Genomic DNA, 55,127 nt, shown 5'->3' with positions numbered 1-55,127 from the left:
CCGGAGTATGGCGGTTTTCCGCCGATTGAATGTACCTGGGGTTTAAGTACATCGCGGTCGCCGTTCGATCTGCAGTCACACGCTCCAATCCGTTTTTGTGAGCCCGTCGACCCCCCGGTCCGCGGACGTCGCGGAAAACACCTAACTCCTCGTAGTGGAACATCCGAACATGCTCGACCTCGCCGACGTGGAGGCGGCCGTAGACCGGGTCGCGGCGACGGCCAGACACACGCCGCTGGAGTACTCCCACACCTTCTCCGCGATGACGGGCGCGGACGTCCGCCTGAAACTCGAGACCTTCCAGCGCACGGGCGCGTTCAAGATCCGTGGGGCGACGAACCGCATCGCGACGCTCTCGGACGCAGAGCGGGAAGCGGGCGTCGTGACCGCGAGCGCGGGCAACCACGCCCAGGGGGTCGCGCTCGCGGCGACGAAGGCCGGCGTCGACTCGAAGATCGTCATGCCCGAACCCGCGCCGGTCTCGAAGGTGAAGGCCACCCGCAGCTACGGCGCCGAAGTCGTCCTCCACGGCGAGGACTACAGCGAGGCCGCCGAGCGGGCCCACGAGATCGAACGCGAGGAGGGACGCACCTACGTCCACGCGTTCGACGATCCCATGGTGATGGCCGGCCAGGGGACCATCGGCCTCGAGATCCTCGAGGACTGCCCGGATGTCGAGACCGTCGTCGTCCCCATCGGCGGCGGCGGACTCATCAGCGGGATCGCCACGGCGATCAAGGGGCGCAATCCCGACGTCAGGGTGATCGGCGTCCAGGCGGAGGGGGCGGCGAGCGCCGCCCAGTCGCTGGCGAAGGGCGAGATCGTCGAACGCGAGGGCGTCAACACCATCGCGGACGGGATCGCCACCCGCCGGGTCGGCGACGAGACCTTCCCGATCATCCGCGAGCGCGTCGACGAGGTGGTGACCGTCGGCGACGAGGAGATCGCCGTCGCGCTGACCATGCTTCTCGAACGCTCGAAGACGCTGGTCGAGGGCGCCGGTGCCGTGCCGCTGGCAGCGGTCCTCGAGGAGCGCTTCGACTACGCCGCCGACGAGGTGATCGTCCCCGCGCTCTGTGGCGGCAACATCGACCTCAACACGCTGACGACGGTGATCCTCCGAGGGCTCGTCCGGACCGGACGCTACCTGCGGTTGCGCACCGTTCTGAAGGACCGGCCCGGAACCCTCGAGGAATTGACGAACATCCTCTCGGCCCACCGCGCGAACATCTACGCCATCCGGCACGACCGCACCTCGCGGGACGTGGCGATGAACGACGCCGAGGTCGAACTCGACCTGGAGACCCGCGGCCACGATCACGTCGAGACCGTGCTGGCGGCCCTCGAAGACGCCGGCTACGAGACCGAGGTCCTGCTCTGAGGGCTCACAGGTCCGCGAGGAACTGCCGGGCACTCTCCCGCCCCGTTTCGATCAGTTCGGAGACGAACTCCGGGCTGCGGTCGAGTTTCGAGGCGTAGGGGCGCTCGCCATCGAGGCCGAGCCGCCTGATCGACGTGTACCGGTACTCGTCCTCGGGCAGGTACCCCGCCTCCAGGAACCGGTTGATCTGCTCGACGACCTGGAGCTCCTGGTTCAGCGAGAGGTTGCCGGCCAGTTCGTTGCGCCGGTCGACGATCTCCCGCAGCGTCGTCGGCGTCCCCGAACGGGTCTGGGGGTTGATCTGGACGACCCAGAGCTCGTCCGGTTTCCGCTCGGCCGGGACGTCGTACAGGTCCCCGATCGGCGGGTTCTGCGAGAACAGGCCGTCCCAGTAGCTGTCGCCGTCGATCTCGACGGCGGGGAACAGCTGGGGGACGGCCGCCGACGCGAGGACCGCGGTCGCCGTGACCGACTCGTTGGTGAACGTCTCGAAGGTGCCGGCGTTGATGTCGACCGTGCCGACGACGAGTTCGGGCGCCTCGGGGGCCGCCAGCCCGGGGATCGCGTCGAAGTCGACGACGGTCGTCAACGCCTCGCGGAGTTGCTCCTGACCCCACCCGGACCACGGGTGCTGGTAGGGACTGACCTCCGGGATCGGGACGCCGGTGTTCTCGAGGAACGTCGTCCAGACGAGCGCGTCGTTGCCGATCTGCGCTGCGGGACTCGAGGCCGCCAGTTCCGCCCAGAGGTCCTCGAGGACGGCCTCGGCGGTCGTGCCCGCGGTCTGCGAGCCGTACCAGCCCGCGACCGCCGCGAACGCGCCGCCAGAGGTGCCGCTGAGGCCCACCAGCCGGTCGCCGCGGCGTTCGATGGCCGGGAGGAGTTCCTGGAGGACGCCGGCGCTGAAGGCGGTGTGGCTGCCCCCTCCCTGGCACGCGATCGCGACGTTCGCCTCGTCGCTCATGGACAGGCCTGGAGGGTCGGCGGACGTAAGTTTATTCGTACGTCGACAGGTGCCCGCCGTCCCAGGTGAGGTCGCCCCCGTCGAGGTGGCGGCCATAACCCGAGAAGCCGAGCGCGAAGAGGTTCGCCACGTCCACGGGCTCCATCATCTCCTTGACCTGGGACTTGCCGAGCATCACGTCCTCGACGACCTCCTCCTCGGTGATGCCTCGTTCCTCGGCCGTGTCGGGGATCTGGTTCGTGACGAGGGGCGTCTTCACGTACCCCGTCGAGACGGTGAACGCGCGCAGGGTCCCGTCGCCCTCCGCGGCGATGGATTTCGTTAGCCCCCGCAGGCCGAACTTCGAGGTGATGTAGCCGGACTTGTCCTGGGTCGCGGTGTGGCCGTGGATCGAACACATGTTGCCGATCGCACCCTCGCCGTCGTCGGTGTCGCGGATGTGGGGCATGGCGAGCTTGGCGATCAGGAAGGGTGCGCGGAGCATCACGTCGTGCATGAGGTCGTACTTCTCCATCGGGAACTCCGGCAGTGGGTCGATGTGCTGGAGGCCCGCGATGTTGGCGACGTAACGCAGATCTCCTTTCTCGGCGGCGGCGTCGACGATCCGCCGGACGTCCTCGTCGTCGGTCAGGTCGCCCGCGATCTCGTGGATCTCGCCGTCGACGTCGAGGTCTTCGGCTTTCTCGGTCGTACCAGCCAGCCCCTCCTCGTCGACGTCCGTCGCCGCCACGGCGAGGCCGTTGGCGGCAAGCGCGACTGCGGTCGCGCGGCCGATGCCCGATCCGGCGCCCGTCACCAGCGCCACGCTGTCGGTCGTGAAGTGGTCGTCGTCGAGCGTGAGAATGCGGTCCGTCGTGAGCTCCGGGGGCTCGATTCCGTCTGTCATGAATGGGACTCACACCCCGCCCGGGGAAAAAGGTGGGCGTGTACATGCCAGCTGACGGGTGGCCCACCGCCGGCATTTAAGTCAGCGCCGGCCCGAAGTCGAGGTATGAAACGCACCGTCAGCACCGACGCGGCTCCCGCGGCGGTCGGCGCCTACAGCCAGGCCACCGCGACCGACTCCCTCGTGTTCACGGCCGGCCAGATCCCCCTGACCCCCGACGGCGAGTTACTCGACGAGGAGTCCATCACCGTCCAGACCGAGCAGGCGCTGGACAACGTCCGCGCCATCCTCGACGAGGCCGGCGCCGGCATGGACGACGTACTGAAAGTCACCGTCTATCTCGCCGACATCGACGACTTCGAGGCCATGAACGAGACCTACGCGACCTACTTCGACGACGAGCCACCGGCCCGTAGCGCCGTCGAGGTGGGCGCGCTCCCGAAGGGCGTCGGCGTCGAGATCGAGGCCGTCGCCACGAGGTGACCGCCCCCCGTTTCAGGTCGAGCCTGCTCTGGGGCCTGACCGGCGGGCTGTCCTTTCTGGTCCTCCTGCAGGGGTACGAACTCGTGACGACGGTGCGGGTCGACTGGCTCGTGAAGTTCGGCGTCGCCGCCCTCGTCACGGCCGGGGGGACCGGGCTGACCCACGTACTCGCACGCCGGCGGGCCGCTGCAAACGAAAGGGCTTAAACGCCAACCCCGGTTACGATTATCCGAGCCAGGATGGCCGAACGGTAAGGCGCACGCCTGGAAAGCGTGTTCCCTTCCGGGATTCTGGGTTCAAATCCCAGTCCTGGCGTGTCTGTGGCGAGCGACACCGTGAGCGACGGCGAGCGACAGCGAGTCCTCGCTCACTCCGCGAGCCACGACCGACAGTGGATGTGAATCCCTGGAAGTCCCAGCCCGGGAGCGCAGCGAACCGCGTTCGCGGTCCAATTTCGGCTCCGATCTCACACCGTCCACGTGGGGACGAGGCCGCGCAGTCTTGCGGTTTCGAGTGCCCGACACCTCGCCCTCTGTTCCTATGTCGAGTATACGGCGGGTATTTTGGTCGTCACGTCGAGTGTCGTCTCACTCCTGGGGCGTGCTCGGGTCAGCGTACTTCTTTCGATGCGACCGTTTTCCGCGATCCAGTCGGCATCTCCCTCGAGTTATACTCGGGCTCCGTCAGAACGGAGGTGACAGACATCGAGGCCGGAGACAGAAACCTTCGCACGTTATCGGTCACCCCTCTCGAATGTCTCGGTTGGAACTGGTCGGGTGCAGAGGTGCCCCTCCATGAACGCGGATTCGGACTTCGGTCCTCGAATACCGGTCATGGGGCACACCGGGCGCTGAATTACGATCGGTGTTACTGGAAGCTGAGTGATCCGAGGTGACGAGGACAGCACCCTATTCCACTCTTCGAAATTACGTCGTCTATGTACTAGACTATAGACCTATTAATCGGGTTACTTGTATTCCGAGCCTTCTGTACATACCGTGTCACACGCGGCTTTACACCTGTGCTCGATCTATCCCGCTATCCGACTATCCGAGAGTGTAACGAGTCAGACTGGATTCGTGACGGTTTCGGACATCGTGTTCGGGCGAGAGCAGGGACGGTCCGTCTGGGTGGTGACCGAATGACCGACAGAGATCCCACGGGCGCCGAGTATTACTTGAACCGGGAGCTCTCAGAGCTCGCTTTCCAGGAGCGCGTGCTTCGTGAAGGGATGGACGAGCGCAATCCGCCGCTCGAACGGCTCCGCTTTCTCGCGTTTTTCACCAAGAACACTGACGAATTCTTCATGAAGCGAGTCGGTGGACTCAAACAACAGATCGACGCCAGCGTGACCGAGACGACACCGGACGGCCGGACGCCGAAACAACAGTGGCGGGAGGTCCTGGATACTGCACGGCCACTCTTTCGACAGCAGTCTGAATACTGGCGATCGACGCTACGGCCGACACTCGCGGACGAAGGCATCGCGATCCACACTCCCGACGAACTCCCGGCTGAGAAACGATCGGAGTTGCGGGCCTACTTCGAGGAGTCCATCCTTCCGACGCTGACGCCACTCGCGTTCGACCCGGCCCACCCGTTTCCGTTCATCTCGAACCTCTCGCTTTCCTTGGCCGTGCTCTCGTCGAACGGGGAAGACGACGAAACGACGTTCACTCGCATCAAGATCCCGCCGAATCAATCCCGACTGATAGGCGTTCCCGGTGAGACGGAACGGTACGTCCTCATCGAAGATCTCATCGAGGCCAATCTCGATCTGCTGCTCCCCGACCTCGATATCCGCGACGTATCGAAGTTCAAGGTGACCAGAAACGCCGAAGTACGGCGCAACGAGGAAGTCGCCGAGGACCTCATCGACATGGTCCAGGAAGTACTCGAACAGCGTCGGTTCGCAACGGTCGTCCGACTGGAGGTCGACGCCGACATGCCCGAGGAATCCGTCTCGATCCTCAAAGAGCAACTCGGGATAGACGATCGAGAGGTGTTCTATCGCGAGGGTCCGATCGATTTCGAGGACTTCTTCACGCTCGTCGATCTGGAGCGTCCGGATCTCAAACCGCCGTCCTGGACGCCGAAAGCACATCCCCGCTTGGGGCCGATGGTCAGCGATGCGCCGGATGGCTCCACGGACATTTTTGACGAGATCAGAGCGGGAGACATCCTCGCACACCATCCGTATCACTCCTTCGAGGGAACCGTACAGCGGTTTCTCGATGCCGCGGCGAACGACCCCGACGTCCTCGCCGTGAAAGCAGCTATCTACCGGACCGCAAGTGACTCGAAGGTCATCGGGAGCCTCATCGATGCCGCCGACAACGGCAAACAGGTGGCGGTGATGGTCGAACTCAAGGCCCGCTTCGACGAGAAGAACAATCTCCAGTGGATTCGTCAACTCGAGGAAGAGGGCATCCACGTCGCCTATGGGACCATCGGCTTGAAAACGCACACCAAGACGGCTCTCGTCGTCCGGCAGGAGGAAGACGGCGTCCAACTCTACTCACACGTCGGAACGGGAAATTATCACTCGGGGACTGCAAAGGGGTATTCCGACCTGGGACTGTTGACCGCCGATCGGGACGTCGGGAACGACCTCACGAAACTGTTCAACTTCTTCACCGGACCGACGCTCGACGACAGTTTTCGGAAACTCCTCATCGCGCCCGTGACCATGCGCCAGCGGTTCACGGAGTTGATCAGCGGGGAAATCGAGCACGCTCACTCCGGCCGACGGGCGCGGATCGTGGTGAAGGTGAACGGACTCGAAGATCCGGCGATGGTCGAAGCGCTCTATCGCGCCTCGATGGCCGGGGTCGAAATCGACCTGATCGTCCGGGACATCTGCCGGCTCCGCCCCGGTATCGACGGGTTGAGCGAGAACATCACCGTTCATTCGGTCGTCGGGCGGTTCCTCGAACACGCCCGGATCTTCTACTTCGAGAACGGCGGCAAGCCCGAGTGGTACATCGGATCGGCTGACTGGATGACTCGAAACCTCGACTACCGGGTCGAAGCCGTGACACCCGTCGAAGACCCAAAATTGCGTGAACAACTTCGGTTCATCCTCGAAGCCACACTGACCGACAACCGTCGCCGGTGGGTGATGCAAAGCGACGGTAGTTACCAGCAAGTCACCCCAGATGGCGATCCAGTACGGGATATCCAAGAGATGCTGATGGCGGCAACGGACGCGGCCATCAGTCGCGGCTACGGGCCCGGGATAGAGGTCGATACGGAACGTATCGAGGAGTCCCTCCTCGTCGAGGAAGTCACGGAATCCGACACGGATATCGAGTCTCAGTCGTCGGATACGGCTTCTGACACCACCGATAATGAATCGACGTATACGGACGGTGGTGATTCATCGATATTCGACGTGTATTCCAAGCATTGGTACCATCCCGACAGCGACACGTACGACTGGGCTGTTCGAACGACCGATGGCGAACGCCGATACTACAAGACACGCGAGGGGGCGCGTACCCGCCTTCGGTCAGAGTACGATTGAACACGAGCCCAGAGTGACGGAACGGTGACACCGAGCGAATACATAGGCAGACGTAGAGAAATATAGGTGACGGGTGCTCTCATAGTAACCCAATTATACGAATCATACGAAGCAGGCCTGTGTCGAACGAAATCGCCGATCAGGCGACGAGCGTTCGTGACGGGATGACGCGACGACTTTTCCATCCGGGCCCGCGGTGGGGAGAGCACCCCGCCCTCACCGACGCCCATTTCAGCGACGAGGTCGCCCGATACCACCGCCGGTTCGACGCCGATCGAGTCGAGGACATCTACGTCGTGGGCGACGTCCACGGCTGTATCGACGAGTTGCGGACGCTGTGGAACCGGCTGGAGCCGACGGACGACGATATCGTCGTCTTCGTCGGCGATCTCGTGCGGAAAGGCCCGGACAGTGCGGCGGTCGTCGAGTTCGTTCAGTCACGGGAGAACGCCGTCAGCGTCCGGGGGAACAACGAGGCGAAGATTATCCACGAGCGGATCGATACCGACCCGTTCGACCCGATCGCGGACGTCCTCGAATCGTTCCCACTGGTCGTCTCCTGGGACGACGCGATGGCCGTCCACGGTGGCGTCAATCCGAACGACTCCCTCTCGGCCCACGCCCCAGACGATCTGCTGGAGATGCGGTCGGTTCCACCCGGAAACAGCTACGACGGACCGTTCTGGTTCGAACACCACGACCAGCCGCCGCGGGTGTTCTTCGGCCACACGGTACTGGCAGAGCCGTTCGTCAGCGACTGGGCCATCGGGCTGGATACAGGCTGTGTCTACGGCGGCGCGCTGACGGCCTACGACTACCGCCGCGAGGAATTTCACAGCGTCCCCGCCGAGCGCACGTATCAGTCCCGAACGGACGAGAAAATCCTAGACGTATGATCGCTCCCGGAAGCTGACGGTGAGCGTAGAGACGTATTCGTTTACCCAGGGTCCCTGCAGGCGAAAACTGCCTGAGGCACGTGATCGTTTCGGTCGACAACTCAGAGGAGGAACGGTGTTTATATCCGAATCGCTTCCGGCTCGTCCGTCCACTGGTTTGTGGTGAGGTCCCCGGGTCGCTCCACCTCGATCCGGTTCAGTTCCCGGACCATCTTCACCCGGTAGATACCGAGCTTGCTCTCCAAGAGTCGGTGCGACCGCAGGTGCTCGGAAGCGACCTCCTTCAACTCTGCCGCGTCGTCGAACCCGTCGACGGGACACAGTCGGCGGTCATCACACACCGGACACTGGAGCAGACCAACTTCGACCATGCCTTCGAATCCGTCTCGCCCAGCAAATCCACTGCTATGACGTCTCAATAGCAGTACGGATTTCCAACAGCCATTCTCGTAGAGGCAGTCTGAATCCTCAGATGTGGTCCCTGTAACGGTGGCGACTGGACTGTATTGGGGGCCGCTCTCCCGGATTTCCGTCGCCTGCAGGGCAGGGAATTCCCGCAGGGGAGCGGCGACCGAGGTCAGGATAGCTGGTCTCCGCGCCGTAGTACGATTCGACCGCATTGAGCCGAGAGCGTCACGGTGTTCAGGCTGGTCCCAGCTCCACTTTCAAACTGCGCGTTGCGGACGGCAGATTATCCTCACCGCACTCGTTTCGCCATCCGGTCACGCACGGTGCGGGTGTACTTGCTGAGATATTTCGTCTTCGAGGTGGTGTTCCCGACAGCGCGCGTCCGCCCGGCCCTGATGCCCGCCAGAATCCGGGCCGGTGTGAGGTCTCCGTCGGGCAGTGTGACGTCGACTTCCGTGTAACCCTGTCCGATCATCGTCGAGTCGTGGGCGTCACTCCCACCGAGTGCGGTGTACTCACGCTCGCTCGCGAACGCTTCTGCCCGCCGGTTCTGGATGCCCGCCATCGACCAGGCGTTGAATACCTCGATGCCATCACAGGGGACGAGATCGCGCTTCCGGACGCCGTAACGGCTGACCTGGAACGGGTGTGGGACGACGGCGACGCCACCCTCCGTCCGGACCCAGCGGACGGTGTCTGCCAGCGAGCGGCCGATGGGCGGCCGGTCGACGACGCCCAACGCCAGCAGGTGGCCGTCGGCCGTCGAGATCTCGACGCCCGGGACGACAGTGACGTCGTATCGGTCCTGCTGTTCCAGTGCCTCGCGGGCGGCGAGGGTCGTGTCGTGATCGGTGATGGCGACAGCGTCGAGCGGAGAGTTGTGACAGCACGCCAGCACCTTGTGGACCGAGCCCTCGGCGTCGTAGGAGGCGTCCGTGTGGACGTGTGGGTCGAAGGTGATCGTGCGCTCCCCTGTCATCAGATCACCCCCGCACTGGCGAGCTCCAGACCGAGACAGACGCCCGCTGCAGCCAGGCAGAACGCCCCACCCAGCGCATGGGCGACGGTCGTCTTGTAGCTCTTATAGCCTGATACCATGAGGGGGGAGAGCACGAGGATGGGAACGGCGGCGAACCAGCCGTTCCAGCCCGCGACGAACAGGTCGAGATAGTAGGTCAGCAGGACTACGAAGTTCAGGTGAACCACGGTGTAACCGACGTAGTAACTCGTCCCACCCGATTCCCCGAACCCCTCACTCGCGTGTCTGACGAGTCGCAGCCCACCGAACGCGAGGATGGCGAACCCCACGATGATCGTCATCACCGGATGTGGGGAGAGCGCGACGTGATACAGCAGTGCCCCGGTGACGAGGTAGGCGAAAACGTCGATGAACGAGTCGATCTGCCGACCGAATGACGACGAAATATCGTGTTTGCGTGCGTAGTACCCGTCCAGTTTGTCGAACAGGAACGACCCGAACATGACGAGAATCCCCCAGTTGACCTCGCCACGAACGAGCAGGACGGCACTCGACCACGCGAAAAACAGCGCGACGAGACTCAGATAGTCCGCTCCCGTGAGCCGTTCGAGCAACCCCATGCCGACCGAGTCGTCCCATCTCCGTTTGACCTGCGCAGCAACTGTATCCGGGAGTACAGTCCCGGGCTGGCCGGGTTCATCGGACATTCGATCGTGAGTTATTCTCCCGGCTATATAATAGCGAGTAATATAATTATATATGTGGGTTTATGCCTATCAAAACGTCCATCGCCGGCTCTACTCGGGATCTGCACGGGCGGGTACTGGAGTGCCGACCGATGGTGCAACTGCTTCCCAAAATCGCGTCGCGAATTTGGGGCTGCACAAAGCACCCCGCTCGTGAACGCCGAGAGGCGCAGCAGCACTCGCCGGCGTGCCGTCTCGATCCGTTCACCCCACTGAATTCACGTCGACTGGCCCGGCGCGATGCTACTCTCCAGTAACGGACTGACAGTCTGCTTCGATTCGGACGTCAGGTGTCCCGTCCCGAGCGTTCTCTACGTATATCTCGACACCCGCCTCATTCGGCCCATCGCAGGGAAGTGCCGGTCGCTCGAAGCCCGGCCAGTCGCGTTCAAAGCGGGTTCCGTCGACGGTCACGACGATGCTTTCGGGGTCGGTCGATGCTGGAAACGTCGCGTCCTCGTCGGCCTCGTTACTGTCCGAGAGCTCGTATTCGTTCTCGAAAAGGACGTCCCCACCATCGTTCGTAATCGTGACCGTAACGTGGTGGGTCTCCGCACGGTTATCGAGATACACCTTCACCCAATGGGGATCGGATTCCTCCTCGCTCGGATTCGAGGACGAGCGCAGCGCGTTACAGCCGCTGATGGGAATTAGTACCGCACCCGTACCCGCTATGAGTACGCGTCGGCTAATGGAGGGCATCGTATCTCACTGGTGGCTGCTATCTGCTAAAAATAATTACTATTAGCGCTATATAGGACGTCGAGCTGAGTGACTATTCTCTACACCTACCACACGGCGACAGTTCCGGGCCGCTGTCGCTGACGCCCGGGCACTTCCACCGGCGGCCGATGCTCCGCGAGCAGGTCTTCGGGGGCGGGACGTACCGGGTCGAACCGACCGCCGACGGTGCCGTCCTCCGATCGACGGAATGGCCGGCACTCCCGCGACGCCTAACGGCCCGCGAAGGTACGCTCTCGCTGTTCCTCGAGCGTCTCCTGGACGCGCTCCCAGTCGACCGGGGGCTCGACCCCATCTATGGCGCGCTCGAACGCCTCCAGGTCGTCCTCGAACCGGTCGCGCCACGCCGGCTCGGCGCATTCGGCCAGCGTATCTGCCAGCTCTCCGGCGCGTCGTTCGAGAGCCGCCACCCGTTCGTCGAGGGCCGCACGGAACGGGGCGTCCTCGCGGTTGGCCCACGCCCGGAGGTCGGCCAGTTCGGCGCGGAGGTCGGCGATCAGCAGATCGACGACGCGCGTCCGCATGGTCGCGTCCACCCAATCGGCCGCGGGCTCGTCGCTCTCCGCAGGGAGGAGGGCGGCCGCATCGGACAGCTCCGCCAGCGACTCGTCGACGAGGTCGGCGTCCTCCGCTACCTCGTCGTACCGGCGTTCAGGGCTATCGAGCCACGACTCGAACCCCTCGAGGTCGACGGAGAGGTCGTCGGCCGTCCGAACGACGCCCTGGGCGGCCGCCGCAACCTCGCGGAGTTCGACCGCCAGCTCGTAGACGGCGCCAGGGTCGTCCAGGTGTTCGACCGGCGCACGCAGGTCGTCGGTGAGGCCGGCGACCCGCGTCTCGACGGCGTCGAGTCGGTCGGCGTACTCGTCGAGCCGGGCGGCCACGATACTGAGATCGTCAACCGGGGCGGCCGCGACAGTGGCGTCCTCGTAGGCGATGCCGGCGAGTTCGGCGCGCGTCTCGGCCGTCGAGACCACCTTCGCGGTGTCCGAGACGGCTGTCTCGACCGCCTCGCGCGTGACGATGCCGTCGTCGGTAACCGGGTCGAGCGCCTCTCGCACCGTCTCGGGGTCCCGGTCGTCCCCGCAGTCGACGACCGCCGTGACCACGTCCTCGACCGGCCGGCCGACGAGCTCGTTCTCGCTCATGGCCGCGGATTCCAGGGCACGACCCGTATACCTTCCGTCAGATCGGTTTGTTGGGAACAGTATCCCTCGGTGGCACCCAAGTCGGCTATATATTGCTCGTAAGTCGAACGTGGACGGATAGAGTCGAACGAGGTGAACCCATCGGGTACCAACTGACGCATACGGCCGTATAGCAGTATTATAAACCGGTTTTACTCAAATAGCGGGAAATTCCAGTTGATGTCAGACGGCACAACGTCCGGTACCGGCGTATCACGGCGCAAGTTCCTCGTCAGTTCGGCGGCCATCGGGGCGGCAGGAATAGCTGGCTGCTCGAGTAACGCCAGTAGCGACGGCGAGTCGAGTGGGGATCTGCTCACCGCCGAGGGTTCCTCGACGGTGTACCCGATCTCCAACAAGGGGAGTTCCTACTGGAACGCCAACGCACCGCCGAGCGACGGTGAGTACTGGGGATCGAACGACGAGAACACCGTCCCGGGGTGGGACAAGATCGATACGGATCAGAAACTCGCCGACTACTTCGCGGGACTGTACGGCTTCGAGGCGACGGACGAGCGCTCGAATCCTCCGTACAACACGACGGTCAGCCTGAGCCACTCCGGCACGGGCTGCAAGGCGGTCCGCGACGGGCTGGTCGACATCGGGAACTCGTCGGGCCCGATCACGGCCGAACTGGGTCTCAGCGATTCCGAGGCCGAGGAACAGTTCGTCGACCACGTGGTCGGCCGCGACGGCCAGCCGGTCGTCGTGAGCAGCGACATCTACGACGGCGGCGTCCAGCAGCTCACCGGCGAGCAGGTCCGGCAGATCTACCAGGACGAGATCACCAACTGGTCCGAGGTCGGCGGCCCGGACAAGGAGATCTTCGTCATCGGTCGCGCCGAGGGGTCGGGAACGGACACGGCGTTCCGGCTCAACATGCTGGGCGGTGCCGACGCCCCGATGCCGGGCGTCGACTCCCGATTCGGCCAGAACCAACAGGTCGCAGAGGCCGTCTCCAACAACGACGGCGCAATCGCGTACATGGCGCTGGCGTTCACCAGCGACACGGTCCAGCCCATCGGTATCGATTTCGAGGGGACCCTGTACGAGCCGGACAAGGACGCCGAGAACACCATCTTCGACAGCGAGTACCCGCTGAACCGGGACCTCCACATGTACACGAAGATCACTGAAGACACCCCCAGTGGGACGGACAAGCGCGAGGGCGCCTTCCTGAACATGTTCCTGACGGATTTCGGACAGATCGTCTTCGTCGAGCAGAACAACTACATCCCGCTCCCGACGAGCGACCTCGAGGCCGAGGCCGAGAAGTTGCCGGATCAGGGCTGAGACAGCGCGCCCACTGACGGGGGACGGCTACCCTCGAACTCTCAATTCATAGGATACGTAATACATCATGGTACGCACATCGAAGGAGTCGGGCGCCCTGTCGGGCGCGCTGGCGCGACGGCGCCGGCAGCTCCGCGATTTCGTCGACGAGACCGAACGGGAGGCACTGGCCACGGTCAGCGTGATGGCGGTCGCGCTGCTGGCGGCGCTCGTCGGGTTCCTGGCTGTCTCGCCGCTGACGATCGCTCCGTTCGCCGTCTTCCTGGCCAGCGCGGGGTACGGCTGGGCCCGGCACCAGGGGCTGACCGCCCGGGTGCTGACGTTCTCGATGATGGTCTCGACGATTCTGATACTACTGCTGATTACCGTCTTCATCTTCCTCGAGTCGATCCCCGTCATCCAGTACGAGAGCACGACGCTGTTCGGCGTCACCGTGCCAGGGCTCCGGCTGTTCACGGAGACACAGTGGGACGCGGTCTCCCCACCGGTGCGGTACTCCATGGTTCCGATGATCCACGGGACCGTGATGGTGACGACGATCGCGACGGCCGTCGCCGCACCCCTCGGAATCGCCGCGGCGCTGTTCCTCTCGGAGATCGCCCCACCGGTCGTCCGCGAGCTCGTCAAGCCGGGCGTGGAGATCCTCGCCGGTATCCCGTCCATCGTCTATGGCTTCATCGGGTTCACCATTCTGAGCCCGTGGGCGGCCAACCAGTTCCTGACCACCGGCCAGGGATCGTACCTGTTCGTCGGTATCGTCGTGGGACTGATGGCGCTGCCGACGGTTGTCTCCGTCGCCGAAGACGCCCTTTCGAGCGTCCCCGAGTCGATGAAGAGCGGGTCGCTCGCGATGGGAACGACTGACTGGCAGACGATGACCTCCATCACCCTGCCGGCAGCGTTCTCGGGGGTTTCCGCGGCGGTCCTGCTGGGCGTCGGGCGGGCCATCGGCGAGACGATGGCCGCGACGGTCATGCTCCGGGGCGTCCCGCAGCTGACGAAGCCGCTGTACAACGCCTTCTACGGCCAGGAGACCCTCACTTCGCTCATCGCCAACAACTACGGCGAGGCCGACGGGCTCCAGATGGACGCCCTGTTCGTCGCGGGCGTCATCCTGTTCATCACGGTGCTTTTCATCTCGATCGGAGCGCAGTACATCGAGTGGCGGATGCACCGGAAGTTCGGAGGTGACGTTTGATGGCGGGTGCGACCGAAACCGACCTCGTCAAGGGCGGGACCTCGGAGACGAACGCGCTCGCGGCGGGGGCAGTCGGGCTCGCGGTGCTCCTGTTCGCACTGGGGCTGGCGGCGCTGTTCGAGACCATCACGATCAGCGAACCCGTCGCGGGCGTTCCGGTCGTCACGCTGCTCGGGCTGATACTGCTGGCGCTCGGCGCCGCCGTGGTCACGTTCGGCGTCGGCTCGTATCTGGGCTACGTCGAGACCGAGCCGAGCCCGAGCGCCGGCCTCGTCGCGGCGACCGCCTTCTCGGCCATCTGGTTCGTGATCGGCGGGCTGGTCGCCTCCCAGACGGTCGGGCTGGGCGGCTTCGTCTCGTTCCTGCTCGCCCTCGCGGTCGGCGGCGCAACTTTCGCGCTGACCGCGTTCCCCCGCGAGGACCTCGGCTCGACGGTTCCGGCGGGTGCGCTCACCCTGTTGACGGGCGCCGTCTTCGTCACCGGGACCATCGGCCCGGCCTGGGCGTGGGATCTTGGCTTCGAACAGCAGGCGTCGTTCACCGCGGAGTTCGTCATCCCGGCGCTGACGCTGTTCTGTGCGCTCCTCTCCGGCTGGGCCGCCGCCAAAGCGTACGGTGGCTTCGGCGCCCGCGGCCGCCACATCGGGGCGTACGTTCTCGTCTACGTGAACGCCTGTGCCATCATCGGCGTGCTGTTCGTCCTGATCGCGTTCACCACCGTCCGTGGGATTCCGGGGCTGCTGAACGGCTTCGGGTTCGGTCTCGGAGTGGGCCCGGAAGTCGGGCTCCTCGGCTTCTCGGTCTCGCTCCCGGTCTCGCTCCCGTTCGTCATGAACGGGGTGGCACTGCTGAACGACTTCCAGGGAGTGCTGCCGGCGATCGTCGGCACGATCTGGCTGGTGGTCGGGGCCGTGCTGTTCGCGGTGCCGCTGGGCGTCGGCGCGGCGATCTTCCTCACGGAGTACGCCGAACGAGGCCGGCTCACCCAGGCCGTCGAGGTGGCGACGAACGGGCTCTGGAGTACGCCGAGCATCGTGTTCGGCCTGTTCGGCTTCGCCTTCCTCATCCCGCGGTTCGGAGGGAACAAGTCACTGATCTCGGGGATGCTCACGCTCGGGTTCATGCTCCTCCCGCTGGTGCTCATCACGAGTCGGGAGGCGATCCTCGCGGTCCCGGACGAGTACCGCGACGCGAGTGCGGCGCTGGGTGTCTCGAAGTGGCAGACCGTCCGGAGCGTGGTCATTCCGGCGGCGCTTCCCGGGGTCGTCACAGGCGTCATCCTCGGTGTCGGTCGTATCGCCGGCGAGACGGCCCCCATCCTGCTGACGATGACCGGTGGGACGTTCGTTCCCGGCGGACAGACCGTCGACGTGATCGGCGGTTTCCAGTTCACGGCCGCTCCACCGTTCCTCGCGAACCCGGAGCTGCTACAGGCGACGACAGCGCTCCCGTTTCAGCTGTACGCCCTGATCACGGCAGGCGTCGGCCTGGGTGACAACGTCGCCAACCCCGTGGACTTCCAGTGGGCGACAGCGCTGGTGCTGCTGATGGTGGTGTTGTCCTTCTACGCGATCGGCATCGGCGCGCGGTACTACTTCCGGAGGCAACTGCAAACATGAGTGAACCGACACAGACGACGGAGCAGGCGGATACAGCATCGGACCAGCCCCTCGAGACGACGAGCGGTGAGACCGACGAACAGGTCCGCGAAGAGTGGCGCGAGTACGAGTTCGACGGTCGGACGAAACTCGCCGTCGGGGACCTGGACGTCCACTACGGCGACGACCACGCTCTGAAGGGGGTCTCAATCGAGATTCCGGAGAACAGCGTCACCGCGCTCATCGGCCCCTCGGGCTGCGGGAAGTCGACGTTTCTCCGGTGTCTCAACCGGATGAACGATCGGATCCGGAGCGCCGAGGTGAATGGGTCAGTCCGAATCGACGGCCAGGAGATCTACCAGGAGGGAGTGAACCTGGTCGAACTCCGCAAACGCGTCGGGATGGTATTCCAGTCACCGAACCCGTTCCCGAAGTCGATTCGGGAAAACATCTCCTACGGCCCCGAGAAGCACGGCGACCTGCAGACGGGGCTGCTGGCGCGGCTGCTCGATCGGAGCGACGACGACGAGCGCGAGCAGTTGGTCGAGCGGTGCCTCCGCGACGCGGCGCTGTGGGACGAGGTGAAAGACCGGCTCGACGACAACGCCCTCGGGCTCTCCGGCGGCCAGCAACAGCGGCTCTGTATCGCCCGCTGCCTGTCGGTCGACCCGGAGGTGATTCTGATGGACGAGCCGGCCTCGGCGCTGGATCCCATCGCCACCGCCAAGATCGAGGACCTCATCGACCAGCTGAGCGAGCAGTACACGGTCGTCATCGTCACCCACAACATGCAGCAGGCGGCCCGCATCTCCGATCAGACGGCCGTCTTCCTCACCGGCGGCGAGCTCGTCGAGTACGGGGACACGGACCAGGTGTTCGAGAACCCCCGGAGCGATCGGGTCGAGGATTACATCACCGGCAAGTTCGGGTGACCACGATGACTCGAGAGCAGTACCAGGAGGACCTCGACGCCCTCCACGAGGACGTGCTCGCGATGGGGGACCTGGTCCTCGAACTGCTGGACGAGGCACTGACGGCCCGCCAGTCCGGCGAAGGGTCGCGCGGCTGCGAGGTCGCCGAGAGCGATGCCGCGGTGAACGAGCGGTATCTCGCGCTCGAATCACGGTGCATCGAACTGTTCGGGCTGCAGCAGCCAGTCGCCGGGGACCTCCGGTTCGTCGCCGCCTCGTTCAAGATCCTGACCGATCTGGAGCGGATCGCGGACCTCGCGGCGAACCTCGGCCGGTACGCCGCCGACACCGACGGCGAGCTCACGCCAGAGGTCGAAGTCGCCGACATCGGGACAGCGGCACGATCGCTCGTCCGCCGGAGCCTCGAAGCCTACGCCGACCGCGACGCCGCCGCGTGCCGTGCGGTCCACGCGGACGACGACGAGATTGACGCCCTGTGTGCGCGGGCCTCCGAGGCGGTCGCGCGCGACCTCATCGAACGGGAGGCCGCGACCGACGCCTGGGAGCTGGAACGGTTGCTTGACAATGTCTCGACACTCCTGTTGACGGTACGTGACCTCGAACGGATCGCCGACCACGCGGTCAACATCGCCGCGCGGACCTTCTACATGATCGAGAGCGACCCGGAGCTGATCTACTGATGGAGCAACGCAAGATCCAGCAGGTCGGCGGCGGGACGTACACGGTGTCGCTCCCGAAACGGTGGGCCGAACGGAACGGGATCACCGCGGGAAAGACCGTCCATATCGATGTCCACGGCGACGAGCAGGTCGTGATCGAGCCGGAGTCGCCCACCGATGACGCCACCTCGCGGGTCCAGCTCACCGTCGCCGATGAATCGCCGGACCGGCTTGAGCGAACGGTGAAGGCGGCCTACGTCGCTGGGTTCGAGGAGTTGGTCCTCGAGGCGCCCGAGGGGTTCTCCTTCGCGCAGCGGAAGGCAGTCGAACAGGTCGCCAACGTGTTCATCGGCGTCGCGCTCACCGCGGAGACGGAGACGGAGTTAACCGTCCGGGCGTTGCTGGACGCCAACGAAGTGTCGGTCCGCCAGTCCGTCCGGCAGCTCAGGTTCACCGCGCTCTCGATGCATCGGGATGCAATGGCCGCGCTCGTCGGCGACGAGGAGCCACCCGTCGCCGACCGAGACGACGAGGCCGACCGGTTGTACGCGATGATCGACCGCCACTTCGGGCGCGGGCTCTCCAGGCTCGACGAGGTGGACGCGCTCGGGCTGAACCGGTCGGAGCTGTTCGAGCTGCGGGCCGCCGCCCGAGAGCTGGAGCTCGTCGCCGACAACGCAGAGACCATCGGAGCGGTCGCCGAGGCGGTCGAGACGCTGCCGGATGCCAGTCAAGCTGAAAAGCTCCGAGGATTCGCCAGGGACGCCCGGGACGTCGTCGAGCGGGGAACCGCCGTCGTCGTTGGCGACGGGGACACCGAAGTCGCGAACGATGCGCTGGAGACGCGCAAGGCGACACGGTCGGCGGTCGAGGCGCTGGACCGTGAGCTGGCCGACACGGCCGGGGACTACAGACTCGGACGGGCGCTCGACGCACTCGGACGGACCGTCGAGTGCGGCGGGAGAATCGCCGAACTGGGGCTGCGGGCCGCCACGCGCCGCGGCGAGTTCGCGCCCCCTGAGAGTGCCGCACCCGCCTCGGATGGTGACGGCGGCCGATAGCCGCCTCATGTGAGAATTGCCCAATCAAATGGTGCCGGCTCGCCGAGTTCACCGTCTCTACGGACCCTGCACTCGGTGTCGATTTGGGTACCGGCTGGACACTGACGCTCGTAGGCCTTCCACGGGAGACGTGACCACCGCTTCTCATCGCGCATTGCGACGTCCTGGTGTTTGCAAGCGCCCACGCCGTCGCAGTTGGTGGGATCTGGGGACTCACTCGAATCACAGAACAGAGTCGCTCGACGACCCAACGCAACGTGATAGATCTGTGTCGATCATCGGCCATCCATTCTGTCCGACGGTCCGGAACGCCCACTATGCGCCTCGTATTCAGCACGACCGCTGAATGTGAACAGCAGGTCGACGGCGGGCCGCACGGCCCGCAGGAACGAGCCAAAACAGATATGTGATGTCTTGCTAAGGTAATCGGTATGGGGATCCTTAGCCGCCTGAAAATGGGCTGGAACCTGTCGATGGACAGCCTGCGCGTCCTCCGCAAGCAGCCGTCACTGACGCTCTTCCCGGTGATCAGTGGGATCGCAGGGTTACTCTTCATCGCCCTGCTGTTCGGTGGATCCTACGTCCTCGGTCTGTTCGAGGGCACGATGGCGTACGTCGTCCTCTTCGTCCTGTACCTGGGGACGGCCTTCATCGCCTCGTTCTTCAACGCCGGACTGGTGTATAGCGCTCGCGAGAGCTTCCACGGGGGCACGCCCTCCGTGGGCGAAGGCCTCCGCGCTGCCTGGCGACACAAGACGCCGCTGTTCGTCTGGGCGCTGGCCTCCGCGACCGTGGGGATGCTCCTCCGGGCCATCGAAGGCCAGGACAACCTCGTGGCCAACCTGCTCGCGATGGTCGTGAGCGTCGCCTGGTCCATCATCACCTACTTCATCGTCCCGGTGATCGTCTTCGAGGAGGTCGGCCCCGTCGAGATGTTCACACGTAGCGGCGAGACGTTCAAGAACACCTGGGGCGAGACCGCGGGCGCCAACTTCGGCGTCAGCCTCGTCTCGATCCTGTTCGGCCTCGTCGGCCTGCTCGTCGCCGCCGCGGTCTTCCTGGCACTGGGCGGCCTCGGCGGCGGAACGGCCGGCGTCGTCGTCGCCGCGGCCATCGCCGCCGTGGTGATCCTCGGGGTCTTCCTGCTCTCCTCGGCGCTGGGCGCCATCGCCAAGACCGCGCTGTACGTCTACGCGACCGAGGGCAAGCGTCCGCCGGAGTTCGACAACGTCGACTTCGCGCGCGGCGCGCGCTGAGGTGCTCATGAGCGAGCGGTACCGGGCCGACTATCGGCTCCTGAACGTCCGGGAACATCTCGGGGAGAAGCCGGAGGCGCTGGACGTGCCGTGGGCGGAGTTCGCTGGCGACGAGTCCACCACGCAGACCTTCCGGGTCCCGACCGACGACGTGATCGACCCGTACCTGGAACTGCAGGTCTACGGCGTCGACGCCTACGGCCACGATGTGGTGATCAACGACCAGTCCCTCTCCGGGTTCGACCTGCCGCCGTGTGAGGGCTGGCAGTACTGGATGGTGCGCGTCTCGGTGCCCGCCCTCCGGCAGGGCGAGAACAGTCTGTGCGTCCGCCGCGATCCGGACACGCACGACGAGTTCGTCGTCGGCACGGTCACGGTGAACTGGCGCGAGCCGTTAAAAGACCCCGCACCTGACGGGGAAGACTGAGACGCCCTCCGCACCTCTGGCCTCCACATGCCGACTTCGACCGTCGAGGAGACCGTTCTCGACACCGGCGGCCTCGAGTTCGCGGCGCTCACCTGCGGCGACGGCGACCGCGACGCCCTCCTGTTGCACGGCTTTCCGGACGCCCCACAGACGTTCCGCCCGCTGATGGACCGCCTGGCCGACGCGGGGTACACCGTCTACGCACCGTACATGCGCGGGTACGGTGAAACCGAGCGGCCACCGCTCAAACCCGGCAACTACTCGCCGATGCTGCTGGCCTCGGACGTGTTCGCGCTGACGGCCGAACTCGACGACTCCGAACCGCTCGTGGTGGGTCACGACTGGGGCGGAATGGCCGTCACCACCGCTGCGGTCGCCGGCGGCGGAGGACTTGGGACCTGCGTGACGATGGCCATCCCGCCGAACTTCTGGTCGCAGTTCGACGACTACGCCACCCAGGCGATGCGCAGCTGGTACATGAACCAGTTCCAGGTGCCCGGCCACGGCGAGGAGATCGTCCGGGCCAACGACTTCGCGCTGATCGAGCGGCTCTGGCGGCTCTGGAGCCCGGACTGGACCTACGACGACGAGCACCTGGCGGCGGTCAAGGACACCTTCCGCACGGGCGAGACCGTCGAGGCCGCCCTGCAGTACTACCGGGACTTCTTCGACATGTTCCTGCCGCGGCGTCGGTCCGAACAGGAGATCGCTGGGATCGCCGTCCCGACGCTCGTGCTCGCGGGCGCACGCGACGGCTGTATCGGCGCCGACCTGTTCGAGGGGGCGACCGACTGCTTCGACGCCCGTGCGGACCTCGAGATCCTGAACAACGCCGGCCACTTCCTCCACGCCGAACGGCCCGACGCGGTGGCGGACCGAATTCTGGAATTCGCCGACTGATCACTTAAACTCGCGAGGAAATCTCCTCGCCGCTGCCGGTCGACGGTGTGTGAACAGCACACAGGGATTCACGAAACCCGGTGAGGGGAGCCGATTCTCTGTCGTCGTCCGACTGCGGCCGCCGCGACCGCGCCGCCGCGGGGACGACAGTTTTTTATAGAAGCACTTTCAATCATTCGCACGATTATGAGCCAGCAGCAGCGTATGCGCGGTCAGCCGATGATCATCATGGGCGACGACGCCCAGCGCATGAAAGACAAAGACGCCCAGGAACACAACATCGCCGCTGCGCGCGCCGTCGCGGAGTCGGTACAGTCCACGCTCGGCCCGAAGGGGATGGACAAGATGCTCGTCTCCTCGATGGGCTCGGTCACCGTCACCAACGACGGCGTGACCATCCTCCAGGAGATGGACATCGACAACCCGACGGCCGAGATGATCGTCGAAGTCGCCGAGACACAGGAGGACGAGGCCGGCGACGGGACGACGACGGCCGTCGCCATCGCGGGCGAACTCCTCAAGCAGGCCCAGGACCTGCTCGACCAGGACATCCACCCGACGGCGATGATCAAGGGCTTCGACATCGCCAGCAAGCACGCCCAGGCCGAGATCGACGACATCGCCGAGTCGGTCGACCCCGACGACGAGGAGACCATCCGGAAGGTCGCCGAGACCTCCATGACCGGCAAGGGCGCCGAGCTCAACAAGGAGCACCTCAGCCAGCTCATCTACGACGCCGTCCAGGCCGTCACCGTCGAGGCACAGGACGGCTCCAGCGTCGTCGACCTCGAGTTCCTCAAGATCGAGACCCAGGAGGGCAGCTCCGCGGGCAACTCCGAACTGCTCGAGGGCGCCGTCATCGACAAGGACCCCGTCCACGAGGACATGCCGACCGACCTCGAGGACGCCTCGGTCATGCTGCTGGACCAGCCCATCGAGATCGAAGAGGCCGAGGCCGACGCCTCCCTCTCGGTCGACAGTCCGGACCAGCTCCAGTCCTTCATCGAGCAGGAAGAAGAGCAGCTCCGCGCGAAGGTCGACAAGATCGTCGACTCGGGCGCCGACGTCGTCTTCTGCCAGAAGGGCATCGACGACATGGCCCAGCACTACCTCGCCAAGGAGGGTGTGCTGGCCCTGCGCCGCGTCAAGAAGTCCGACATGCAGTTCCTCGCCGAGGTTCTGGGCGCCCGGATCGTCTCGGACCTCGATTCGGCCACCGCCGAGGATCTGGGCACCGGCACCCTCACCCGTGACGACGACGCCGAACTGTTCTACATCGAGGGCGCCGACAGCCACGGCGTGACCCTCCTGCTGCGCGGCTCCACCGAGCACGTCGTCGACGAGCTCGAACGCGGTATCAGTGACGCGCTGGACGTCGTCGCCGCCACGGTGTCGGACGGCCGCGTGCTGGCCGGCGGCGGCGCCATCGAGGTCGAACTCGCCCGCCGCGTCCGCGACCACGCCGACTCCGTCGAGGGCCGCGAACAGCTCGCCGTCGAGGCCTTCGCCGACGCGCTCGAACTCGTCCCCCGGGTCCTCGCCGAGAACTCCGGGCTCGACCCCATCGACACCCTCGTCGACCTGCGGGCCGCCCACGACGACGGGCAGTCCCGTGCCGGCCTGAACGTCTTCACCGGCGACGTCGAGGACACCTACGAGGCCGGCGTCGTCGAACCGGCCCACGCCAAGGAGCAGGCGATCTCCTCGGCCACCGAGGCCGCGAACCTCGTGCTCAAGATCGACGACATCATCTCCGCCGGCGACCTCTCGACCGAGGGCGACGGCGAAGAAGGCGGCCCCGGCGGCCCCGGCGGCGCGCCCGGCGGCATGGGCGGCATGGGCGGCGGTATGGGCGGCATGATGTAAGACGACCTTTTTGCACTTCCCTCGCGCCCCTTCGGGGCGCTCGGTCAGGCAAAAAGCTCGGCCAAAAATCGCGGCGTCCTCCCGTTCGTCGGACGCCGCGATCCGCGCGCTCGGGACGCTTTGCGTCCCTCGCGTGCGGTGCAACTAATTGTAGCCAGCAGCACCACTCCGTGCTGTGAGCGGTGCGGTCGCAACCTCACGTCGTGATTTCGATCTTCGGGATCGCCTCGAACTCGCGATCACCGATGTAGGTCCCGAACCGGAACAACGTGCGGTTCTCGAGGGAACACTCGAGTTCCCAGTCGTAAGTTCCGGCTCGGAGGGCAGTCGTATCGGCGACCGTGGTGAACCGATCGGACGCTTGCGCGTAGTCCAGACCGAACGTGAACGGCTCTCGCCCGTCGCGATCGAGTCGTCCCTCTATCGAGAGCCCCTCCGGAAGTCCCTGTCTGGGGACCCACAACTCGATCTCGCCGCTCGTCCCGGACTGCTGCAGCAGTCCGGAGTAGCCGACCACGACCCGCCGGGTTTCGGTTTCGTGTTTCGTCTCGCCGCCCGACAGGTATCGAATCCGAATCGACGGTGCCGTCCGATCGAACACGTCGGCTACCGATCGCGAGAGACGGACCGGGTACCGCTTCCGGTCGTCGACCTTCTGGATCAACTTCGGAGACTCGGCGAGGGAGCCGTCGGCACCGTAGAGCAACATCCGAACGGGGGCCTGAGCGCCGAGGGTGACGGACGCCGACGGGACGACGGACAACGTGACGTCGGTCTGGACGTTCTCGATCTCGAACCCGTCCCCGGCCGCCGGGTCCAATTCCGTCTCGTCCGCGAAAACGACCCCCGGATGCGTCGCGTGATACTGCTCCCTGTCCGAGATGGTCAGACTCTCCCGATACTGCCGGAACTCCGCGGCCGTTCCCGACGGTGACCCCTCGGGCGACGCCGTCTCCCCCGTGGTTCCAGCGGCTGTCGACGTCGTGGGTGTGGTGGGTGCGGTTTCCTCGCTCCCCAGACAGCCGCTCAGACTCAGCGTGCCGAGAGCCCCGAGGACGGCGAGATAGGAGCGTCGCGAGCGCATGCAACTACGACGATTCAGACCGCCGCGCAATAAAAATCCACGTGTACTCCGTCGAACCGGGGTCGACGTATCGAACAAGCGCGGTCGTGTCCGTGTATCGCTACCCCCTCCGGTCTCGTCTCGGTGTTTTTTCGCCCCGAACCGAAACCGTTGAGCCACGGCTACGGCATCCTTGATCCGTGTCGCTGGTTTCGGTGCTGGGATCGGCAGTTTTGCCGGTCGTCGCCGTCGCCGTCGTCGGGTACGCTCTCGGGCGGACCAGAGACGTCGCCGTCGAACCCCTCTCAGACATCACGCTGTACGTCCTCGCACCGGCGCTCGTGTTCTACAGCCTGGTGACCTCGCCCATCGCCGGGCCGACGGTCGCCCGGCTGTTCGGCGGGGTGATCGCCTTCGTCGTCGGGATGGTCGCCCTGGCGGAACTGGTCGGCCGCGGGCTGGGCGAGGAGGAACCGACGCTGGGCGCGCTCGTGCTCTCGAGCACGTTCTCGAACGCTGGCAACTACGGCATCCCCCTCTCGGCGTTCGCCTTCGGGGCGCTCGGGCGCAGCACCGCCGTTCTCTTCCTGGTCGCCCAGAACGTCTTGATGTACACCGTCGGGGTCTACGTCGCCGCTCGCGGCGAAGCCGGCTCGACCCGGGGCGCGCTCGTGCGGGTCTTCCGCCTGCCGCTGATCTACGCCGTGGCGGCCGCCGCGATCGTCCGGGCGACCGACGCCGCGCCGCCGACCGACACCGCCCTCATGGAGACGATCCGGCTGACCGGCGACGCCGCCATCCCGGTCATGCTCCTGATGCTCGGGATCCAGCTCGCCAACTCGGGCGGCGGGACCCCCGTCGCCCGGACGATGCCCGCGAGCACGCTGAAACTGATCGTCGCGCCGGTGTTCGCCGCGGTGATCGCCCTGGGGCTGGGGCTGACGGGGACCGTCGGCAAGGTGTTCGTCCTCGAATGTGCGATGCCGGCCGCGGTGACGCCGCTCATGCTGACGATCGAGTTCGGCTCGGACGGGTTCGAGGAGGGGCTCTCGGCGGCCGATTACGTGAGCACGACGATCCTCGTCACCACGCTCGCGAGCCTGGTGACGCTGACGGTCCTGATCACGATCCTGCAGTCGGGACTGGTGCTCTAGTCGTCGGTGGCGGCGACGCCCGCGCCGACCTCGCCGTCTTCGCCCTCCTCGTCTGTCTCGCCGTCCTCGGTGAGGTCGGCCTCGCGCCAGGTGCCCCGCCTGAACCAGAGGAAGGCGACGGCCGCGGCGAGGACGTTCGAGATGGCGAACGAGGCCCAGATACCGCTCGGCCCGTAGATCTGTGCGCCGAACCAGGCGATGGGGAGGCGGATGAGCCCCAGCATGAGAACCGTGATCGCGGCGGCGGTCAACACTTTCCCTGCGCCACGGAAACCACCGCTGTACGCACGGGTCACGCCCATGAATCCGAAGGTGGGCGCGACGATCCGGAGGAAGTTCGCGCCCTCCGCGATCACTGCCGGGTTGTCCGTGAAGAGACCCATGATCGCCGGTGCGGCCACGAAGGTCACGACGCCGAGCGCCGCGAGGATCACGAATGAGGCCTTCGCGGCGAAGTGGTTGGCGGTCGCGGCGCGGTCGGGCTCGCCGGCGCCGATGTTCTGGCCGGTCATCGTCTCGACGCCGCGGTCGACCGCGATGGCGGGCATGAAGATCGTCGAGAACACTCTGATTCCGACGCCGAAGGCGGCCTCGACGGTGACGGAGAAGGTCGCGACGATCACCAGCAGGAGGTTGACCGACACCGCCCGCCCGGTCCCCTCGACGGAGGCCGGGAGCCCGATCCGCAGGAGGCGGCGAGCGTACGACAGGTCGGGGACCATATCGCGGACGTTGATCTGGATCCCCCGCCGGCCCTGGACCATGATCGCGACGCCGACGGCCATCGCGAGCCCCCGCGAGAAGATGGTCGCGATGGCCGCCCCCTGCACGCCCAGCTCGGGGAAGGGACCCCAGCCGAAGATCAGGAACGGGTCCAGCGCGACGTTCAGGATCACGGTCCCGAGCATGACCAGCATCGGCGTGATCGTGTCGCCCGATCCGCGCATCAGCGCGATGAACACGATGAACCCGAACATGAAGGGCAGGCCGAGGGTGACGACCTCCATGTAGTCGGTCGCGGGCGGGAGCACCTCGCCCGAGGCGCCGATCAGCGCCAGGAAGTCCCCGACGACGAAGAAGCCGGCGACCCCCAGCACCGCCGAGAACAGGAGGGCGTACGTGACCGTCTGAGAGGCGGCGTACTCGGCCTCGTCGGTCTCATCGGCCCCGGTGTACTGGGCGACCAGCACGCTACCGGCGACCGAGAGGCCCATCCCCAGCGAGATCAGCAGGAAGACCAGGGGAAAGCCGAAGGTGATCGCCGCCAGCGCCACCGTGCTGTACTGGCCCAGCCAGAAGGTATCGGCCAGGTTGTAGGTGACCTGCAGCAGGTTCGTGATGACGATGGGCAAAGAGAGCAAAAAGAGCGGCTTGGCGATCGGGCCGCTGGTCAGTTCCAGTTCCTCCTGGCCCACGAACAGGCCGCTCAGGCGCTTGCGGAGGCTCATTCGGAATCGACCTCCGCGACGCGGCCGTCGTCGCCGTCGACCGTCAGCGTCCGCTCGATGTAGGCGGTGAGCATCCGCCGGGCGCAGTCGACCTCCTGGCCGACCGCGACCTGTTTCGTGCTCGCGCCGTCCAGCGTCGTGACGAGGAACCGGGCGGCGTCGTCGGGGTCGACGTCCCCGCGGACCGTCCCCGCCGCGATGCCGTCGTCGAGGACGTCTCTGAACTCGCCGTGGAGGAACTCGTCGAACCGGCGCAGGCGGTCGCGGATCCCGTCGTCGTAGGGGGCCTGGGCCTTCAACTCGAGCAGCGCGGTCTTGAAGGCGACCCGCTCGTCGTCGTCCTCGACCGGCGGGTAGAGGATCGCGTCGATCAGCGCGCGCAGGCGCTCGGGTGCGGTCTCGCCGTCCGGGTCACCCACCCGCTCGGTGAACCCGTCGTAGAGGAAATCGAGAAACGACTCCAGCAGTTCCTGTTTGCTGTCGTAGTGGTAGTGGAGGGCGGCCTTGCTCAACTCGGTCTCGTCCGCGATGTCCTGCATCGTCAGATCCGCGTACCCGTGGGTACGGAGCGCACGGTAGGTCGCAGACATAATCTCGTCGCGCGTGTCGCTCATCTACCGGAACTTACTGACTGGTCAGTCAAAAGGGTTGGGAACCTGCCGTGTTACGGTTTCCCATCGCGCACCACCTGCCGGAACCGGGACGGGAGACGGTTCTCGCCAGCGTAGCGTCTCGTCTCACCGGCGCGCAGTCGACAGGTCCACGCGCTGCTGCCGGTCGGCGGCCGGTAGCGCTCCCGCGTGCGTCTACTCCAGGTCGAGCGTGAACTGCTCGTGTTCGCTGGCGGCGTTGAGCACGACGCTGGTGTTGGACTCCTTGATCTCGGGGTCGACCAGCAGCTCCTTGATCTGGTCGTTCATGCCGTCGGTGTCGGTGAACTTGCCGATGGCGATGATGTCGTAGTCGCCGGTGACCTCGTAGACGGAGATCATCTGCTTGTGCTCCTGGAGCCGGTCGGTCACGTCGGGGAGGGCCGACCCCTCGACTTTCAGCTGGACGACCGCGGTCACGTCGTAGCCCAGCGCGTCGTAGTCGACCTTGGGGGTGTACCCGGTGATGATGTCGTTTCCTTCGAGCTCTTTGAGGTGATTCGAGACGGTCGTGACCGACACGTCCAGCTCCTCCCCGAGACTCCGGAGACTCGCGCGTCCGTCGCCCAGCAGGGCATTCACCAACTTTCGGTCCAGATTTTCGTACGTCATTATATCTGGACAGGCGCCCCACCCTTTAGAATTTTACGAATATGCAATTCTCCAGCGCTGAAGGAAGACTTGCACAAATCAGCAGGGTTTTTGTATCTCGGGTATTCCCTACCGATGACGAGAAAGATGACAAACCCGAATCTCAAGGCTGACGGCGGGTTGACAGCAGACGCACAGGACGTGGTAGACGAGATCGACGAGAAGAACGTCGACTTCCTCCGCCTCCAGTTCACCGACATTCTGGGGACGGTCAAGAACGTGAGCGTGCCGGCCGAGCAGGCCGAGAAGGCCTTCAGCGAGGGGATCTACTTCGACGGCTCCTCGATCGAGGGCTTCGTCCGCATCCAGGAGTCGGACATGCGCCTGGTGCCGGACCCCGACACCTTCTCCGTCCTGCCGTGGCGAAATACCGAGGAACACGCGAGCGCCCGTCTCATCTGTGACGTCATCAACACGTCGACCGGCGAGCCCTTCGAGGGCGACCCGCGCTACATCCTGAAGCAGGCCCTCGACCGGGCCGAGGAACTGGGCTACACGGTCAACGCCGCCCCCGAACCCGAGTTCTTCCTGTTCGAGGAGGACGAGGACGGACGCGCGACGACCAAGACCAACGACGCCGGCGGCTACTTCGACCTCGCCCCCAAGGACCTCGCGAGCGACGTGCGCCGTGACATCATCTACGGGCTCGAAGAGATGGGCTTCGAGATCGAGGCCAGCCACCACGAGGTCGCCCAGGGTCAGCACGAGATCAACTTCGAGTACGACGACGCGCTGACGACGGCCGACAACGTCGGGACCTTCCGGACGGTCGTGCGCGCCATCGCGGCCGAACACGACCTGCACGCCACCTTCATGCCCAAGCCGATCCCGAAGATCAACGGCTCGGGGATGCACACCCACATCTCGCTTTTCACCGAGGACGGCGAGAACGCCTTCCACGACGGCGACGACGAGTTCGACCTCAGCGAGGAGGCAAAGCAGTTCACCGCCGGGATCCTCGAACACGCGCCCGCGCTCGCGGCGGTCACCAACCCGACCGTGAACTCATACAAGCGCCTGGTGCCCGGCTACGAGGCGCCCGTCTACGTCGCCTGGTCGGACCGCAACCGCTCGGCGCTGATCCGCAAGCCGGCCGCACGCATCCCGGCCGCCAGCCGGATCGAGGCCCGCTTCCCCGACCCGTCGTGTAACCCCTACCTCGCGCTGGCCGTCCTGATCCACGCCGGCCTGGACGGCATCGAGCGGGGCCTGGACTGTCCGGATCCGGTCCGGGAGAACATCTACGAGTTCGACGCGGAGAAACGCGAGGAGTACGGCATCGACACCCTCCCCGAGAACCTCGGCGAGGCCATCGATGCCCTCCAGGACGACGAGACGGTGTTCAACGCGCTCGGCGACCACATCGGCGAGAAGTTCGTCGAGGCCAAAGAACAGGAGTACAAGGAGTACCTCGTCGACGTCTCCGAGTGGGAGATCGACCGCTACCTCGAGACGTTCTGAGGCCGGCCGAGTCGTCCGCCCATTTCTTTCGCGACCGTGAAGCCTTTTGGCGCCGAGCCCCCTGTATCCGCTAACGCATGTTCGCCGGTGTCGTCCAGTCGCTCACCGACACCGCCGTCACGCTCGTCGAGCGGTACGGGCTGGTAGCGCTCTTCCTGTTCATCCTGCTCGAGACGGCCTGGATCACCCACTTCGTCCCGAGCGAGATCGTCATCCCCGCGGTCGCCTACGAACTCGTCACCGACCCCGCCTCCTTCGCCATCTTCACCGCCGTCCTGACCGTCGGGGCGGTGCTGGGGAGTCTGATCGCGTACTACCTCTTTGGCTACTACGGCGACGTGGCACTCGAACGGTACGGGGACAGCCGCTACCTGCCCACCGCACAGATCGAGCGAAGCAAACGGTTCTTCCGTCGCTACGGCGAGAACTCCCTCCTCTGGGGACGGCTCGTCCCCGTGTTCAGGACGCCGATCTCGATCCCGGCCGGCTACGCCGGCACGCCCCTCCCGAAGTTCGTGGTCTACTCGACGGTCGGCTGGACTTGCTACAACGCGGTCCTGATCTGGCTGGTGTACTCGGGGGGCGACGGGCGGGCACCCGTCACGGTGGCCTACGGCGCGGTCGAACCCCACCTGGTCGGCTCGATCGCGTGGCTGTCGGCCAACCCGGCGGTCGCGGCGGTCGCGACCCTCGCGGCGGCGGGGTCCGCGGTCGCGGTCTGGCTGCGCACCGACCGCACCGACGCGTCGCTCACCTGAACGCGGCGTCGAGCCGAACCCCCGCGGCCGGCGCGGCCACGAGTGCGGCGACGACGAGGCCGATCGCCGGGGCCAGCGTCATAGCCGAGACGCCGAGGAACGCGACGAGTCCCAGGAGCCAGCCCACGGTCGCGACGCCCACCACCGTCGTCAGCAGCGCCTCGCGATCGGAGCGGGCAGTAGCGGGGATCCGGTCGGCGAGGGCCCACCAGGCGAGGGTCGCGCCTACCGACCCGCCGAAGGCGAACAGCAGGTACGACGTGGGGCCGGCGACGAGCACGCCCACCCCGGCCAGCGCGCCGGCGGCGGGGAACGAACGCCCTGGCGTCGGCACGAACCGGATCGCGAGGGCCAGCCAGAGCAGGCCGATGGCGATCCCGCCGACGACGTCGCCGAGGTAGTGGACGCCGACGACGAGCCGGGAGCTGGAGACGGCGGCCGCGATCGCGGCCCCGGCGTACAGCGGTCCGCGGTCGCCCTTCGAGGCGCACAGCCAGCCGAGCCCGCCGTAGACGACGGTGCTCCCCAGCGCGTGGCCGCTCGGGAAGCCGTAGCCGTCGATCGTCGTGGCCTCGGCGACGACCGGCCGGAGGACGCCCGGGACGGCGTCGACGGCGACGGGGGCGGCGGAGCCGGGCGGCCGCGGGAGCGCGAGGAGGGGTTTGAGCAGCGCCACGAGTGCCAGCGCGCCGAAGCCAAGCGCCACGACCTGCGCGATCAGCGCTCGATCGAGCCGGTGACCGACGACCGGCGTCCGGTCGCCGAGCCAGTACAGCAGGGAGAACAGCAGGAAGTAGGCGGCGACGTTGCCGAGCAGCGTCACCAGGGCGAACGCGACCACGACAGCGTCGGGCAGCGCCGCCGGCAGGTCGGCCGCCACGGCGGGGCGGACCCGCACGGCTTAGCTGCGGAAGCGTCCGACGGCGTCGCGTAGCCGACCGGGGACGCCGGCCGCGGTGATCCCGACGCCGACGAGCACCATCAGGACGTACAGTCCCAGCGTCGACAGCCAGATCACGAGCATGGCGAGGATGGCCCAGCCGCCGCCGAGGAAGTAGAAGGCGCCGAGGGTCATCGCCGTGCCGTACAGCAAGACGAGGTAGGGACCCCAGCCGGTGGCGTGCCCGCGGCGCACCCTGCCCCGGACGTACCGCTTCAGGTCGGCTTCGATCTCCTCGCGGTGGACGGTCCGGTCCTCGACGTCGTCTTCGAATTCCTCGACCGTCTCGCGGAGGGCCGCGAGTTCCGCCTCGAGGTCCTCCGCGTCGCTGTCCGGTGCGGATGCCGCTCCGTCCGCACCGTCGTCGTTGCTCTCGCCCGGCGCACCCCCGTGTTCGTCGGACATACTCGCTCGTTGGGCGACACGTCGACCGGGATCCTGTTGTAGTTGCCGGTTGCCGACGTCGCGGTCGGCCAGCACGGCGTTCAACACGACGCCCGAAAGCAGGACGATGCTGCCGACGTAGAACCAGGTCACCAAAAGCAGGACGCCGCCGATGACGCCGTAGAGCTGGAAACTCCCCGCGTTCGCGGCGTAGATCCGGAACCCGGTGCTCAAAAGCGCCCAGCCGCCGCCCGCGAGGACGGCGCCGGGCAGGGCCTCCCGCACCCCGACGTCGACGTCCGGGAGGATGACGTACAGCGGGAGGAAGGTGATCGTCAGCGCCAGCGCCGAGATGGGCGGGCCGAGCGCGCCGAGGAGTCGGGTCGGCAGGTAGCCGACGAGGACGTTCACGCCGGCGGCGACGCCGACGCCGGCCGCGACCGCCACCAGGGCGACGGTGGCGTCGGTCATCTGCCCGACGAGGGTCGTCGACTCGGTCGTCCCGTACACCTGCGCGAAGGCCGTGTTGAGGCCGCGGAAGAGCTTCAGCGCCCCCCACACCAGCACGGCCACGCCGGCGACGGTCGCGCCCGTGCGCCCGCTCGCGCCGGTCAGCGACTCCAGTACCACCTGCTCGCCGGCGGGTGAGAGCACGCTCCCGAGCTGGGCGACCACGCTCGCCGCCAGCGCCTCCCCGCCCAGCGCCGAGGCGACGACGACGGCGAGCAACAGGAGCGGCATCAGCGAGACGAACGTGTAGTAGGCGAGGCTGGCGGCCAGGAAGGTGATCTGCTCCGATCGCGCGGCCGCGACCACCGCCCGCAGTACCCCGCCGAAGTCGGCGTTCCGTGACACGAGTGATAGTTCACCCTCCGGAATGAATACTCCACTGGATCCTCTCGGGTGCCTGACGGGCCCGGAACGGCGCGCGACGGGCTGGCGGGCGACTGGCGAGCGGTGCCACCGGGCCGTCCCCGGGTACCCGACCGAAAACCCATTTAGTTCGGGGCCTGCAGGAAGGGGTATGGACGAGAAATACGAACGGGGGATCCTCCGCATCTCGGCCGTCTGCCTGCTCGCGGCGGCGCTTCTCATTCCGCTCGGCTTCCTCGGCGTCGGGGCCTCGCCGATCTTGCCCGTCGTCTTCCTCGCGCTTGGCGCCGGCCTGTACGTCCTCTGGCAGCGCAGCGAGGCCTATTCCCTGTATCTCTCCGGCCTCTGGCTCGGCCCGGTCATCGCCGCCGTCGTGTCGGTGGTGGCCATCGTGCGCGGGTCGTCCCCGGGCGAACTGCAGGCGCTGGGCGGCCTCGTCGGCCTCGTCGGCGTCTTCAACCTCATCCTGCGTCCGTTCTACCGGCTGCTCCACTACATCGTCGCCGGCGCGATCCAGATCGGCCGCGAGATTCAGGAAGAACGCTCCTCTTAGGCCAGCGCGCGCTCGATCTCGGCCACGTCCGCCGTCGTCTTGAACGTCGTCCCGCCGTAGTGGGTGCGAGAGGCCTCGTGGCCCGCGTCCCGGAGCGCCGTGAGAAATTCGTCCATGCCGACCGCCGACTCGTTCCACCGCTTGTAGAGGCGGTGCTGGTCGTAGTGGGTCGGCACGTCGAGTTCCCCCTCTATCGTTTCGAGCAGGTCTCGCGCGCGGTCGGCCGTCCCGAACTCGTCGGTGACGCGCTCGCGGACGGCGGCGACGAACGCGGGGTCGTGGGCCGCGCCGAGCCAGATCGGCCCGGCGGTCTGGAGGTGGTGGCCGCAGTGGGGGCACTCGTCGCGGGGGTCCGCGATCCTGCCCCGCTGGGACTCCCGGTAGAGGCAGTGCTGGCAGTGGTCGACGAACCCGAGGTCCTCGAGCAGCGCGTTGGCGGCTCTGGCGCCCTGTTCGACCTGCAGGTAGGTCCGGGCGTAGTGGTCGGAGACGTGGCTGAACACGGGACGGGCGGCCACGTCGAACTTCCCGGCGGTCCGGACCAGCGCCGAGAGGAGTACTCTGAGCCCCATCTCGGCGTGGTACTCGGTGTTGCGCGGGACCGCGTCGTACTTCCGGACGCCGCTCTCGAAGTGGGCGCCACACAGCGGCGCGGTGTCGGTCGCGGTGACGCAGCAGAGCCCCCTGGCGCTCCGGACCGCGGCGTCGGCGAAGGGGACCGGCGTCCCGAACGGGTCCACGTCCACCACGTCGAATCCCCGCTGGTGCATGCACACGTTCGCGTCCTCGTGGACGGCCTCGCCGTCGAGTCCGTTGCGCTCGAAGTTGGCCGCAGCCAGCGCGACGGCGTCGGGGTCCACGTCGCAGGTCGTCGCCGTCCAGCCGTCGGCGGCCGCCCGCACGCCGCGGATCCCGCTGGCCGCCGTCGCGTCGAGGTAGGTCATCGGGTCGCCGTCGGCCCGGTCGCGGTAGGTCCGCAGCGTCGCCACCGTCAGGTCCCGGTTGAGCTCCATATCCGGGTTGTAGAACACCTCGCCGTCCTTCCCGTCGGTGGCCTCACCGGGGACCTCGACCTCGACGTCGCCCTCCTCGACGAGCATACCTCCGCTCGCCGGGCCAGCACGAAAAGGGATGCGCTCCGCGCCCGGGCTCCGGGACGGGCCCAGTGGCCCCGCCCGAACCTATCGAACGTGTTTTGACAGCTCCGCCGCAACCGTTGGGTCGTGACAGCGGTCGACGACTGGGTGGCCTCGCTGGCCACCGCCGGCGAACTCACACCGGAGAGCGTCGACCGTATCGTCTCGCTCCACGGCGAACGCGGCCAGCGCGCCATCGAGGCCGTCGGCGAGCGCCGGGTCAAGGAATACCGGGACTTCACCGTCGTCGTCGGCTACGAGGACGAGTACATCGTCGAGGGCGGCGAGTGCGACTGCGCCGACTCCGAGTACAACCTCGACCCCGAGGACCCGACCGAACTCTGCTGGCACGCCCTCGCCGTCCGCATCGCCGAGGCCATCGACGAGGTGGACCACCACGACATGTGGTACAGCGACGTGCGGGACTTTCTGTGAGCGCGGCCGGGACCGGTCCGTCAGGGCGCCGGTACCACGGAGTGTAATAATCCGAGATAATCGTGCCGGGGATATAAACCAACGTGCCGAGTACACTGGATCATGTCCAACCAGGACGCGGTGGCGGACGAGATGGACGACGTCGAGGACACGCTGGACGAAGAGGCCGTCGACCTCGACGCGGACACGGACCACGACGGCGCGGCGGAGGTCGAAGCCGGGCTGGAGGAACTCCAGGAGTCGACCGAAGCGATCCTCGGCCGGATCGAGGAGATCCGAGAGCTGTCGAGCGAACAGTCGGAGGGGATGGAGGCCGTGGCGAACGAGATCTCGACGCTGTCGGCGTCGGTCGAAGAGATCGCCTCCTCCGCGGAGGAGGTCGCGAGCGCCAGCAAGCAGGCCCGGGACCGGGCCAACGAGGGGCAGGAACTGGCGGCCGAGGTCGAGGAGTCCATGGACTCGCTGCAGGAGGCCTCCGAGAGGGTCTCCGAAGACGTCTGGACGATCCGGGAGCAGGCCGACGAGATCGGCGAGATCATCGACGTGATCACGGACATCGCCGACCAGACGAACATCCTGGCGCTGAACGCCTCGATCGAGGCCGCCCGGGCCGGACAGGCCGGCGACGGGTTCGCCGTCGTCGCCGACGAGGTCAAGCAACTCGCCGTCGAGTCCCAGCAACAGGCCAGCAGGGTCGAGTCGATGATCGACCGGATCCAGACCGACACCGAGAGCGCGGTGGAGAACCTCTCCGAGAGCAACCAGGAGATCGAAACGGGGGTCGAATCGGTCCGCGAGGCGATGGCCGTCCTCGACGAGATCGGGTCGACGGTCCAGGAGGTCAACCAGGGGATCGAGGAAGTCGCCGCCGCGACCGATCAACAGGCCGCGAGTTCCGAGGAGGTCGCCAGCATGGTCGACCAGACGGCCCAGAACGCCGAAGAGATAGCCGCCGAGACCGGCGATATCGTCGAGTCGGTGGGCACCCAGAGCACACAGGTCATCGAGATCCGGGACGGCGTCGAAGACGTCCTGCAGGACCTGTAGTAGTCGCGACCGCGCCGCCAGTCGAACACCGGAAAAGCCGAGTTCCTGGTTTTTTTCGTCGCGGCTCCCGTCAGTCGCCCGCCGCCTGCTTGTCTACGTCTTCCAGATCCGCGCCACCGACCGAGGAGCGCAGTGCGTCCATCCCGTCGTCGCGGTCGATGCCGAAGTTGTCCTCCTTCAGTTCCTCGACGCGCTCGAACTCCTCGTCGGAGAGGGCGGGCGTGGCCGGTGCGCCGGCCCACTCGTCGATGTCGTCGGTGGTGCGGAAGGTCGGCGTGACGCTGGCCACTTCGTCGAAGGCCAGCAGCCACTGGATGGCGGCCTGGCCCATCGTTCGCTCGCCGTCGCGTTCGAGGAAGCGCAGATTGTCCACCTTCTCCCAGCCCGTCTCGTACCACTCGTCGGGGCGGTACGCGCGGTGGTCGCCCTCGCCCAGTTCCGTGCCCGGGGTGACCTGCTCGTTCAGGAGCCCGGAGGAGTGGGGGACCCGCGGGAGGATCGAGGTGTCGGCGTCGAGCCGGCGGACCTCCTCGATGGCGTGGCGACCCGGCGTCTGCTCGAAGACGTTGAACACCAGCTGGAGGGCGTCGAACTCCTGCTCGACGGCCCCGGTGGCCTCGGCGAGCCAGCCGATAGAGGGGCCGAGCGCCCAGCCGATCGCCTCGACTTTCCCTTCCTCGCGGAGTTCGTCGAGCGCCTCCAGCACGTCGGGGGTGACCTCGTCGACGTTCGCGTTGTGCAGCATGAGCACGTCGACGTAGTCCATCCCTAACCTCTCGAGCGACCGGTCCAGCGCCGTGTGGATCCACTCGCCGTCCATCCGCTTGGGGAGTTCGCCGTGGCCGGCCTGGGGGTTGTTGTAGAAGTCGTAGCCGACCTTCGTGGAGACGGTGACCTCGTCGCGGCGGTCGGCGAGGGCCTCGCCGACGAGTTCCTCCGAGTCGCCGTGGCCGTAGACGTCGCCGGTGTCGAAGAACGTGATCCCCTGCTCGATGGCGTGCTCGATCATGCCGACGGCCTGCTCGTGGCTGCGGTCGCCCCACCAGTCGGTGCCGACGACCCAGGCCCCGAAGCCGACTTCGCTGACCTCGACGCCCGACGATCCGAGTTCGCGCTGGTTCATGCCCGCCCGTAGGAACGCGGCCCACTTAGCCGGTGCGATCCGTTACTCGCCCCGCAGCGCCGGCACGGCGACCGTCTCCCTGAGCCGCCGGTCGCCGTACTCCCGCCGGACCCACCAGGCGGTCAACCCGAGGCCGACGACGAGGGCGAGCAATACGAGCAGGCCGCCCTCGGGGCCGAAGGAGCCGCCAGTCAATAGCGCGGGGCCGGTCGTCTCCGTCTCCAGCACCGCGACGCCGACGGTGATCCCGCTGACGGGGAAGCCGTACACCGCGCCGACGACCGCGTTCCAGGTCAGGTGGACGCCGACGGCGATCCCCAGCCGGCCGGTCCAGACGTAACAGAGCCCGAGCAAAACCCCGAACAGCGTGATGTTGGTCACCGAGAGCAGGGTCGCGCTGGGGTTGCCGGCGTGGAGCACGCCGAACAGCCCGGCGGTCGCGAGCGTCGCGACGGCGATGGCGTGACGGACTCCCACTCGCTCGAAGCCGGCCAGCGCTTCCGCCAGGTTCGTCAGGAGATACCCGCGGACGAGCAGTTCCTCGGAGATGGCGACGCCGAGGAAGAAGACGAGAGCGGCGGCGAGGGCGACGGGCACCGACGCGTCGCCGAAGCCGAGGAAGGCGTCGGGCGTCGTCACGAAGGTGTCGGTGACGGCTACCCAGCCGGCAGCGATGCCGACACCGAACAGCAGGGTCGGAAGGACGACTCCGAGCGCCAGCCCGAAGCCGGCGTCGCGCCACCACTGTCGGTCGAGATCGAGGCCGAGCGCCCGGATCGGTCGCCGGCCCAGGAAGTAACTCGTGACCGGGAGCGCGACGACGACGGCGAGCGTCGACAGGAGCTGGCCGCCGGGGCCGCCGAGCCAGGCGTCGCCGAGGGCCACGACGGCGACCGAGCCGAACATGAGGACCAGCAGGCCGAGCAGGCCGGCGGCGACGGCCAGTCGCCAGGGGAACCGGAGCCGGTGCTCCCGACGGTTCCAGAATACCCCGACGAGCAGGCCACCGACGCCGCGACCGCCGCCGCTTCCCGGCCCAGACCCGGTCCGCGAGCCCCCGCCCCCGTCCCCGTTCCCGCTCGCATCCTCGTCACCCGCCTGGTCCCCGTCGGTCATGTCGGTGGCGAGGGGCCCCGTCGGAATGAAACGCGGGGGTCAGCGACCGGGGGAGCGACCGGAGTGGCGCGGCGGACCGGGTACGCGCGGGTCGACCGCGCCGAACGTGTGCGGGGGTTACCTGGCGGTAACGGTGTCGAGAGTAACGAAAACCCATTTGAACGCGGGTTGCGATGCAGTGGTATGACCAAGCGTCACGTCTCTCTGCCGCCGCTGACCGAGGAGGGGCTCCGGTCGTTCATCGACGAGGTCGACGAGCGCCTCCGGGGCGAGGAGGACACCTGTGACGTGGTCGAGGACGTTCTGGTCGACCTCCACGGCGACCGCGCGGCCTACGAGCGCTGGCAGGACGGCGAGGACGTCTCCCCCGCCGAACGCGTCCGCCTGCAGGGGTACGACCCCTGTAACGCGACCCTCGAGAGCGAGTACTACGCCGAGGTCGCGGGCATGGAAGACGAGTTCAAGCACTCGAAACACCTCCAGTGGCTCTGGCGGCAGTTCGACGCGACCCCGATGGCCGACAACATCGCCTTCGCCCTGCGGTTCCGGGCCATGCTCGCCGACCACCTCTTCGCCGACGCCGGCGACGACCTCCGGCTGTTCAAGGGGATCACCTTCACCTACGGCCACAACATCGAACTCGGGGACAACGTCGTCGTCCACGACGACGTCCACCTCGACGACCGCGGGAAACTGACGATCGGCGACCGCGTCTCCATCTCCGACGACGCGCACGTCTACAGCCACGACCACGACGTCGTCGACCAGACCGAGATCACCAACTACCACACGATCGTCGAAGACGACGCTCGCGTCACCTACGACTCGATGGTCCGGGCCGGCGTGCGCATCGGCGAGAACGCCGTGCTCGCGGCCAAGTCCATCGCCGGGGCGGACGTGCCCGCCCACCACATCGCCGCCGGCCAGCCGGCCAAATCGATCGCGATCAAGGACGGCTGGAAGAGCGTCGCCGACCCCCTCGACGACGCGAACGTCGACCGCCGCGAGGACCGCGTCGTCGAGTACGAGGTACCGGACGTGGACGTGTTCGACGAGTTCCAGCGCGACCTCAACCCCCCGGACGCCGACTGACTCATTTCGTTCGTCAGTCGAGCCCGGCTTCGCGTAGCTCAGCCGGACAGGGAGTGAGCGCGACGCGTCGGGTCGTGACCCCGACAGAAGAGCCAAGTACCGTGGCACCATATAACATGGCATGGAGGTCTGGACCTGGATCGTGGCGTACATCGTCGGGTTCAGTCTGCTCCAGCTGCTGGTCTACCGGTACTTCCGGGACAGCGAGCCGTCGGCGGAGGGGGCCTCGGGGTCGCGCGAGCAGTACGCGGCCGCGGCCGACGGACTGGAGCGAGACGCGTCGAGTCGACGGGCGGGCGACGAGGACGGCACGGTCTGCCAACACTGTGGCACGTTCAACGAACACGAGGCGACGTACCGCTACTGCAAACACTGCGTCTCCCCGCTGCGGTAGCGACGACGTTTTCCCGCCCACGACCGACCGCTCGGTATGCAGAGCGTCGCGATCAACGTCGCCGCCAACACCAACGAGCCGGGCGTTCGCGGCCCGCTCTACGCCGACGGCTCCTTCGAGTACGTCCCCATCCCGGAGCCGAAACCCACCCGCGAGGACGCCGCCGTCCCGACCTACGCCGACCTGGATCTCGACACCGAAATTCCGGCCGACTACCGCGACGAACCGGTCCACCTCGACCCCCAGTTCGGGGAGTATCCCCACTGCGAGCGCTACACCTACGGCGACGACCACGGCGTGAAGGCCGCCCCCATCTCCGAGCTGTCCGCCGGCGATTACCTGTTCTTCTACGCCACGCTCTCGACCCCGACCGACGGCCCCGACTGGGCGCCGCCGGAGTGGGGCGCGTTCCTGATCGGCCAGTTCCGCCTGGCGCGCGACCCGCTGCCGGGCGACGCCTACGCCGAATTCCCGGCCGACGCCGAGGCGCGGACGATCTTCGCCGAGAACGCCCACGTCCGGCGCGACCCGTTCGACGCGCGGGTGCTCGTCCACGGCGACCCCGACGGGTCCCGGCTCTACGACACCGCCGTCCCCCTGAGTTCGCCGTCCGCCGGCAGCGAGGCCAACGGGGTCGTCACGAGCCTCTCGGACGACTCGGGCAAGGGCCCGTGGTGGCGGCGGCCGCTCCGGTTCGACGCCGACGCGACCGAGCGAGTGCTGGCCGCCGACCCCGCGGCAGCCGGGCGCCTGTGAGACTGAGCCGGCCGGCGAATCTCGCCTTCGGTTCTCAGGTTTGAGAACGCAGTGGGAACATCTATATCCGGAGGTCGGTCTGGTTCTGCTATGCGAGTTTCGAGCGGCGTCCCGGGTTTCGACGATATCGTCGCGGGTGGGCTCCCGTCGAACCGGCTCTACGTCGTCAGCGGGCCGCCGGGCAGCGGAAAGACGACCTTCTCCTCGCAGTTCATCACGGAGGGCGCCCGAAACGGCGAGAACTGCCTCTACGTGACGATGCACGAGTCCAAAGAGGAACTCGTCCACGACATGAGCAACTTCGACTTCGGCTTCGAGAAGGTGATGCGGAGCGATCGCGTGCAGTTTCTCAACCTCGTCACGGAGGCGGGCAAGCGCACCATCACCCAGTTCGGGACCGACGGAGGGCTGACCAACCGGCTCACGGCGTTCATCGAGTCGAACGACATCGACCGGGCGGTCATCGACTCGACGATGTTGCTCCAGCACTTCTTCGCCGACATGTCCGAGGAGATCACGGGCTTTCTCTCGTCGCTGAAACAGACCGACACCACCATTCTGCTGATCTCCGAGATGACCGATCCCACCTCCTACTCCGACGAGCACTACCTCGCCCACGGGGTCGTGTTCTTCCACAACTACATGGAGGCCGGCGGGATGACGCGGGGCGTCCAGACGATCAAGATGCGCGGGACCGCCATCGACTGTGACATCCACAAGATCAGCTTCTCCGATCAGGGGTTGCGGGTCCATCCGGACGAGAAGGTCAAACGATGAGCCTCTACGAGAAACGGTTCGCCAGGGACTGGGACGGCCTCGACCGCGACGAGGCCACCGAGCGCGCCTTCGCCCTCGGCGTCGCCGCCTCGCTCGGCGAGGAAAACGAAGACGAGTACGAGGAGATCCGGGCGGCGATGGGGACCAACTACGACACGAGCATCGTCGAACTCGCCTACGAGGAGGGCAAACGCAAGGGGACGGAGCGCAAACGCGCCGTCGACAACGCGACCGACCGGGCAGACGTCTGGGAGGCGGTCGTCAGCGCGGAACTCGACGAGGCGGCCACCGGCGGCGACGACGAACCGGCCGGCCGGGCGACGGACCTCCCGTCGGTGGTGGCCGACCTGCCGGAGGTGACCGAGTTGCCCGACCGCGACCCCAAACAGACCGAGTTCCCCGACTTCCTCGAGTGACTACCGCGGGAGTTCGAGGTTGACGACCGTCCCGTCGGTCCCGTCACCGAGCCAGATCCGGCCGCCGTACTGTTCGACCAGCGACGCCGTCAGGAAGAGGCCCAGCCCCTCGCCGTCGCTCTCGAGGCCCCGTTCGCTCGGCTCGAAGACGTCCGCTCGGACCTCCTCGGGGATGCCGGGGCCGTCGTCGGCGACCGACACCACGACCGCCTCCGCCTCGCACTCGACCGTGACCGTCACCTGCGGGGCGACGCTGTCGTTGTGCTCGACGGCGTTCGAGAGGACGTTCGCGAGGGCCCGTCCCAGCAGGTCGTCGGCCCGGACCGTGCAGTCCGCGGGGAGGTCGCCGTCGACCCCGACGGTCACGTCCGGGTAGCGCTCCCGGAGCGCCGCGAGTTCCTCGCCGAGAACGGCCCCGAGGTCGACCGGCCGCAGGTCCGGTTCGCCCGTGAGCGTCCGCGTGATGTCGCTGATCTCCTCGATCGTGGCGGTCATCTCGTCGGCCCGGTCGATCACCGTCGCGGCGTACTCGCCGCCCTCGTCGTCGACCCGGTCGTCGAGCAGTTGCGCCTGCCCGCGGATGACCGTCAGCCCGTTCAGCAGGTGGTGGCGCAGGATCCGGTTCAGGACCTCGTTGGTCTCCTGCTGGCGCTCGAGGAACTCCTGTTCGAGGCGGGCCTGGGTCGCCGCCTCGGCGTTTTGCTTCGCCCGGACCTGTGCCACCCCGACCAGCAGGCCGAAGAAGCCGCCGGCGACCACTTCCGTCAGCGCCTCGACGCCCGTCGGGACGGTCTGGCCCAGCAGGTTCAAGAGGATCGTCCAGCCGCCCAGGCCGACCATCGTGTAGATCCCCATGGCGTACCAGATCGCGACGGTCCGGCGGTCGTCGGTGGTCAGCCCGCTCCCGTGGAGTTTCAGCCCCTGCCAGACGATCAGCGTCACGAAAAGCGCCGGCAGGACCAGGTCGAGCGCCTGGAAGAACGGCTCCGACACCTGCATCCGTACCACGCCGATGAGCAGCCCCAGCAGGACGAGACTCACGACGGGGACGATCCACTCGAAGAAGGGGTCGATGACCCACTCGTCGACGTCCACCCAGTCCATGTCCCCTGGTTCCCCCTGTCGTACCACCCGCCTTAGATGTATCGGAGTGGCAGACGGGCGGCGGACGCGCCGACGACTTGCGGCCGGACCGAGTCTATCGCCGCCTCGGATGTGAGGACCAATCCCTATGGGAACGGGAACGAAAGGGAAACTACGACGGAACGCACCGACCGGCCGCGGGGGGCCGACGGCCGGTCGCTTCCGGGGGGTCGACGAATGGGAACGATACGCGACGGCGGCACGGACGGGCACTGTGTGATCGATCGAGCGGCGCGACTGACACTCGCGCTCGTCGTCCTGGGGGCGCTCTGCACCGGGACGGCACTCGGGGCCGACGCGACGACGGTCTCGCCGGAGACGCCGTCGCCGGTGACGCCAGCGCAGGCGGCCGACGATCCGGGCGCGGCGACCGGCCAGGCCGACGCCGGGGACGATCCCGCGATTCCGGTCGGGACCGGGCCAGCCGCCGGGGCGGGCGTCGCGGCGGGACTGGCGGTCGCAGTGGGCCTCGTCGCCCGGTTCGACCACGAGGGCTGATCGACCCGCATCGCTTTTCAGCGCCGGAGCGCTCTCGCCGGTATGCTCGGTTCGCGGACGGCGACCGCGGCGGTCGGACTGCTCGGGAGCCTCGCGGTCACCGTCGCGCTCTGGTGGTACTTCGACACGCTCGCGGTCTTCCTCTTTCTCCCCTTCGTCCCCTTCCTGTTTCGCAACCGCGGGAGCGACGAGGAGTCGGCGCCCGCAGTTCGGGAGTGTCCGACCTGCGGGTTCCGGACGGCGGCCGAGGACCACGAGTACTGTCCCCGTGACGGGCGGCGGCTCGAGTAGTTAGTCTCGACGGCGGCCCTCGGCGGCGAGGTCGGTCGACTCGTCCAGCGGGTCCTCGATGTCGCCCATGACGGCCTCGAGGGCGTCGGTGGCGGTGAGCAGGCCCACGACCTCGCCCTCCGAGAGGACCAGCGCCAGTTCCTGGCTCTCGGCCTGGAACTGGTCGACGGCGTCGCTGATGGTCGTCTCGGGCGCCATCGTCATCGGCGGCGCGGCGACGTCCGCGAAGGTCGCCTCGCCGGCCTGGAGGTCGTCGATCCGGTCGATCACCGAGGGGACGTAGACGATGCCGCGGAAGTCGTCGGGTGCGTCGCCGACCAGCGGGAAGCGGGTGTGGGGGCTGGCGCCGATGCGATTCAGGTTCTCCGCGACCGAGACGGTCGTGGAGAGGAAGAGGATCTCCTCGGTCGGGGTCATGACCGCCGAGATGGGCTCCTCGCCGACGGTGAGGGCGTTGCGGATCTCCTCGCGGCGTTCCTCGGAGACGTCGCCGCGTTCGAGCAGGGAATCGAGCCGGTTGCGCAGGTCCGCGCGGGACTCGACGATCTCCTCTTCCGTCTCCAGCCAGGCGCCGGTCATCTCGACGCCGAACAGTTCGAGCGTCCACTTCGCGACCGAGTCCCCGATCGTGATGATGGGCGAGATGAGCCGGGCGAACCAGTACAGCGGCGTCGCGCCCCAGCGGGCGACGAACTTCGTGCGCTCGACGCCGAGGTACGTCGGCGTCTGCTCGCCGTGGGTCAGGTGGAGCAGGTTGATGACGAGGAAGGCGAGGATCCCGCCGGCGCCGACGGAGGCCAGCGTCGAGTTCGCGAAGTACGGCTCGAAGACGGCCGCCAGCGCCGGCTCGGCGACGATCCCCACCGCGATGGAGGAGGCGGTGATCCCCACCTGACAGCTCGTCAGGTAGATCTCCAGGTCGCTGGTCATCTCCCAGGCTCGCCGCAGGCCCGGCTGGTCGAACTCCGCCTTCGGGTACTGGCGGACGCGCGTCAGGGCGAACTCGATGGCGACGAAGAACCCGTTCGCCAGGATCAGGCCCACCCCGGCCGCCAGCCGGAGCCAGAGCTCGAGTGCGTTCATACCTCCCGCTTCGCGGAGGGGTCAAAAATGCGTGGTGGCTCGGATTCCCGCTGGCCCCGAGCGGTCGCCGAGCCCACATCGAACGCCGAAACGCCGCCACGGATTATGGACGCAGGGGCCCGAGTCCCAGTGTTCGATGGATCGGGACTACCACGTCCACTCGACGTACTCGGACGGCCGCTTCCTGTTCCAGATGGTCAGGGCCGCCGCCGAGGCGGGCCTGTCGGGCGTGGGCATCGCCGACCACTGCAACGTCTCCGACCGGGAGGCGATCAGCGAGCAGAAACACCTGCTCGGCTTCAACCTCGACCAGACCTACGAACGCCGTCGGGCGGCCATCCAGCGCCTCCGCGAGGAGCACGACGTGGCCATCTACGACGGCGTCGAGATGGACTACCATCCCGACGAGGAGGCGGCGATCCGCGAGTTCCTCGAGACCGCCGACTTCCAGTACTCGATCGGGAGCGTCCACTACCTCGACGGCGTCAACGTCCACGTCGAGCCCTACTTCGCCGAGCAGTCAGAACGCGACCGCGAGGCAGCGGTCGAGAAGTACTTCGACCACCTCGTCGCCCTGATCGAGTCGGAACTGTTCGACGTGGCCGCCCACGTCGACCTGGTCGAGCGCAACCCCGAACTGCGCGGGTTCGCGACCGAGGAGCACTACCGACGGGTGGCCGAGGCCCTGACCGATTCGCGGACGATCCCGGAACTCAACGCCGGGCGCGCGCTCGACGAGTACGGCGAGTTCCACCCCGGGCCGGCCTTTCTGGACGTGCTCGCGGAGCACGACGTGGACCTGACGGTCGGCACCGATTCCCACAAACCGGAAGAGATCGGCGAGCGCGTCTCCCACGTCGAGCGGTACCTCGCCGCCCGCGGGATCGAACCCGTGACGCTCTCGCTCTAGTGGTTCGTCGTGCGTAGACTCCCAGGGACATAGATTCACTTAGGGCCACGATGCGGACGGATCCGCGTCACGATCACTCTCCGGCAACGGTCTGGAGCGCTTCGCGGACCCCTGCCGGGTCATCGATGTGTTCGAACTCGACGAAACCGAGGCTCCGATTGGTGCCGCCGGTCAACATCCGTATCGTCCCGTATCCCAGAAGCGTCTGGACTCGGCTCTGGACGTATTCGTGTCCACGCAACTGGTGAACCGGAATCTCCCGCACCCGTTGTCGGTAGAACAGTTCGTACTCACGGCGGAGCCCCGACGCTGTGATGGTGTACGTCGTCCGCCGAATCACGAACACCTTGATGAGCTGCTTCAACAGTACCAAGACGGTAACAGTACCGACGACCCCCAGCAACAACGTCGCGAGGTCGTCGCCGCCGACCACGTCCGGGTTCGTCGCGAGCACGGCAGCGACGACGACGGCGCCGACGAGCGTCAGCGCCATGAGTAACAGTACCGGTCGTACGGTCGGATGCGTCTGGTAGAGCACTTCGTCACCAGTTGACACTCCCGGTCCGACGTCGGGGTCGTCGACATCGTCGACGTCGTCGGGGTCGCGTCCGGGTGCGGGACGATGCTCCGGGCTATCGGTTTCGGCGTTCGGTCGGTTTGTCATGGTTACAGGAACACACCTCCGAAGAACTCGTAGGCGAGAATCGAGCCCACCACGTAGAGGACCGGCGAGACGGTGACGAACCCGACGGCCACGAGGCCGGCGAACCGCGAGCCACGGTGGGTGATACGGGCCCCGAGGTACAGCAGGTACAGGTAATAGAGACCGGCGACGATCAACGCGACGAGGACGGCCGTCCCGACGGCCGTCAGCCCCGTCGTCGGGAGCATCTCCGGACGGCCGCCGGGCAACGCCAGATCCGTACCCAGGAGGTCGATGAAGAAGTAGACGAACGAGGCCTGTAGCGCGATCAACAGGTCGTCGGCCACGGCGATCGCGTCTCCGATAGAGAGGTACCAGACCAGGGTGAAGATCGTCGCGAGGTAGAGGCCGGTACTGTATGTGACCGTCCTGATAGTCAGTAACAGTCCCTGGGAACTCCGCGTCAACAGGACCCCGACGTGGAACGTCACCAGCGTCAGGACCGTCGCGACGAACAGGAACAGGCTGTTCTGTCCGAGCGAGAGGAGGAACGCCCAGGCGCCGTCCGGGTCCATCACGAGACCCAGCCACGGGGCGATCGTCTCCGGCGCCGTCGCGTCGGCAGCGACGCCGAACCCGGCGATGGTCAGCGGCGTCGCATAGAGGACGACGTTGAGCATGTAGAACACCAGTAACCTGACGGTGCTCTGCGCTTTCACTGACAGGGACCCATCGTACATGTCCTCGTGTGGTTCCACGAGCCGCTCCGGGCGCAGGAGGACGTCGAGCGGCCTGTCGAGGAGTGTCGACCGTGTCCGGCTCACACCACTATCTCCGGGCCGATTCCCTTCAATCCACGCATCTATCTGAGCGAACGTGTCGTCCCGCGGAAACACGAACGTTTCATAATCGAGACGGAACAGGAGTGGCCGCTACCCGGGGTCACGTTCGTCGTATCTCGTAGGCGGTACCGCGTTCGTCGTCGATGAGGACGCCGTTTTGGACGGTGAACTGGAAGTCGGGCGCGACCTCCCCCGCGTACGCCTGCTCGCCAGTTCCCGCGTCGAACGCCGCGAGGTCGCCGCGCTCGGTGGCGACCCAGACGAGTCCGTCGGCCACGATCAGCGGGTGTTCGACGACGCCATCGACCCGATTCTCCCAGCGTTCCTCGCCGCTCTTCCGGTCGAAACCGAGCACGTACCCGGACTCAGTGCCGACGAAAACACCGCCAGCGCCGACACCCGGCGTCGTACTGACCGCTCGCCCTGTCTCGACCGACCACCGCTCGTCGCCCGACGGGAGTGATAGCGCCCTGACCGTGTCGCCCGGGACGATCAACAGGTCGTCGTCCGCGACGATCTGACTGAACCCGATCGAGACTCGTTTCTCCGAGAGCAACTCCTGGGTCGAGAGGCGGTACACGTACAGGCCGAAGGTCTCCTGGACGAACAGCCGGTCATCGGCCACGGCGAGTCCGTTGACGAAGCCGCCCTCGCGTCGAATGTGCCACCGCTCCTCGCCGTCCGCGGGGTCCAGCGCCCGTATGATCGGTTCTTGATCGTCGCCCGATCCGCTACTCTGGCTCGCGTACAGGACGAGGTCGTCGGTTTTTGTCCCGGCGCGCAAACCGTCGTGGAGGCCGTCTGTGGGCTCCCGGTGGGACCACTGCTGCTCACCGGTCTCAGGGTCGAGTGCGTACATTCGCGCCCCCGCGCCCTCCTCTCGTGCGCCCGCCCCGACGTAGATGCCGCTGTCCCCGGCAGCGAGCGTGTTCGAGCGTCCGGAACCGACCATAAGCATGCCGTCGTCCACGAACTCGCTCGTGAATACCTCTCGACCGTCCGGTCGCACACGCAGGAGGTCCGTGAAACCCTTGCGGATGAAGAAGTCATCGTCGGCCGCCGTGACGGCGCTCACCCGTTTCGACCAGTTCGGCGCGAGTTCGACTCCGGTTATCTCGTCCCCACTGTTGCCACCGCCGTTCTCGCCGTCGGTTGCTGGCCCCCCGTTTTCGGTTTCGCCCGGCACCCCGCCGCCGTCCTCGCTCCCGTCGTTTTCGATCAGTCGAAGACAGCCGCCGAAGGTCGAGAGCCCGATCACCCCACATCCTGCCAGCCAGCTCCGCCTCGAGTAATCGTCTCCGCCCGACATGTAATGATACTCATTACCAATGTTCCCGCCTTATCGGTTGCGGTAGCCGGCTTCGCGGGCCCTCACTGCTCATCTTTGGTACATATTTATGCGTACGGGGTTTCATCGGGGACTCATGCGACGGCGGGAAATGCTGGGAACGGTCGGGATCGGAGTCGGGTCCGTCGGGGTTGGCGGATGCCTCCGCCTCCAGGGCGAGGACGAGGAGCCGACGGCCGACGGAGAGACGAGTGACACTGGGGTGAACGACGAGAACCGCGACGGTGGCGAGGACGGGGCCGGCGAGGCCACGCTGGTCGAGAACTGGACGGCCGAACCGGGAATCGAGTACATCTGGACCGACGGTGGGACGTTCTACTTCAACGGATACAACGCCGCCGCGGAGGCGGCCCACGGAAGCGGCCTCCAGTGGGCGGACGACGTGTCGTACGACGGCGCGACGGACAATCTCGCCGCGGACGCGTTCGGAACGGACGGTCGGTACGTCGTCTTCGGGTACATCCCGGACCCGGACGGCTACGAGACGATCGGCGGCCACTTCCACGCGTACGACGCGGTCTCAGAGGAGAAAGTCTGGACCTTCGGGGCGCCGTCGGACGGCAAACACAACTTCGCCATCGGCGCGACGGTCGTCGACGACGTCGCCGTCGTCGCCACGACCGACTACGGTCCCCGCTCCGAACAGGAGCCGCTCGTCGCTGGGATCGACCTCGCGACCGGCGAGGAACTGTGGCGGACCGACCGGTCGACGCTCCCGCGATCGTACGTCCAGTATCTCGGGAGCTTCGGCGGTTCGGTCTACGTCGGTATGCGATCTGAGGGCGCATACGTTCTAGACCCTGACACCGGGTCGCTGAGGGCGGTCCGCGAAGACTGGGACGTAATGAAGATCTACGGCGAGTCCTGTGGGCAGATTCACGGCCAGACGTTCTTCGCGGCGAGCCGCCGGAATGGCATCGGCGCGTACCCGATCGGGGACACCGGCGTGTCGTGGCGGAACGGCGACGTCGGGACGGCCTCCACGGCACCGGCGGTAGACAACTCGCTCGTGGTCGTCGGGACGGATTCGGGCGACGTCCACGCTCTCGATCGCGAGACCGGCGAGTCGCAGTGGGACACGAACATCGGGACCACGGTCGGCGCCGTTACGACCTCCGCCCTCCGAGTCTGGGTCGCCGACAGAGACACCGGCCTCACCGCCTACGACCGCTCTGACGGGACCCGCGTCCACCGGTCGACGAAGCCGGTGAACCGGTCCGCCCTCGCGGTCATCGACGACGTCCTGTTACTCGGTGGCAACGGCGCCCGCGCGTACTGGATCGAATAGAGTCGCCTCGTATTGTCACCCTGTCTTGTGAAACTGTCGCACGTCTGGGGTACCCCTGTGACTGCGGTCTGACCGTTCGGTCGATCAGCGACGGGGGGCGAGTTGATTTACCAGGAGCGCGAGCGCGTCGCCCGCGTCGAGCGGTACCTCGCCGCCCGCGGGATCGAACCCGTGACGCTCTCGCTCTGTGGTTCGGCGGCCGATCCTGTGGGCGCTTCGATACCGCAGGACAGTCAGCACGAGCAGTTACCCGAAATCCACGACGGATCGGAGGTTAACACATATATCCGACGACCGTGTCTTCTGTTTTATATGCGATTCTGTGAGGAGTGTGGTTCGATGATGCACACGGAGGACGACACGTGGGTGTGTCGCTCCTGTGAGAACGAGGAGCCGCGGGACTCGCAAGCGGAAGCGGCGATGACGACCCAGGACGGACAGCGGGACGACGGGGCACCCGACGTGGCCGACGCGACCCAGGACGCCACCGAGACGATGCAGGTGCCCTGTCCGGCCGAGGACTGCGACAGCGACCGGGCCGACTACGAGATGCTGCCGAAGCCGGGCGGCTCCTACGAGGTCCGGCTGTTCACCTGCGTCGAGTGCGGCCACAAGTGGCGCGAGTCCTGACGGCCCATCCCGCGACCCCCGCCGCGTAAATGTGGACAGCCCGCCACCTCGGACTCTCGACTCCCGGGGTCACTCGGTCTCTCCGGCACGAAAGAAGAGAAGCCGCCGTGCTGCATGGAACCGCTGCGTCTCGCCGCTACTGTCGTCAGGAATTGCTGCTATCTGCCAGTCGATGAAGGAGTGAACTCGCAAGTAGCGGTTCGAAGGCCCGCTACCGGAACCGCACGCCGAGGTCGTGCATCCCGTCGTTGTTCTTGGCGACGTTGATCAACAGCGGCGTGATCGCCTCGATCTCGGCGGCGTTGGCGAGGGGGCCGGCGTCGACGGCCCGGAGGCCCTCGACCTCCTCGGTCAGCCGGGTCACGGTGTCGACGGCGTCCGAATCGTCGCCGACGACGGCGGTGTCGATGCCCAGGTCGGCGTCGAGGTTCGCCAGCCGCGCGGCGGGCAGGTTGTGGAACGCGCCGACGACGGGCACGTCGTCGGGCGCGGCGTCGGCGGCCAGTTCCGTGACGCTGCCGGCGCCGGGGCGGTTGTAGTGGAAGCCGTCCTCGTCGCGCTGCATCCCGACCGCGGGGGTCACGAGCACGGTCTCCGAGTCGATCTCGGCGTCGATGGCTTCCACCGTGTCCGAGAGGTGGTAGGCCGGCACGGCGAGGACGACCACGTCTGCGGTCGCGGCGGCGGCCGCGTTGTCCAGGCCCTGGACGTCCACGTCGAGACCGCGGCTGTCGAGTTCGGTCTCGTACTCGCGGGCCTTGCTCTTGGCGCGGCTCTCCTCGCGGGAGCCGACGATCACGTCGTGGTCGGTGTCGTAGGCGAAGCGCAGCGCCAGCCCCTCGCCGATGTCGCCGGTGCCGCCCAGCAGTGCGATTTGCATACTCGAAGGTACGGCGAGACCCCGAAAAGCGTTGCGCGAGCGGCCGACGTTGCCGGCGGCCGCCGGCGAATTTCAGTCTTCCAGGTGCCGCGGCAGGTTGTTGATCGAGTCGAGGATCAGGTCGGCTCCCGCCCGGTCGTACTTCTCCCGGCCCGACTCTCCCGTGAGTCCACCGGTGAGCACGCCGACGCCGTAGTAGGACCGGTCGGGGTCGGCCTCGGCGGCGTTGACGGCAGTGCGGACGTCGTCGAGGGTGTCGCCGGCGAAGGCGACGGCGTCGGCCCCGAACCGCTCGGCGAGCGTCGTCAGCGCCCGCGGGTGGGGTTTGCCCTCCTCCCAGTCGTCCATCGTGAAGCGGTGCTCGTCGGGGAGGTCCAGACCCACGCGGTCCAGGGCGATGTCGGCCTCGGCGGCCGGCCGGCCGGTCAGGACGCCCACGTCGAAGCGCTTCCGGAGCCGCGAGAGCGTCTCGGGGTCGACCAGCTTCGGTTCGTCGTTGATGAAGCCCGCGGTGTCCATGTCGGGCTCGCCACCTTCGAGTTCGCGGTACAGGTCGCTCCCGAGGTAGAGCTGCTGGAAGACGTCGCGCAGGCGGTCGGTGTCCCAGGCCTCGTAGATGCGTTCGCGCTCGGCCGGGCCGACGGCGTTGACGACGACCGTCTCCGCGGCGTCGAGGCCGCCGCCGGTCGCCTCGATCATGTCCGTGAACCCCTCGACGTCGCGGTCGAGGCCGTACTGGGTGGCCAGCACGTACAGCGCGGCCGCGTACGTCAGCTCCCAGTCGTTGTTGAACCCGCCCGCGTCCTTGAACTGCTGGATCGCCGCCCGGTCGACCGTGTCCCCGTAGACGTGTTCGATAGACTCGACGATGGCTCGGCGGTAGGAGTCCGCGACGTCGACGAGCACGCCGTCGACGTCGAGCACGACCGCGTCAACCTGCATACCCCTCCCAAATGGGCCCGAGTTGAAAACCGCTTCTGACCTGTCGAGCCTCGAACGACGTGACGTGTCACCACGACACACGGCACTCAGCCGGGGCCCGCTTCGGCGACGAACAGCGTCTCGCCGGTGCCGCTCAGGGATTCACGAGAGACCGGGATTATCGGGGGATCGCCGCCGAGCGTGGTGAACAGACAGTCCGCGCCGACCGAGCGGGCGACCTCTCCGAGCGGGCGGTGGAGTTCGGGCGGCAGGTTCAGGGCGTAGACGGCCTCGGCGTCGGCGTAGACCGCACACTCTGGATCGGTCACGTCGTCGAGGACGAACCCGACGCTCGCGGGCACGGAGCGCTCGGAGATGTCGGTGGCGGTCACGGTGCGGCCCCGATCGGCCAGCGCGGCCGCGACGGCGGGGCGTTCGCCGACCCCCACCTCCACGAGAACCTCGTAGCCCGCTAACCTGTCGACGAGAGCGGCGTGACGAGCGTCGGACACGGCGGGATGTTTATGGGCGGCCCGGTCATATGCGTTGGCATGCACGTCGACATCGTGCCGGTCGGCGACGTGGCTGCCCCCGTCAAGCGGGAAGCCTCCGCCGGGTTGCGGACCGTCTACGACTGCGAGGTCACGGTCCACGACGCCCAGCCGGTCCCCGACGGTTCCTACGACGCCAATCGCGATCAGTTTCGCGCCGAGGAGTTCATCGAACTCGCGAGTCACGTCGGCTCGGGGGAGAAGAACATCGCGATCACCCCCAAGGACCTGTTCTATCGGCGGCGCAACTACGTCTTCGGGCTCGCCTACCTCGACGGCAACGGCAGCGTCATCTCGACCTACCGGCTCCAGACCTCCTCAGACGGCGGCTTCTCCAACCGCTCCGCGGGCGACATCTTCTCCGATCGGGTCCGCAAGGAGGTCGTCCACGAGATCGGCCACACCCTCGGCCTGGAACACTGCGACAACAAACGCTGCGTCATGAACTTCTCGCCGACCGTCCGCGAGGTCGACGTCAAAGAGGAGAACCTCTGTGGCACCTGTCAGCGGCAGGTCCTGTAGCTCACGGGGATCGAAACGGGAAAACGGGGACTGCCTTACGCGCTCGCTTCTTCGAGGGCCGCCTCGATGTCGTCGGCCTGCGTGACGCCGACGAACCGGTCGACGATGCCGTCGTCGTTCTCGACGACCAGGGTCGGCAACGAGCGGACCTGGTACTCGTTGGCCACGTCCTGCTCCTCGTCGACGTTGACCTTCTCGAACTCGACTCCCTCCCACTCCGTCTCCAGTTCGTCCAGGATGGGGTCCTGGGTTTTACACGGACCACACCAGTCCGCGTAGAAGTCCTTGAGCGTGACTGTCATAGGTCTACCACCAGGGTTGCCGTCGGTTCCGCATAAGGGTTTCCACTGCCGGAGTCGCGGCCCCGCCGAGTGCCGTTTCGTATCAGTGACTCCCCTCGTTTGACAGGAGGTTTATTTCGTCGAGCACTGTCGCGACAGAACACTTATTTTTACCGATCGCCCAAGTTGTGTTCATGCGGTACGCGTCCTACGTCATCAGTCCACACAGGGGGTACCTGGACAGGGGGGAGGAGGTCTACCGGGAACACGGGGTCGTGCTCCGGACCATCGAGGACGTCAGCGTCCTCACGGACGGCTCGTTCGTCATGCTCTACGAGGTGTCTGCCACCGAGGCGGCGATCGACCGGAGCATGGAGACGGCCGGTGAGCGGGTGATCGGCTACGACACCGCCGGGACCGACGAGTCGCGTCGGCTCCAGGTCCACTACCATCCCAGCGAGTTGATCACCACGCTCTTCGACCTGCATCGTTCCTACGCGACCCACCTCGAGTATCCGCTCGAGTTCACGCGCACGGACGTCTCCAGTCTCCGGATCTCCCTGCTGGGTCCCGAGTCCGAACTCCAGGACCAGATCGCGGCCACGCGCGAGGCCATCGACGTGACCATCGAACGGGTCAGTAGCTACGACCCGGCGAGCAGCCGCCAGTTCGGTGCGCTCACCGAACGCCAGCGCGAGGTGCTCGCGACCGCCGTCAGGAAGGGATACTACGACGTGCCCCGGCAGGTGACCTACGAGGACATCGCGGCCGACCTCGACTGTTCGGCGGGCGCCGTCGGCCAGCACCTCCGGCGCGTCGAGAGCGAACTCGTCACCGGCGTCGTCCCCGAGGACGGGGGCGGGATCGGGGCCGACGGCGACGACTGACGGCTCGGCCGACGGACGTATTCGGTCTCGAAACGGAGCCAATTACTATTGAAGTCGTCCACGCTACGGGACGTGTGAGGTACGTTACCTACGCGCTGACGCCGGAGCGGGGGTACTTCGATCCGGGGGAGGTCGTGTTCCGGGAGCACGGCGTCGAGCTCCGGTCGATCCAGGACCTGAGCCTGCTGGGGGACGGCTCGGCGGTCATGCTCTACGAGGTCGACGCGACCCGGGAGGCGATCGACGAGAGCCTCGCCGACGCCGGCTCGAAAGTGATCGACTACGGGGTCGCGGACGCGGAGGACAACCGCATGCTCCAGGTCCACTACCACCCGAGCGATCTCATCCGGAACCTGATGGAACTGCACGACAGCTTCGCGACCCATCTCGACTTCCCGCTGGAGTTCGTCGACCCCGCGACGTCGAGCCTCCGGGTGTCCGTCATCGGCGCGAAGGACCAGCTCCAGGCCCAGATCGCCGCGACGCGCGAGGAGATCGACGTCACCATCGAACGCATCGGCGACTACGAACCGGCGACCGACCGGGAGTTCGCCGGCCTCACCGAGCGCCAGCGCGAGGTGTTGCTCGTCGCCGTCGAGAAAGGCTACTACGAGTCGCCGCGCGAGGCGACCTACGAGGACATCGCCGCCGAACTCGACTGCTCGGCCAGCGCGGTCGGCAAACACCTCCGGCGCATCGAGAGCGAACTCGTCGACGCCACGGTTTCGGACCGCGAGATGCAGCAGTTCCGCGCCTCGATCCTCCAGTAATCGCTCACCGATAGCCGTCGGCCCG

General features: G+C 66.8%; 59 protein-coding genes and 1 tRNA gene. 35 read left to right on the top strand and 25 right to left on the bottom strand.

The window, feature by feature from the left end; translation table 11 throughout:
• Positions 1–169 precede the first annotated feature (169 nt).
• Positions 170–1,381 (top strand): threonine ammonia-lyase, encoded by a 1,212-nt coding sequence (gene ilvA / locus U5918_RS09110; protein WP_336001033.1) that lies wholly within the window; start codon positions 170–172, stop codon positions 1,379–1,381.
• A 4-nt stretch (positions 1,382–1,385) separates the two neighbouring features.
• On the opposite strand, the gene U5918_RS09105 is transcribed toward ilvA, so the two are convergent.
• Positions 1,386–2,345: a patatin-like phospholipase family protein gene (locus U5918_RS09105; RefSeq protein WP_336001032.1), complete on the bottom strand. Its 960-nt coding sequence runs from the start codon at positions 2,343–2,345 to the stop codon at positions 1,386–1,388.
• A gap of 31 nt (positions 2,346–2,376) precedes the next feature.
• Positions 2,377–3,231, bottom strand: a complete 855-nt coding sequence (locus U5918_RS09100) for an SDR family NAD(P)-dependent oxidoreductase (RefSeq protein WP_336001031.1) — start codon at positions 3,229–3,231, stop codon at positions 2,377–2,379.
• A 105-nt stretch (positions 3,232–3,336) separates the two neighbouring features.
• Between U5918_RS09100 and U5918_RS09095 the strand changes: the two genes are divergently transcribed.
• From U5918_RS09095 to U5918_RS09075, 5 genes are all read left to right on the top strand, one after another.
• Positions 3,337–3,714, top strand: coding sequence for a Rid family detoxifying hydrolase (locus U5918_RS09095; RefSeq protein ID WP_336001030.1), 378 nt, complete (start codon positions 3,337–3,339; stop codon positions 3,712–3,714).
• A complete protein-coding gene (locus U5918_RS09090; RefSeq protein ID WP_336001029.1) occupies positions 3,711–3,920 on the top strand; it encodes a DUF7981 family protein in 210 nt (69 codons plus the stop codon). The genes U5918_RS09095 and U5918_RS09090 overlap by 4 nt, the downstream gene beginning before the upstream one ends.
• Positions 3,921–3,947: 27 nt before the next feature.
• A tRNA-Ser gene (locus U5918_RS09085) sits at positions 3,948–4,029 on the top strand.
• A gap of 826 nt (positions 4,030–4,855) precedes the next feature.
• Positions 4,856–7,240 carry a polyphosphate kinase 1 gene (gene ppk1, locus U5918_RS09080; protein ID WP_336001028.1) on the top strand — a complete coding sequence of 795 codons (2,385 nt, stop codon included), beginning with the start codon at positions 4,856–4,858 and terminating at the stop codon, positions 7,238–7,240.
• Between the two features lie 119 nt (positions 7,241–7,359).
• Complete coding sequence (locus tag U5918_RS09075) at positions 7,360–8,136, top strand: metallophosphoesterase family protein (protein ID WP_336001027.1); 777 nt, start codon at positions 7,360–7,362, stop codon at positions 8,134–8,136.
• Between the two features lie 119 nt (positions 8,137–8,255).
• Here U5918_RS09075 and U5918_RS09070 read toward each other — a convergent pair whose 3' ends face one another.
• From U5918_RS09070 to U5918_RS09050, 5 genes are all read right to left on the bottom strand, one after another.
• Positions 8,256–8,507, bottom strand: coding sequence for a hypothetical protein (locus U5918_RS09070; protein ID WP_336001026.1), 252 nt, complete (start codon positions 8,505–8,507; stop codon positions 8,256–8,258).
• A gap of 326 nt (positions 8,508–8,833) precedes the next feature.
• Complete coding sequence (locus tag U5918_RS09065) at positions 8,834–9,523, bottom strand: PHP domain-containing protein (protein ID WP_336001025.1); 690 nt, start codon at positions 9,521–9,523, stop codon at positions 8,834–8,836.
• A complete protein-coding gene (locus tag U5918_RS09060) occupies positions 9,523–10,230 on the bottom strand; it encodes a CDP-alcohol phosphatidyltransferase family protein (RefSeq protein WP_336001024.1) in 708 nt (235 codons plus the stop codon). Before U5918_RS09060 ends, U5918_RS09065 begins: the two co-directional genes overlap by 1 nt.
• 282 nt (positions 10,231–10,512) lie before the next feature.
• A complete protein-coding gene (locus U5918_RS09055; protein ID WP_336001023.1) occupies positions 10,513–10,971 on the bottom strand; it encodes a hypothetical protein in 459 nt (152 codons plus the stop codon).
• A gap of 251 nt (positions 10,972–11,222) precedes the next feature.
• Positions 11,223–12,158: a hypothetical protein gene (locus U5918_RS09050; protein WP_336001022.1), complete on the bottom strand. Its 936-nt coding sequence runs from the start codon at positions 12,156–12,158 to the stop codon at positions 11,223–11,225.
• A 219-nt stretch (positions 12,159–12,377) separates the two neighbouring features.
• Here U5918_RS09050 and U5918_RS09045 point away from each other — a divergent pair, with 219 nt between their 5' ends.
• The 10 genes from U5918_RS09045 (at position 12,378) to thsB (ending at position 23,387) form a co-directional block, all read left to right on the top strand.
• On the top strand, positions 12,378–13,490 hold the full coding sequence (locus tag U5918_RS09045) for a phosphate ABC transporter substrate-binding protein (protein ID WP_336001021.1): 1,113 nt from the start codon (positions 12,378–12,380) through the stop codon (positions 13,488–13,490).
• A 67-nt stretch (positions 13,491–13,557) separates the two neighbouring features.
• Complete coding sequence (pstC, locus tag U5918_RS09040; RefSeq protein WP_336001020.1) at positions 13,558–14,688, top strand: phosphate ABC transporter permease subunit PstC; 1,131 nt, start codon at positions 13,558–13,560, stop codon at positions 14,686–14,688.
• Positions 14,688–16,307: a phosphate ABC transporter permease PstA gene (gene pstA, locus U5918_RS09035; RefSeq protein ID WP_336001019.1), complete on the top strand. Its 1,620-nt coding sequence runs from the start codon at positions 14,688–14,690 to the stop codon at positions 16,305–16,307. Before pstC ends, pstA begins: the two co-directional genes overlap by 1 nt.
• Positions 16,304–17,218: a phosphate ABC transporter ATP-binding protein PstB gene (gene pstB, locus U5918_RS09030; RefSeq protein ID WP_336001018.1), complete on the top strand. Its 915-nt coding sequence runs from the start codon at positions 16,304–16,306 to the stop codon at positions 17,216–17,218. The genes pstA and pstB overlap by 4 nt, the downstream gene beginning before the upstream one ends.
• Before the next feature lie 5 nt (positions 17,219–17,223).
• Entirely contained in the window at positions 17,224–17,898 is a 675-nt protein-coding gene (gene phoU, locus U5918_RS09025; RefSeq protein WP_336001017.1) for a phosphate signaling complex protein PhoU, read from the top strand.
• Positions 17,898–18,938: a phosphate uptake regulator PhoU gene (locus U5918_RS09020; RefSeq protein WP_336001016.1), complete on the top strand. Its 1,041-nt coding sequence runs from the start codon at positions 17,898–17,900 to the stop codon at positions 18,936–18,938. Before phoU ends, U5918_RS09020 begins: the two co-directional genes overlap by 1 nt.
• A gap of 431 nt (positions 18,939–19,369) precedes the next feature.
• On the top strand, positions 19,370–20,194 hold the full coding sequence (locus U5918_RS09015; protein ID WP_336001015.1) for a DUF6159 family protein: 825 nt from the start codon (positions 19,370–19,372) through the stop codon (positions 20,192–20,194).
• A gap of 7 nt (positions 20,195–20,201) precedes the next feature.
• The gene (locus U5918_RS09010; RefSeq protein ID WP_336001014.1) at positions 20,202–20,621 is read left to right on the top strand and encodes a DUF7383 domain-containing protein; all 420 of its coding nucleotides are present in this window, start codon (positions 20,202–20,204) and stop codon (positions 20,619–20,621) included.
• Positions 20,622–20,648: 27 nt separating this feature from the next.
• A complete protein-coding gene (locus U5918_RS09005; RefSeq protein WP_336001013.1) occupies positions 20,649–21,521 on the top strand; it encodes an alpha/beta fold hydrolase in 873 nt (290 codons plus the stop codon).
• A gap of 204 nt (positions 21,522–21,725) precedes the next feature.
• Positions 21,726–23,387: a thermosome subunit beta gene (thsB, locus tag U5918_RS09000; protein WP_336003310.1), complete on the top strand. Its 1,662-nt coding sequence runs from the start codon at positions 21,726–21,728 to the stop codon at positions 23,385–23,387.
• Positions 23,388–23,583: 196 nt separating this feature from the next.
• Here the strand turns inward: thsB and U5918_RS08995 are convergent, their stop codons facing one another.
• Positions 23,584–24,471, bottom strand: a complete 888-nt coding sequence (locus tag U5918_RS08995; protein WP_336001012.1) for a hypothetical protein — start codon at positions 24,469–24,471, stop codon at positions 23,584–23,586.
• A gap of 179 nt (positions 24,472–24,650) precedes the next feature.
• On the opposite strand from U5918_RS08995, the gene U5918_RS08990 reads away from it, so the two are divergent.
• Positions 24,651–25,604, top strand: a complete 954-nt coding sequence (locus U5918_RS08990) for an AEC family transporter (RefSeq protein WP_336001011.1) — start codon at positions 24,651–24,653, stop codon at positions 25,602–25,604.
• On the opposite strand, the gene U5918_RS08985 is transcribed toward U5918_RS08990, so the two are convergent.
• From U5918_RS08985 to lrp, 3 genes are all read right to left on the bottom strand, one after another.
• A complete protein-coding gene (locus U5918_RS08985) occupies positions 25,601–27,052 on the bottom strand; it encodes an MATE family efflux transporter (protein ID WP_336001010.1) in 1,452 nt (483 codons plus the stop codon). The two genes, U5918_RS08990 and U5918_RS08985, sit on opposite strands and share 4 nt — an antisense overlap.
• Entirely contained in the window at positions 27,049–27,666 is a 618-nt protein-coding gene (locus tag U5918_RS08980) for a TetR/AcrR family transcriptional regulator (RefSeq protein WP_336001009.1), read from the bottom strand. The genes U5918_RS08985 and U5918_RS08980 overlap by 4 nt, the downstream gene beginning before the upstream one ends.
• Before the next feature lie 192 nt (positions 27,667–27,858).
• Entirely contained in the window at positions 27,859–28,314 is a 456-nt protein-coding gene (gene lrp / locus U5918_RS08975; protein ID WP_336001008.1) for an HTH-type transcriptional regulator Lrp, read from the bottom strand.
• A 126-nt stretch (positions 28,315–28,440) separates the two neighbouring features.
• Here lrp and glnA point away from each other — a divergent pair, with 126 nt between their 5' ends.
• Together glnA and U5918_RS08965 are read left to right on the top strand one after the other, a co-directional pair.
• Positions 28,441–29,814, top strand: coding sequence for a type I glutamate--ammonia ligase (gene glnA, locus U5918_RS08970; protein ID WP_336001007.1), 1,374 nt, complete (start codon positions 28,441–28,443; stop codon positions 29,812–29,814).
• 77 nt (positions 29,815–29,891) lie between these two features.
• A complete protein-coding gene (locus U5918_RS08965; RefSeq protein ID WP_336001006.1) occupies positions 29,892–30,572 on the top strand; it encodes a DedA family protein in 681 nt (226 codons plus the stop codon).
• Here the strand turns inward: U5918_RS08965 and U5918_RS08960 are convergent.
• Positions 30,565–31,470 carry a phosphatase PAP2 family protein gene (locus U5918_RS08960; protein ID WP_336001005.1) on the bottom strand — a complete coding sequence of 302 codons (906 nt, stop codon included), beginning with the start codon at positions 31,468–31,470 and terminating at the stop codon, positions 30,565–30,567. The genes U5918_RS08965 and U5918_RS08960 overlap by 8 nt on opposite strands.
• A gap of 3 nt (positions 31,471–31,473) precedes the next feature.
• Positions 31,474–32,751, bottom strand: coding sequence for a YihY/virulence factor BrkB family protein (locus U5918_RS08955; protein ID WP_336001004.1), 1,278 nt, complete (start codon positions 32,749–32,751; stop codon positions 31,474–31,476).
• Positions 32,752–32,920: 169 nt separating this feature from the next.
• On the opposite strand from U5918_RS08955, the gene U5918_RS08950 reads away from it, so the two are divergent.
• Entirely contained in the window at positions 32,921–33,322 is a 402-nt protein-coding gene (locus U5918_RS08950; protein ID WP_336001003.1) for a hypothetical protein, read from the top strand.
• Here U5918_RS08950 and U5918_RS08945 read toward each other — a convergent pair.
• Positions 33,319–34,422: a tRNA (guanine(26)-N(2))-dimethyltransferase gene (locus tag U5918_RS08945; protein ID WP_336001002.1), complete on the bottom strand. Its 1,104-nt coding sequence runs from the start codon at positions 34,420–34,422 to the stop codon at positions 33,319–33,321. The genes U5918_RS08950 and U5918_RS08945 overlap by 4 nt on opposite strands.
• Positions 34,423–34,545: 123 nt before the next feature.
• On the opposite strand from U5918_RS08945, the gene U5918_RS08940 reads away from it, so the two are divergent.
• Positions 34,546–34,893, top strand: coding sequence for a hypothetical protein (locus U5918_RS08940; RefSeq protein ID WP_336001001.1), 348 nt, complete (start codon positions 34,546–34,548; stop codon positions 34,891–34,893).
• A 102-nt stretch (positions 34,894–34,995) separates the two neighbouring features.
• A complete protein-coding gene (locus U5918_RS08935) occupies positions 34,996–35,940 on the top strand; it encodes a methyl-accepting chemotaxis protein (RefSeq protein ID WP_336001000.1) in 945 nt (314 codons plus the stop codon).
• A gap of 70 nt (positions 35,941–36,010) precedes the next feature.
• Here U5918_RS08935 and U5918_RS08930 read toward each other — a convergent pair whose 3' ends face one another.
• Positions 36,011–37,063 (bottom strand): aldo/keto reductase, encoded by a 1,053-nt coding sequence (locus U5918_RS08930; protein ID WP_336000999.1) that lies wholly within the window; start codon positions 37,061–37,063, stop codon positions 36,011–36,013.
• Between the two features lie 42 nt (positions 37,064–37,105).
• Positions 37,106–38,179 carry a CPBP family intramembrane glutamic endopeptidase gene (locus U5918_RS08925; RefSeq protein ID WP_336000998.1) on the bottom strand — a complete coding sequence of 358 codons (1,074 nt, stop codon included), beginning with the start codon at positions 38,177–38,179 and terminating at the stop codon, positions 37,106–37,108.
• Positions 38,180–38,362: 183 nt separating this feature from the next.
• On the opposite strand from U5918_RS08925, the gene U5918_RS08920 reads away from it, so the two are divergent.
• The 5 genes from U5918_RS08920 to U5918_RS08900 all read left to right on the top strand — a co-directional run bounded on the left by U5918_RS08920 (position 38,363) and on the right by U5918_RS08900 (position 41,614).
• Positions 38,363–39,271, top strand: coding sequence for an acyltransferase (locus U5918_RS08920; RefSeq protein WP_336000997.1), 909 nt, complete (start codon positions 38,363–38,365; stop codon positions 39,269–39,271).
• A gap of 121 nt (positions 39,272–39,392) precedes the next feature.
• Positions 39,393–39,665, top strand: coding sequence for a DUF7577 domain-containing protein (locus U5918_RS08915; RefSeq protein ID WP_336000996.1), 273 nt, complete (start codon positions 39,393–39,395; stop codon positions 39,663–39,665).
• 36 nt (positions 39,666–39,701) lie between these two features.
• Positions 39,702–40,421 (top strand): Nmad3 family putative nucleotide modification protein, encoded by a 720-nt coding sequence (locus U5918_RS08910; RefSeq protein WP_336000995.1) that lies wholly within the window; start codon positions 39,702–39,704, stop codon positions 40,419–40,421.
• Between the two features lie 90 nt (positions 40,422–40,511).
• Positions 40,512–41,198 (top strand): RAD55 family ATPase, encoded by a 687-nt coding sequence (locus U5918_RS08905; RefSeq protein WP_336000994.1) that lies wholly within the window; start codon positions 40,512–40,514, stop codon positions 41,196–41,198.
• Positions 41,195–41,614, top strand: coding sequence for a DUF8057 family protein (locus U5918_RS08900; RefSeq protein WP_336000993.1), 420 nt, complete (start codon positions 41,195–41,197; stop codon positions 41,612–41,614). The genes U5918_RS08905 and U5918_RS08900 overlap by 4 nt, the downstream gene beginning before the upstream one ends.
• On the opposite strand, the gene U5918_RS08895 is transcribed toward U5918_RS08900, so the two are convergent.
• Positions 41,615–42,718, bottom strand: coding sequence for a HAMP domain-containing sensor histidine kinase (locus tag U5918_RS08895; RefSeq protein WP_336000992.1), 1,104 nt, complete (start codon positions 42,716–42,718; stop codon positions 41,615–41,617).
• A gap of 216 nt (positions 42,719–42,934) precedes the next feature.
• Between U5918_RS08895 and U5918_RS08890 the strand changes: the two genes are divergently transcribed.
• Together U5918_RS08890 and U5918_RS08885 are read left to right on the top strand one after the other, a co-directional pair.
• A complete protein-coding gene (locus U5918_RS08890; protein WP_336000991.1) occupies positions 42,935–43,255 on the top strand; it encodes a hypothetical protein in 321 nt (106 codons plus the stop codon).
• A 42-nt stretch (positions 43,256–43,297) separates the two neighbouring features.
• The gene (locus tag U5918_RS08885; RefSeq protein WP_336000990.1) at positions 43,298–43,546 is read left to right on the top strand and encodes a hypothetical protein; all 249 of its coding nucleotides are present in this window, start codon (positions 43,298–43,300) and stop codon (positions 43,544–43,546) included.
• On the opposite strand, the gene U5918_RS08880 is transcribed toward U5918_RS08885, so the two are convergent.
• Positions 43,547–44,629: a hemolysin family protein gene (locus U5918_RS08880; protein WP_336000989.1), complete on the bottom strand. Its 1,083-nt coding sequence runs from the start codon at positions 44,627–44,629 to the stop codon at positions 43,547–43,549.
• A 136-nt stretch (positions 44,630–44,765) separates the two neighbouring features.
• On the opposite strand from U5918_RS08880, the gene U5918_RS08875 reads away from it, so the two are divergent.
• Positions 44,766–45,539: a histidinol-phosphatase HisJ family protein gene (locus U5918_RS08875; RefSeq protein WP_336000988.1), complete on the top strand. Its 774-nt coding sequence runs from the start codon at positions 44,766–44,768 to the stop codon at positions 45,537–45,539.
• Positions 45,540–45,612: 73 nt separating this feature from the next.
• On the opposite strand, the gene U5918_RS08870 is transcribed toward U5918_RS08875, so the two are convergent.
• The 3 genes from U5918_RS08870 to U5918_RS08860 form a co-directional block, all read right to left on the bottom strand.
• A complete protein-coding gene (locus U5918_RS08870; RefSeq protein ID WP_336000987.1) occupies positions 45,613–46,203 on the bottom strand; it encodes a PH domain-containing protein in 591 nt (196 codons plus the stop codon).
• A gap of 2 nt (positions 46,204–46,205) precedes the next feature.
• A complete protein-coding gene (locus tag U5918_RS08865) occupies positions 46,206–47,006 on the bottom strand; it encodes a hypothetical protein (RefSeq protein ID WP_336000986.1) in 801 nt (266 codons plus the stop codon).
• Between the two features lie 118 nt (positions 47,007–47,124).
• Entirely contained in the window at positions 47,125–48,282 is a 1,158-nt protein-coding gene (locus U5918_RS08860; RefSeq protein ID WP_336000985.1) for a PQQ-binding-like beta-propeller repeat protein, read from the bottom strand.
• A gap of 166 nt (positions 48,283–48,448) precedes the next feature.
• Between U5918_RS08860 and U5918_RS08855 the strand changes: the two genes are divergently transcribed.
• Entirely contained in the window at positions 48,449–49,660 is a 1,212-nt protein-coding gene (locus U5918_RS08855) for an outer membrane protein assembly factor BamB family protein (protein WP_336000984.1), read from the top strand.
• A gap of 312 nt (positions 49,661–49,972) precedes the next feature.
• Positions 49,973–50,290 carry an RPA12/RPB9/RPC11 RNA polymerase family protein gene (locus U5918_RS08850; protein WP_336000983.1) on the top strand — a complete coding sequence of 106 codons (318 nt, stop codon included), beginning with the start codon at positions 49,973–49,975 and terminating at the stop codon, positions 50,288–50,290.
• A 211-nt stretch (positions 50,291–50,501) separates the two neighbouring features.
• On the opposite strand, the gene npdG is transcribed toward U5918_RS08850, so the two are convergent.
• The 3 genes from npdG to U5918_RS08835 form a co-directional block, all read right to left on the bottom strand.
• Positions 50,502–51,170: an NADPH-dependent F420 reductase gene (gene npdG / locus U5918_RS08845; protein ID WP_336000982.1), complete on the bottom strand. Its 669-nt coding sequence runs from the start codon at positions 51,168–51,170 to the stop codon at positions 50,502–50,504.
• A 72-nt stretch (positions 51,171–51,242) separates the two neighbouring features.
• Positions 51,243–52,112 (bottom strand): TIGR01548 family HAD-type hydrolase, encoded by an 870-nt coding sequence (locus tag U5918_RS08840; RefSeq protein WP_336000981.1) that lies wholly within the window; start codon positions 52,110–52,112, stop codon positions 51,243–51,245.
• A gap of 86 nt (positions 52,113–52,198) precedes the next feature.
• On the bottom strand, positions 52,199–52,603 hold the full coding sequence (locus U5918_RS08835) for a UPF0146 family protein (RefSeq protein WP_336000980.1): 405 nt from the start codon (positions 52,601–52,603) through the stop codon (positions 52,199–52,201).
• Positions 52,604–52,642: 39 nt separating this feature from the next.
• On the opposite strand from U5918_RS08835, the gene U5918_RS08830 reads away from it, so the two are divergent.
• Positions 52,643–53,164, top strand: a complete 522-nt coding sequence (locus U5918_RS08830) for an archaemetzincin family Zn-dependent metalloprotease (RefSeq protein WP_336000979.1) — start codon at positions 52,643–52,645, stop codon at positions 53,162–53,164.
• A 35-nt stretch (positions 53,165–53,199) separates the two neighbouring features.
• Here the strand turns inward: U5918_RS08830 and U5918_RS08825 are convergent, their stop codons facing one another.
• Positions 53,200–53,466 (bottom strand): thioredoxin family protein, encoded by a 267-nt coding sequence (locus U5918_RS08825; protein ID WP_336000978.1) that lies wholly within the window; start codon positions 53,464–53,466, stop codon positions 53,200–53,202.
• Between the two features lie 173 nt (positions 53,467–53,639).
• Here U5918_RS08825 and U5918_RS08820 point away from each other — a divergent pair, with 173 nt between their 5' ends.
• Together U5918_RS08820 and U5918_RS08815 are read left to right on the top strand one after the other, a co-directional pair.
• Complete coding sequence (locus U5918_RS08820; RefSeq protein WP_336000977.1) at positions 53,640–54,332, top strand: helix-turn-helix domain-containing protein; 693 nt, start codon at positions 53,640–53,642, stop codon at positions 54,330–54,332.
• A 74-nt stretch (positions 54,333–54,406) separates the two neighbouring features.
• Positions 54,407–55,102, top strand: coding sequence for a helix-turn-helix domain-containing protein (locus U5918_RS08815; RefSeq protein WP_336000976.1), 696 nt, complete (start codon positions 54,407–54,409; stop codon positions 55,100–55,102).
• Positions 55,103–55,127: the final 25 nt, after the last annotated feature.

It is taken from the genome of Halorientalis sp. LT38, from assembly GCF_037031225.1.
Classification (GTDB): domain Archaea; phylum Halobacteriota; class Halobacteria; order Halobacteriales; family Haloarculaceae; genus Halorientalis; species Halorientalis halophila.
This window is presented reverse-complemented; position numbering and strand designations above follow the sequence as displayed.

Coding starts and splice junctions, on each gene's coding strand:
- U5918_RS09015 (WP_336001015.1), top strand. CDS start 19,370: ATGGGGATCCTTAGCCGCCTGAAAATGGGCTGGAACCTGTCGATGGAC.
- U5918_RS08875 (WP_336000988.1), top strand. CDS start 44,766: ATGGATCGGGACTACCACGTCCACTCGACGTACTCGGACGGCCGCTTC.
- U5918_RS09070 (WP_336001026.1), bottom strand. CDS start 8,507: ATGGTCGAAGTTGGTCTGCTCCAGTGTCCGGTGTGTGATGACCGCCGA.
- U5918_RS08985 (WP_336001010.1), bottom strand. CDS start 27,052: ATGAGCCTCCGCAAGCGCCTGAGCGGCCTGTTCGTGGGCCAGGAGGAA.
- U5918_RS08890 (WP_336000991.1), top strand. CDS start 42,935: ATGGGAACGATACGCGACGGCGGCACGGACGGGCACTGTGTGATCGAT.
- U5918_RS08825 (WP_336000978.1), bottom strand. CDS start 53,466: ATGACAGTCACGCTCAAGGACTTCTACGCGGACTGGTGTGGTCCGTGT.
- ppk1 (WP_336001028.1), top strand. CDS start 4,856: ATGACCGACAGAGATCCCACGGGCGCCGAGTATTACTTGAACCGGGAG.
- U5918_RS08945 (WP_336001002.1), bottom strand. CDS start 34,422: ATGCTCGTCGAGGAGGGCGACGTCGAGGTCGAGGTCCCCGGTGAGGCC.
- thsB (WP_336003310.1), top strand. CDS start 21,726: ATGCGCGGTCAGCCGATGATCATCATGGGCGACGACGCCCAGCGCATG.
- U5918_RS08905 (WP_336000994.1), top strand. CDS start 40,512: ATGCGAGTTTCGAGCGGCGTCCCGGGTTTCGACGATATCGTCGCGGGT.
- U5918_RS09050 (WP_336001022.1), bottom strand. CDS start 12,158: ATGAGCGAGAACGAGCTCGTCGGCCGGCCGGTCGAGGACGTGGTCACG.
- U5918_RS09020 (WP_336001016.1), top strand. CDS start 17,898: ATGGAGCAACGCAAGATCCAGCAGGTCGGCGGCGGGACGTACACGGTG.
- U5918_RS08840 (WP_336000981.1), bottom strand. CDS start 52,112: ATGCAGGTTGACGCGGTCGTGCTCGACGTCGACGGCGTGCTCGTCGAC.
- U5918_RS08910 (WP_336000995.1), top strand. CDS start 39,702: ATGCAGAGCGTCGCGATCAACGTCGCCGCCAACACCAACGAGCCGGGC.
- U5918_RS08900 (WP_336000993.1), top strand. CDS start 41,195: ATGAGCCTCTACGAGAAACGGTTCGCCAGGGACTGGGACGGCCTCGAC.
- pstC (WP_336001020.1), top strand. CDS start 13,558: ATGGTACGCACATCGAAGGAGTCGGGCGCCCTGTCGGGCGCGCTGGCG.
- U5918_RS08925 (WP_336000998.1), bottom strand. CDS start 38,179: ATGACCGACGGGGACCAGGCGGGTGACGAGGATGCGAGCGGGAACGGG.
- pstA (WP_336001019.1), top strand. CDS start 14,688: ATGGCGGGTGCGACCGAAACCGACCTCGTCAAGGGCGGGACCTCGGAG.
- U5918_RS08950 (WP_336001003.1), top strand. CDS start 32,921: ATGGACGAGAAATACGAACGGGGGATCCTCCGCATCTCGGCCGTCTGC.
- U5918_RS08850 (WP_336000983.1), top strand. CDS start 49,973: ATGCGATTCTGTGAGGAGTGTGGTTCGATGATGCACACGGAGGACGAC.
- U5918_RS09105 (WP_336001032.1), bottom strand. CDS start 2,345: ATGAGCGACGAGGCGAACGTCGCGATCGCGTGCCAGGGAGGGGGCAGC.
- U5918_RS08820 (WP_336000977.1), top strand. CDS start 53,640: ATGCGGTACGCGTCCTACGTCATCAGTCCACACAGGGGGTACCTGGAC.
- U5918_RS08915 (WP_336000996.1), top strand. CDS start 39,393: ATGGAGGTCTGGACCTGGATCGTGGCGTACATCGTCGGGTTCAGTCTG.
- U5918_RS08935 (WP_336001000.1), top strand. CDS start 34,996: ATGTCCAACCAGGACGCGGTGGCGGACGAGATGGACGACGTCGAGGAC.
- U5918_RS08930 (WP_336000999.1), bottom strand. CDS start 37,063: ATGAACCAGCGCGAACTCGGATCGTCGGGCGTCGAGGTCAGCGAAGTC.
- U5918_RS08920 (WP_336000997.1), top strand. CDS start 38,363: ATGACCAAGCGTCACGTCTCTCTGCCGCCGCTGACCGAGGAGGGGCTC.
- U5918_RS09055 (WP_336001023.1), bottom strand. CDS start 10,971: ATGCCCTCCATTAGCCGACGCGTACTCATAGCGGGTACGGGTGCGGTA.
- lrp (WP_336001008.1), bottom strand. CDS start 28,314: ATGACGTACGAAAATCTGGACCGAAAGTTGGTGAATGCCCTGCTGGGC.
- U5918_RS08855 (WP_336000984.1), top strand. CDS start 48,449: ATGCGACGGCGGGAAATGCTGGGAACGGTCGGGATCGGAGTCGGGTCC.
- ilvA (WP_336001033.1), top strand. CDS start 170: ATGCTCGACCTCGCCGACGTGGAGGCGGCCGTAGACCGGGTCGCGGCG.
- U5918_RS09045 (WP_336001021.1), top strand. CDS start 12,378: ATGTCAGACGGCACAACGTCCGGTACCGGCGTATCACGGCGCAAGTTC.
- U5918_RS09010 (WP_336001014.1), top strand. CDS start 20,202: ATGAGCGAGCGGTACCGGGCCGACTATCGGCTCCTGAACGTCCGGGAA.
- U5918_RS08965 (WP_336001006.1), top strand. CDS start 29,892: ATGTTCGCCGGTGTCGTCCAGTCGCTCACCGACACCGCCGTCACGCTC.
- U5918_RS08980 (WP_336001009.1), bottom strand. CDS start 27,666: ATGAGCGACACGCGCGACGAGATTATGTCTGCGACCTACCGTGCGCTC.
- U5918_RS08995 (WP_336001012.1), bottom strand. CDS start 24,471: ATGCGCTCGCGACGCTCCTATCTCGCCGTCCTCGGGGCTCTCGGCACG.
- phoU (WP_336001017.1), top strand. CDS start 17,224: ATGACTCGAGAGCAGTACCAGGAGGACCTCGACGCCCTCCACGAGGAC.
- U5918_RS09095 (WP_336001030.1), top strand. CDS start 3,337: ATGAAACGCACCGTCAGCACCGACGCGGCTCCCGCGGCGGTCGGCGCC.
- npdG (WP_336000982.1), bottom strand. CDS start 51,170: ATGCAAATCGCACTGCTGGGCGGCACCGGCGACATCGGCGAGGGGCTG.
- U5918_RS09005 (WP_336001013.1), top strand. CDS start 20,649: ATGCCGACTTCGACCGTCGAGGAGACCGTTCTCGACACCGGCGGCCTC.
- U5918_RS09065 (WP_336001025.1), bottom strand. CDS start 9,523: ATGACAGGGGAGCGCACGATCACCTTCGACCCACACGTCCACACGGAC.
- glnA (WP_336001007.1), top strand. CDS start 28,441: ATGACAAACCCGAATCTCAAGGCTGACGGCGGGTTGACAGCAGACGCA.
- U5918_RS08895 (WP_336000992.1), bottom strand. CDS start 42,718: ATGGACTGGGTGGACGTCGACGAGTGGGTCATCGACCCCTTCTTCGAG.
- U5918_RS09100 (WP_336001031.1), bottom strand. CDS start 3,231: ATGACAGACGGAATCGAGCCCCCGGAGCTCACGACGGACCGCATTCTC.
- U5918_RS09060 (WP_336001024.1), bottom strand. CDS start 10,230: ATGTCCGATGAACCCGGCCAGCCCGGGACTGTACTCCCGGATACAGTT.
- U5918_RS08830 (WP_336000979.1), top strand. CDS start 52,643: ATGCACGTCGACATCGTGCCGGTCGGCGACGTGGCTGCCCCCGTCAAG.
- U5918_RS08880 (WP_336000989.1), bottom strand. CDS start 44,629: ATGAACGCACTCGAGCTCTGGCTCCGGCTGGCGGCCGGGGTGGGCCTG.
- pstB (WP_336001018.1), top strand. CDS start 16,304: ATGAGTGAACCGACACAGACGACGGAGCAGGCGGATACAGCATCGGAC.
- U5918_RS08885 (WP_336000990.1), top strand. CDS start 43,298: ATGCTCGGTTCGCGGACGGCGACCGCGGCGGTCGGACTGCTCGGGAGC.
- U5918_RS08870 (WP_336000987.1), bottom strand. CDS start 46,203: ATGACAAACCGACCGAACGCCGAAACCGATAGCCCGGAGCATCGTCCC.